This window comes from Pelomicrobium sp. (assembly GCF_036803785.1).
Classification (GTDB): Bacteria; Pseudomonadota; Gammaproteobacteria; order Burkholderiales; family UBA6910; genus Pelomicrobium.
Genome location: NZ_DAIRTR010000003.1, coordinates 1 through 51,952 on the forward strand (window position 1 = coordinate 1; position 51,952 = coordinate 51,952).

At 64.4% G+C, this 51,952-nt stretch carries 40 protein-coding genes, 1 tRNA gene and 1 pseudogene; 18 read left to right on the forward strand and 24 right to left on the reverse strand.

The window, feature by feature from the left end; all coding sequences use genetic code 11:
• The 4 genes from V7Q81_RS00700 to pdxR form a co-directional block, all read right to left on the reverse strand.
• A partial coding sequence (locus V7Q81_RS00700; RefSeq protein ID WP_333839425.1) for a thiamine pyrophosphate-binding protein occupies positions 1-632 on the reverse strand: 632 nt, incomplete at its 3' end.
• A gap of 52 nt (positions 633-684) precedes the next feature.
• On the reverse strand, positions 685-2,079 hold the full coding sequence (locus V7Q81_RS00705; RefSeq protein WP_442954723.1) for an NAD(P)/FAD-dependent oxidoreductase: 1,395 nt from the start codon (positions 2,077-2,079) through the stop codon (positions 685-687).
• A 51-nt stretch (positions 2,080-2,130) separates the two neighbouring features.
• Complete coding sequence (locus tag V7Q81_RS00710; RefSeq protein WP_333839339.1) at positions 2,131-2,535, reverse strand: nuclear transport factor 2 family protein; 405 nt, start codon at positions 2,533-2,535, stop codon at positions 2,131-2,133.
• A 257-nt stretch (positions 2,536-2,792) separates the two neighbouring features.
• Positions 2,793-4,313, reverse strand: coding sequence for a MocR-like pyridoxine biosynthesis transcription factor PdxR (gene pdxR / locus V7Q81_RS00715; protein WP_333839342.1), 1,521 nt, complete (start codon positions 4,311-4,313; stop codon positions 2,793-2,795).
• 269 nt (positions 4,314-4,582) lie between these two features.
• Between pdxR and V7Q81_RS00720 the strand changes: the two genes are divergently transcribed.
• The 4 genes from V7Q81_RS00720 to V7Q81_RS00735 all read left to right on the forward strand — a co-directional run bounded on the left by V7Q81_RS00720 (position 4,583) and on the right by V7Q81_RS00735 (position 9,015).
• On the forward strand, positions 4,583-5,875 hold the full coding sequence (locus V7Q81_RS00720; protein WP_333839344.1) for an aminotransferase class III-fold pyridoxal phosphate-dependent enzyme: 1,293 nt from the start codon (positions 4,583-4,585) through the stop codon (positions 5,873-5,875).
• Positions 5,876-6,195: 320 nt separating this feature from the next.
• Entirely contained in the window at positions 6,196-7,224 is a 1,029-nt protein-coding gene (gene tauA / locus V7Q81_RS00725) for a taurine ABC transporter substrate-binding protein (protein WP_333839347.1), read from the forward strand.
• 47 nt (positions 7,225-7,271) lie between these two features.
• Positions 7,272-8,087, forward strand: a complete 816-nt coding sequence (locus V7Q81_RS00730; RefSeq protein ID WP_333839348.1) for a taurine ABC transporter ATP-binding protein — start codon at positions 7,272-7,274, stop codon at positions 8,085-8,087.
• 70 nt (positions 8,088-8,157) lie between these two features.
• Positions 8,158-9,015 (forward strand): ABC transporter permease subunit, encoded by an 858-nt coding sequence (locus V7Q81_RS00735; RefSeq protein WP_333839351.1) that lies wholly within the window; start codon positions 8,158-8,160, stop codon positions 9,013-9,015.
• A 283-nt stretch (positions 9,016-9,298) separates the two neighbouring features.
• On the opposite strand, the gene V7Q81_RS00740 is transcribed toward V7Q81_RS00735, so the two are convergent.
• From V7Q81_RS00740 to V7Q81_RS00785, 10 genes are all read right to left on the reverse strand, one after another.
• On the reverse strand, positions 9,299-14,437 hold the full coding sequence (locus V7Q81_RS00740) for a malto-oligosyltrehalose synthase (protein WP_333839353.1): 5,139 nt from the start codon (positions 14,435-14,437) through the stop codon (positions 9,299-9,301).
• Positions 14,434-16,275: a malto-oligosyltrehalose trehalohydrolase gene (gene treZ / locus V7Q81_RS00745; RefSeq protein ID WP_333839356.1), complete on the reverse strand. Its 1,842-nt coding sequence runs from the start codon at positions 16,273-16,275 to the stop codon at positions 14,434-14,436. Before treZ ends, V7Q81_RS00740 begins: the two co-directional genes overlap by 4 nt.
• Positions 16,272-18,407, reverse strand: a complete 2,136-nt coding sequence (glgX, locus tag V7Q81_RS00750) for a glycogen debranching protein GlgX (RefSeq protein WP_333839358.1) — start codon at positions 18,405-18,407, stop codon at positions 16,272-16,274. The genes treZ and glgX overlap by 4 nt, the downstream gene beginning before the upstream one ends.
• 169 nt (positions 18,408-18,576) lie before the next feature.
• Positions 18,577-19,806: a glucose-1-phosphate adenylyltransferase gene (locus V7Q81_RS00755; protein ID WP_333839361.1), complete on the reverse strand. Its 1,230-nt coding sequence runs from the start codon at positions 19,804-19,806 to the stop codon at positions 18,577-18,579.
• 5 nt (positions 19,807-19,811) lie between these two features.
• Complete coding sequence (gene treS / locus V7Q81_RS00760) at positions 19,812-23,249, reverse strand: maltose alpha-D-glucosyltransferase (protein ID WP_442954724.1); 3,438 nt, start codon at positions 23,247-23,249, stop codon at positions 19,812-19,814.
• Positions 23,191-25,215 (reverse strand): alpha-1,4-glucan--maltose-1-phosphate maltosyltransferase, encoded by a 2,025-nt coding sequence (locus V7Q81_RS00765; protein WP_333839364.1) that lies wholly within the window; start codon positions 25,213-25,215, stop codon positions 23,191-23,193. The genes treS and V7Q81_RS00765 overlap by 59 nt, the downstream gene beginning before the upstream one ends.
• Positions 25,212-27,134 (reverse strand): 1,4-alpha-glucan branching protein GlgB, encoded by a 1,923-nt coding sequence (gene glgB / locus V7Q81_RS00770; RefSeq protein WP_442954725.1) that lies wholly within the window; start codon positions 27,132-27,134, stop codon positions 25,212-25,214. The genes V7Q81_RS00765 and glgB overlap by 4 nt, the downstream gene beginning before the upstream one ends.
• A 635-nt stretch (positions 27,135-27,769) precedes the next feature.
• Positions 27,770-28,141: an SCP2 sterol-binding domain-containing protein gene (locus V7Q81_RS00775; protein WP_333839368.1), complete on the reverse strand. Its 372-nt coding sequence runs from the start codon at positions 28,139-28,141 to the stop codon at positions 27,770-27,772.
• A 56-nt stretch (positions 28,142-28,197) separates the two neighbouring features.
• Positions 28,198-28,527: a DUF2173 family protein gene (locus tag V7Q81_RS00780; RefSeq protein WP_333839371.1), complete on the reverse strand. Its 330-nt coding sequence runs from the start codon at positions 28,525-28,527 to the stop codon at positions 28,198-28,200.
• A gap of 9 nt (positions 28,528-28,536) precedes the next feature.
• Complete coding sequence (locus V7Q81_RS00785; protein WP_333839373.1) at positions 28,537-28,866, reverse strand: DUF2173 family protein; 330 nt, start codon at positions 28,864-28,866, stop codon at positions 28,537-28,539.
• Positions 28,867-29,083: 217 nt separating this feature from the next.
• Here V7Q81_RS00785 and V7Q81_RS00790 point away from each other — a divergent pair, with 217 nt between their 5' ends.
• The 8 genes from V7Q81_RS00790 to mnmA all read left to right on the forward strand — a co-directional run bounded on the left by V7Q81_RS00790 (position 29,084) and on the right by mnmA (position 36,609).
• Positions 29,084-30,442, forward strand: a complete 1,359-nt coding sequence (locus tag V7Q81_RS00790; RefSeq protein ID WP_333839375.1) for a sigma-54 interaction domain-containing protein — start codon at positions 29,084-29,086, stop codon at positions 30,440-30,442.
• A 384-nt stretch (positions 30,443-30,826) separates the two neighbouring features.
• The gene (locus V7Q81_RS00795) at positions 30,827-32,017 is read left to right on the forward strand and encodes an amylo-alpha-1,6-glucosidase (RefSeq protein ID WP_333839376.1); all 1,191 of its coding nucleotides are present in this window, start codon (positions 30,827-30,829) and stop codon (positions 32,015-32,017) included.
• Positions 32,018-32,075: 58 nt separating this feature from the next.
• Positions 32,076-33,026, forward strand: coding sequence for an acetoin utilization protein AcuC (locus V7Q81_RS00800; protein ID WP_333839378.1), 951 nt, complete (start codon positions 32,076-32,078; stop codon positions 33,024-33,026).
• 222 nt (positions 33,027-33,248) lie between these two features.
• Positions 33,249-33,749, forward strand: coding sequence for a urate hydroxylase PuuD (locus V7Q81_RS00805; protein ID WP_333839381.1), 501 nt, complete (start codon positions 33,249-33,251; stop codon positions 33,747-33,749).
• A 306-nt stretch (positions 33,750-34,055) separates the two neighbouring features.
• Positions 34,056-34,640, forward strand: a complete 585-nt coding sequence (locus tag V7Q81_RS00810; protein WP_333839384.1) for a superoxide dismutase — start codon at positions 34,056-34,058, stop codon at positions 34,638-34,640.
• A 163-nt stretch (positions 34,641-34,803) separates the two neighbouring features.
• Positions 34,804-34,986 (forward strand): hypothetical protein, encoded by a 183-nt coding sequence (locus tag V7Q81_RS00815; protein WP_333839386.1) that lies wholly within the window; start codon positions 34,804-34,806, stop codon positions 34,984-34,986.
• Positions 34,987-35,094: 108 nt separating this feature from the next.
• Positions 35,095-35,541, forward strand: coding sequence for an NUDIX hydrolase (locus tag V7Q81_RS00820; protein ID WP_333839388.1), 447 nt, complete (start codon positions 35,095-35,097; stop codon positions 35,539-35,541).
• Between the two features lie 3 nt (positions 35,542-35,544).
• The gene (gene mnmA, locus V7Q81_RS00825) at positions 35,545-36,609 is read left to right on the forward strand and encodes a tRNA 2-thiouridine(34) synthase MnmA (RefSeq protein WP_333839390.1); all 1,065 of its coding nucleotides are present in this window, start codon (positions 35,545-35,547) and stop codon (positions 36,607-36,609) included.
• Positions 36,610-36,640: 31 nt separating this feature from the next.
• Here the strand turns inward: mnmA and V7Q81_RS00830 are convergent, their stop codons facing one another.
• Positions 36,641-37,252: a glutathione S-transferase gene (locus tag V7Q81_RS00830; RefSeq protein WP_333839392.1), complete on the reverse strand. Its 612-nt coding sequence runs from the start codon at positions 37,250-37,252 to the stop codon at positions 36,641-36,643.
• A 117-nt stretch (positions 37,253-37,369) separates the two neighbouring features.
• On the opposite strand from V7Q81_RS00830, the gene purB reads away from it, so the two are divergent.
• The gene (gene purB, locus V7Q81_RS00835; protein WP_333839394.1) at positions 37,370-38,740 is read left to right on the forward strand and encodes an adenylosuccinate lyase; all 1,371 of its coding nucleotides are present in this window, start codon (positions 37,370-37,372) and stop codon (positions 38,738-38,740) included.
• 82 nt (positions 38,741-38,822) lie between these two features.
• The gene (locus V7Q81_RS00840; RefSeq protein ID WP_333839396.1) at positions 38,823-39,674 is read left to right on the forward strand and encodes a tetratricopeptide repeat protein; all 852 of its coding nucleotides are present in this window, start codon (positions 38,823-38,825) and stop codon (positions 39,672-39,674) included.
• Here V7Q81_RS00840 and V7Q81_RS00845 read toward each other — a convergent pair.
• From V7Q81_RS00845 to queA, 6 genes are all read right to left on the reverse strand, one after another.
• Complete coding sequence (locus V7Q81_RS00845; RefSeq protein ID WP_333839398.1) at positions 39,668-40,309, reverse strand: DedA family protein; 642 nt, start codon at positions 40,307-40,309, stop codon at positions 39,668-39,670. The two genes, V7Q81_RS00840 and V7Q81_RS00845, sit on opposite strands and share 7 nt — an antisense overlap.
• A gap of 22 nt (positions 40,310-40,331) precedes the next feature.
• Positions 40,332-41,267: a protein translocase subunit SecF gene (gene secF, locus V7Q81_RS00850; RefSeq protein WP_333839400.1), complete on the reverse strand. Its 936-nt coding sequence runs from the start codon at positions 41,265-41,267 to the stop codon at positions 40,332-40,334.
• Between the two features lie 23 nt (positions 41,268-41,290).
• Positions 41,291-43,108, reverse strand: coding sequence for a protein translocase subunit SecD (secD, locus tag V7Q81_RS00855; RefSeq protein WP_333839403.1), 1,818 nt, complete (start codon positions 43,106-43,108; stop codon positions 41,291-41,293).
• Between the two features lie 61 nt (positions 43,109-43,169).
• Entirely contained in the window at positions 43,170-43,505 is a 336-nt protein-coding gene (gene yajC / locus V7Q81_RS00860; protein ID WP_333839406.1) for a preprotein translocase subunit YajC, read from the reverse strand.
• 39 nt (positions 43,506-43,544) lie between these two features.
• Positions 43,545-44,645: a tRNA guanosine(34) transglycosylase Tgt gene (gene tgt, locus V7Q81_RS00865; protein ID WP_333839409.1), complete on the reverse strand. Its 1,101-nt coding sequence runs from the start codon at positions 44,643-44,645 to the stop codon at positions 43,545-43,547.
• An 84-nt stretch (positions 44,646-44,729) separates the two neighbouring features.
• Entirely contained in the window at positions 44,730-45,761 is a 1,032-nt protein-coding gene (gene queA, locus V7Q81_RS00870; protein ID WP_333839412.1) for a tRNA preQ1(34) S-adenosylmethionine ribosyltransferase-isomerase QueA, read from the reverse strand.
• A 492-nt stretch (positions 45,762-46,253) separates the two neighbouring features.
• On the opposite strand from queA, the gene V7Q81_RS00875 reads away from it, so the two are divergent.
• Positions 46,254-46,340: transfer RNA gene (locus V7Q81_RS00875), tRNA-Leu, on the forward strand.
• Positions 46,341-46,604: 264 nt separating this feature from the next.
• On the forward strand, positions 46,605-46,931 hold the full coding sequence (locus V7Q81_RS00880) for a hypothetical protein (RefSeq protein ID WP_333839415.1): 327 nt from the start codon (positions 46,605-46,607) through the stop codon (positions 46,929-46,931).
• 66 nt (positions 46,932-46,997) lie between these two features.
• On the opposite strand, the gene V7Q81_RS00885 is transcribed toward V7Q81_RS00880, so the two are convergent.
• The 3 genes and pseudogenes from V7Q81_RS00885 to mgtA all read right to left on the reverse strand — a co-directional run bounded on the left by V7Q81_RS00885 (position 46,998) and on the right by mgtA (position 50,829).
• Positions 46,998-47,543 carry a glutaredoxin domain-containing protein gene (locus tag V7Q81_RS00885; protein WP_333839429.1) on the reverse strand — a complete coding sequence of 182 codons (546 nt, stop codon included), beginning with the start codon at positions 47,541-47,543 and terminating at the stop codon, positions 46,998-47,000.
• A 27-nt stretch (positions 47,544-47,570) separates the two neighbouring features.
• A pseudogene (locus V7Q81_RS00890) lies at positions 47,571-47,783 on the reverse strand (GntP family permease); the annotation flags it as partial.
• A 280-nt stretch (positions 47,784-48,063) separates the two neighbouring features.
• Positions 48,064-50,829, reverse strand: a complete 2,766-nt coding sequence (gene mgtA / locus V7Q81_RS00895; RefSeq protein ID WP_333839418.1) for a magnesium-translocating P-type ATPase — start codon at positions 50,827-50,829, stop codon at positions 48,064-48,066.
• Between the two features lie 309 nt (positions 50,830-51,138).
• Between mgtA and V7Q81_RS00900 the strand changes: the two genes are divergently transcribed.
• Entirely contained in the window at positions 51,139-51,387 is a 249-nt protein-coding gene (locus V7Q81_RS00900; protein ID WP_333839421.1) for a phage integrase N-terminal domain-containing protein, read from the forward strand.
• A 99-nt stretch (positions 51,388-51,486) separates the two neighbouring features.
• The gene (locus V7Q81_RS00905; RefSeq protein WP_333839423.1) at positions 51,487-51,699 is read left to right on the forward strand and encodes a hypothetical protein; all 213 of its coding nucleotides are present in this window, start codon (positions 51,487-51,489) and stop codon (positions 51,697-51,699) included.
• The last annotated feature ends 253 nt before the right edge of the window (positions 51,700-51,952 follow it).

Genomic DNA, 51,952 nt, shown 5'->3' on the forward strand with positions numbered 1-51,952 from the left:
GCCCCCAGCAGCTCGGCCGCCTGCTCCAGACTGCGCTCACCCCCCGGCCCCCGCTCGATGCGAATGGGCGCCGGAATCTCAAAGTCGTACTCCCCGTAGAAGAAGTCGCGCGGAATGTTGAGCTGCGCCGGCCCCATCTCAAGCAGCGCCCGGTCAAAGACCCGACCCGTCAGCTCCGCCATGCGCCGAGGATTGTTCACATGGGCCTGAAACTTGGTGATCTTGGAAAAAATGGGCAGCTGCTCCGTCTCCTGAAACCCCCCCAGCCCCATGGTCATGCTGCCCGACTCGGGCGTGATCACCACCACCGGAGAGTGCGCCCAGTAGGCCGCCGCCACCGCCGTCACAAAATTGGTAATCCCAGGACCGTTCTGCGCCATGCACACCCCAGGACGCCCAGAGATGCGCGCATATCCATCGGCCATGTGCCCCGCCCCCTGCTCGTGCACCACCGGAATGTAGCGAATGCCCGCCGCAGGAAAAAGATCCAGCGCATCCATCAGCGCCGAACCCACAATCCCAAAAACCTCCTTCACCCCATGGGCCACCAGCGTCTCCACAAACGCTTCGCTCGGGGTCATCCGCATCGGACCCGCCCCCACCAGCTCACTGCCACGGGCCTCTTCCTTCATCTTGGGATGGGTTGCCATCGTTGCTTCCTTCGGTCGGGTTAATCGGCACGGATCACAGAAGATATTCGTCCCGCAGGAAATACCACCGGTACAGCAGCCACTGGCCGAGGCGGCGGAAAGGGGCGAATACGTGACCCGGCAAGGGGGAATCGTAGATGGGCAGATCGGGCCCACGCTCCTTGCCCGCGATCTTTTGGGCCATGCGCCGGCCTGCCTGGGCGGAGAAGGAGACGCCGTTTCCTCCGTAGCCGAGGGCGTAATAGATCGCCTGATGTGGGTCCGGCTGCACGATGCGGGGCATCATGTCATGGCTGACGTCCACCCAGCCCCACCAGGAATACTCGATTTCGATGCCCTTGAGGGCGGGGAACTTACGGTGCAGGCCGTCTACCAGGAGTCGGAAGTGCCTCGGATGGGGTGCATCCCGGCCGGTGATGGCGCTGCGGCTGCCGATCTGCACCCGGTTGTCCGGGAGCCGCCGGTAGTAGAAACGCAGGGTGCGAGTGTCGGTGAGCACCTCGGTGGTGCGCCAGTTACAGGCGTCGATTTCCTGGGGGGTGAGGGGCCGGGTCACCATGGAATTCGACAACACCGGAAAGACCCGATTCTTGAGCAGCGGGTGCAACGTCTGCAGGGTGTAGCCGCCGGTAGCGACTCCCACCGCCCGGGCGCGCACCGTGCCGCCCGGCGTGTGCAAGTGATGAATGCCGTTGCGGGTTGTCCACGACAGGACCGGGCTTGCCGGATGCACCGTGGCGCCGAGCTGGCGGGCGAGCCGGAGATAGCCGAAGGCGAGCTTCATCGGGTGCACGCCGATGCCATCTGGCTCGTGCATCGCGCCCGCGGCCTCTGCGTCGTTCACGTAGCGTCGTCGCAGGGTTGCCGCATCGAGAATCTCGGCTTCATAGTCGAACACCTCTTTCATCACTCGCGCTTCCGCTTCCAGCCTCTTCATGATGTGGGGGCGGTGGGCGATCCATAAATGGCCACCCGGCTGGGGATCGCAGTCGATGTCCTGGATCAGGGACTTGAACGTTTCGAAGCCGTCCAGGATCTCCGCGTGCAGGCGCAGGGCCGTTTCTTTGCCCCAGCGCTTGAGCCATTGGGAGCGGTACAGGCGTCCGCTGGCATTCTGGGCCTGGCCGCCGTTGCGTCCGCTACAGCCCCAGGCGGCTCGGTTGGCTTCCAGCACGGTGGCCTTGATGCCGTGCTCCCGGGCGAGGAAGATGGCCGTGGCGAGCCCGGTATAGCCAGCCCCGACGATGACCACGTCCACGTCCACGTCTCGGGTGATGGGACCGTCATCGGGTGGGGGCGCGCCTGCGGTAGCGGCCCAATAGGTGGGCGGGTACGCCTGGCCGCATGTCGGCGTTTTCGCCACTAGCGGGTCGAAGGTGGGATCGTACGCCGCGGGCGCCTGCTTGAAATCGCTCTGGTCCATGGCCATGGCCTTCATGCTTTGGGAGTGTTGTGGTTTCTGACGCACGCAGTGGGCCGGTCAGCGGGAAGGGGCCTGGACCGGCGGACGATCCTTGCGGAAAGCGTTTTTGACGGCGATCTTCCCGTCGCGGAAAGTGAAGACATCCACCCCGTTCACCTCGATGCGGGTGCCGTCGATGCGGGTGCCCGTGAATGTCCATTCTGACACCCCCCGGTCTGCAGCCACGAAATGGCGGCCGTGGGTCCACTGGGCGTCGGGAAAGAGTGCCCACACCTGGGCGAAGGCGGCGCGTACCGCCTCGTGGCCTTGGTAGCGGGTGCCCCAGGGATCGGGTCCGGCCGCGGTCTCGAACACGCAGTCCTCGGTCATGAAGCTCATCAGGGCGTCCAAGTCATGGCGATTCCAGGCCTCGGTGAAGGCCTCTAGGGTCTCGACGGTGACGCCGGATGTTTCCTCGGGCATGCTTTTCTTCCTCCGGTTGACTCAGCGGGTTGAAACGTGGCTCGGCTGCCCTGCCCCCGTCGCGGTGATTGAGGCGCTGCCCACCCGGGTGGGGGAGCCGTGTCACAAAAAACTTGCGCGACGGCGACAACGTTAGTGGGCAGCCCGCAGCGGCGGTAGCGCCAGTTGCTGGGATTCGCTTGGGCCAGCAAACCGTGTTGTGGCACAGTGCCCCAGGGGGTCGCCCGGGGAGGCGCGGGATCGCTGCCCGGCGAAGGTTAACGGGCGTGGTATGTTCGCGCGCCGTGGAGGCCCGCTTGCTCGTCCAGCGCCTCGGCGAGGCGCTGGATGCCGGGCTCGATCTTGTCCACCGGGATGGAAGAAAAACCGAGCCGGAAATGATGCCGCGGGGGATCGTCTGCCATGAAGAAAACATCCCCCGGCTCGATCAGCACGCCCCGGGCGGCCGCCGAACGAGCCAGCGCGCGGGCATCCAGCCAAGAGGGCCCGGTGATCCAGCAGGAAGCGCCGCCCGTCGTGGGAACGTGGGCCACTTGGGGTAAATGCCGGTCAATGGCCTCGGCCAGCACCTGGGCCCGCTCCCGATAGGCGTAGGACAAACGCCGCAGCATGGCGTCGTGGTGGCCCAGGGCGAGGAACAGGGCGAAGGAGCGTTGGATGAAGGCCGAGGGATGTCGCAGCATAAGCCGGCGCAGCGCTCGCATCTCGCGAATCAGGACCTCGGGCCCCACGATGTAGCCCAGCCGCAGGCCCGGCGCGAAGGTCTTGGAGAGGCTGCCGATGTAAATCACCCGATCGCTTCGGTCCAGGCTCTTGAGCGCCGGGAGGGGCTCCTTGGCGAAACCATGCTCGCATTCGTAGTCGTCCTCGATCAGGACGAAATCGGCCTTTTCCGCCCGTCGCAGAAGGGCCTCCCGCCGCTCGAGGGGCAAAGTGACCGTGGTAGGGCACTGATGGCTGGGCGTCACGTAGACGTAGTCGCACTGGTCGAGGGCTTCGCTCACGGGCAGTCCCTGCTCGTCCACCGGCAAACCGATTACTCGGGACGTACGGCTCGCGAAGATGTTGCGCGCGTCCGGATAGCCCGGATCCTCCATGCCCACCACCGTGCGGTCCGTGACCAGCAGGTCGGCCAGGAGGTAGAGCGCCTGCTGGGCGCCCACGGTGACCACGATTTCTTCCTCCGATGCCCATACCCCCCGCCGGGGCAGTACGCGGGTACGGATTTGTTGAATGAGGGAGTGATCATCTCGGGCGATCAGGTCGGGGGCCCAGTCCCGAATCTCCATGACGGAGAGCTCCTTCATGCAGCACTCGCGCCATTCAGCAGTGGGAAAAAGGGAAGGATCGAACTGGCCATAGATGAAGGGATAGGGAAACGTCTGCCAGTTCTCCGGTTTGACGATGTTGCGCTGGCGGGAGGGTTGGAAGCGAAACCGTTCCGACCACCGGGGCGCAGGCCCGCCGCCGGTTGCACCTTCCGGCAGAGGGGCTTTGCGCCCCAGGATGTCGGGATTGACGAAATGGCCGCTGCGCTCCCGGGAGATGAGGTAGCCCTCGTCCACGAGCTGCTGATAGGCGAGCACCACGGTGTTGCGCGCAACGCCGAGCTGTTCGGCTAGCTCCCGGCTGGAAGGAAGGGGCACCCCCACGGGGATCTGGCCATCCAGAATGGCCGAGACCAGCATCTGGCGGATCTGGCTTTGTAGGCTCAATCCGGGCCTGGCGCAACGCTGAAACAGCCGATCCCACATCGCGGTTCTGAGCCTGCTGGCCACTTCCCTTCTCCTGGGGCAAGACCTTCTTTGTTTAAATGTACGGCGAAAGCGGGCCTATGGAAACGTATGCGGGCGCTCAGACCGGCAGGGGAAGGGGCGGCTCCCTTGGCCCCATCGATTTCCGCCAACTGGTTCTAACCCCCCTTCCCGCAGGCAGGCAATATGGCACCACTCGAATGGGAAGGGCGATCATGAATCCCAGCTCCATGCCGCACAGCGCCAGCCCAGGGGCATTCCCATCGGGGTCGGAACGACCGCGATCCGCCGGGGTGGCGCACCACTGGCTACCTTTCACGCCCAACCGGGATTTCAGGGCCGAGCCCCGCTGGATTGTGGGCGCCCAAGGCATGTACTACTGGGACGACCGGGGGCGGCGCATCCTGGACGGTTCGTCGGGGCTCTTCACTTCTCCGGCCGGCCATGGCCGGCCGGAAATCGCCGAAGCGGTCAGGCGCCAATTGCTGACGCTCGATTATGCTCCCAGCTTCCTGCGGGGACACCCCGGCGCTTTTGCGCTGGCCGAGCGCCTGGCAACCCTCACGCCGCCGGGCCTCGACCGGATCTTCTTTGTCAACTCCGGCTCGGAGGCGGTGGATACCGCTATGAAGATCTGCCTTGCTTACCATCGCGCCCGCCGCGAGGCAAGCCGCACCCTGTTCGTCTCCCGGGAGCGGGCGTATCACGGGGTCAATCTCGGCGGCCTGGCCCTGTCGGGGATGGTGCAGAATCGCCGCGGCTTCGGCAGCCCGATGGTGGGCGTTGCCCACATGCGCCATACCTGGCTGCCGGAAAACCGGTTCACTCAAGGACAGCCCGGCTCTGGAGCCGAGCTGGCGGAAGACCTGCAGCGCATCGTGGATGTGCACGGCGCCGAGAACATCGCCGCCTGCTTCGTTGAGCCGATCGCCGGCTCGACGGGCGTGCTGGTGCCGCCCAAGGGATACCTGGAGCGGCTGCGCCAGATTTGCGACGACCACGGGATCCTCCTTGTGTTCGACGAAGTGATTTGCGGCTTCGGCCGCACGGGGCGGGCCTTCGCCGCCCAGAGCTTCGGCGTCACGCCGGACCTGATCACCATGGCCAAGGGGATCACCAACGGTGCCCAGCCCATGGGTGCCGTGGCGGTACGAGAGGAGGTCTGCGAGACGATCCTGGGGGCGGCGGCGCCCGAGGCCATTGAGCTCGCCCACGGGTATACCACCTCCGCGCATCCGGCGGCCTGCGCCGCCGCCCTGGCGGCGCTGGATATCTACGAGGGAGAAGCGCTGTTCGAACGCGGTGCCGCTTTGTCGCCCTGTTTTCTCGAGGCGGTGTTCGCCCTGGGAGACTTGCCGGTCATCACCGACATCCGGGGCTACGGACTGATCGCCGGGATCGAGCTCGCAGCGCAAGGGGCTCCCGGGCAGCGCGGCTACGAGATCCAGAAGCGCTTATTCGATGCCGGGCTGCATGTCAAGACGACCGGTGACACGGCGATCCTTGCCCCGGCGCTCGTTGCGCAGCCGCACCACATCGAGGAAATGTGCCAGATCGTGCGCAGCGTGCTTTCCGCCTGCGGTTAGTCAGATGCTCGGCCCTCGGTTTTGATCGCGCGCATGCATGAGAGGAGCACAGGAATGCATATATACCGAAAGCACTTGCTGGGACGAATGGGATTGGGTTTGGCCTTTGCTGCCGCGACCGTACCCGGCGCCCGGGCACACGCGATCCAAAGGCTGCTGTTCGATGCGCAGACTCAGGCGAGACTTCTCAAAGAAGGGCTAGCGCCTCGAGCAGCGGCTTTTGCGCCGGGTCAAAGGTATCCCTCCGGCAGGTTTTTTCAGCAAGAAGTCTTCACAGCGGTGCGTTAGCCAGAACAACTTTTCTACGAGGAGGACAAGGAATGAAACGCATCAAATCTTGGGCACGCAACATATGCGGGGTAGTACTCGCGGCCGGGCTGCTCCTTGGCCCTGGCGGTTCGTGGGCACAGCAGAAGCAAGTCACCATCGCCTATCAATTGATCGTCGGCCCGCTGCTGGTGGGCATCGCCGACGGACGCTTCGAAAAGGCGACCGGTTACAAGATCCGCTGGCGGCAGTTCGATTCGGGCGCCAAGGTGGCGACGGCTATGGCCTCCGGGGACGTACAGGTGGGCGTGATCGGTTCGAGCCCCCTCGCCGCCGCGGTGAGCCGAGGCGTGGACCTGCAACTGTTCTGGATCCTGGACGACATCAACGAGGCAGAAGCCCTGGTGGTGCGCAACGGCTCCGGTATCAACGATCCTCAGGATCTCAAGGGCAAGAAGATCGCCGTGCCGTTCGTTTCCACCACCCATTTCCATACCCTGTTCGCCCTCGAGCTGTGGGGCATCAAACCCACGGAAGTACGGCTGCTCAACATGCAGCCCAACCAGATCGCAGCCGCTTGGGAGCGGGGCGATATCGATGCCGCCTTCGTGTGGGACCCTGCCCTTTCCCGCATCAAGCAAAACGGCAAGGTGCTCGTGACCTCGGGCGAGCTCAGCAGAAAGGGCAAGGCCACCTTCGACGGCATCGCCGTCAACCGCAACTGGGCGCAGGCGCATCATGACTTCATGGTCAAGTTCACCAGAACGCTGGCCGACCTCTATGCCGCCTACGCGAAGGAGGGCGCGCGCTGGACGGCCGAGTCGCCAGAGGTGAAAGCGATGGTGAAGCTGGTGGGCGGCGAGCCTAGGGATGTGGCTGAGGCCGTGAAGCTCTACCGCTTTCCTGTCGTCGAGGAGCAGGTATCGCCTACTTGGCTGGGAGGCGGCAGGGACGGGGGTGCAGCGCGAGCTCTGCAAGCGACGGCCGAATTCTTAAAGGACCAAAAAAGCATCGACAAGATGGCTCCCGACTATGGCAAGTTCGTGACTTCCAAGTACGCTGAAGCGGCCCTGCCGCGATGACCGGCAGCGCCTGAGCCCAAGCGCACCGGACGGAGGAGGACATCGAGATGGAGAGCCTACACATCAAGGGCGTGAGCGTCGTCTATCCCGGGCGCCGCCGAGGGGAAGAGGTGCACGCGCTGGACGACATCAACCTTACCATCGAGAGCGGGGATTTCGTGGTGGCCCTTGGCGCTTCCGGCTGCGGCAAGACCACCCTACTCAACCTGATGGCCGGTTTCATCGCGCCCACGAGCGGCGAGCTGCTTCTCGGAGGTCGTCGGATCACGGGACCGGGAAGGGACCGGGGCGTGGTGTTCCAAAAGCACGCCTTGCTGCCCTGGCTCAACGTCATCGAGAACACGGAGTTCGGTCTCAAGCTCCAAGGCGTGCCAAAACGAGAACGCCGGGAAATCGCAGCCAAGAACCTGGCGCTGGTGGGCCTACAGGATTTCCACCGCCACATGGTCTATCAGCTCTCGGGGGGGATGCAGCAGCGGGTCGGTATCGCCCGGGCGCTCACGTGCGACCCTGCCATGCTGCTCATGGATGAGCCTATGGCGGCCCTGGACGCCCTCACACGGGAAACCATCCAGGAGCTGCTCCTCGATGTGTGGCAAGAGACGAAAAAGATGGTCTTTTTCATCACTCACAGCGTGGAAGAGGCCTTGTTCCTCGGCAGCCGCTTGATCGTCATGTCGCCGCGTCCGGGCCGCATCACCCATACCTACGAGCTGGACTTCAACCGGCGATTCCTCACGTGCCGCAACGCCCGAGCCATTAAGTCGAGCCCGGACTTCATCCAAATGCGCGAGGAGGTGCTTTCCATCATTTACGGTGACGAAAAGGCGGGAGGGAGCGCCCAGGAGGTGGTCTATGCCTAGGCGCCGACATTTTTTCTCGAGGTGTAGGCCGATGTCCCAGCAACGGGGCGCCGTCAGCGTTCCACGCCCGATGAGGACCGAAGAGACGGGGTTACATACCCTGGCGATCCGCTGGTTCGGCGCTGGCGCGGCGAAACCGGGAGACGCCTACGGCGCGCCCGGACAGGGAAGCAGCGGGGCGATCAGCGCAGCCACGGTGGTCATCCTGGTGGCGCTGTGGGTCCTGGTGACCAACACGGGTTGGGTAAAACCCCTGTTCCTGCCCTCTCCCCAAGCCGTGTTTCAGAAGTTTGTCACGGTCAGCACAGAAGGATTTGCCAACTCGACGCTCCTGGAACACACGGTCACTAGCCTGTCCCGAGTGTTTGGCGCGTTCCTGCTCGCTTGCGTCACGGCAATTCCTATCGGTGTGCTCATGGGGGTGAACCGGGTGGTGCGAGGCATCTTCGACCCTCCCATTGAGTTTTACCGGCCCCTACCTCCCCTGGCTTACTTGCCCCTGGTGGTGATCTGGTTTGGCATCGGAGAGTTCTCCAAGGTGTTCCTCATCTACCTGGCGATTTTCGCCCCCATGGCCATCGCCGCGCGCGCTGGGGTCCGCTCGGTGTCCATCGAGCAGATCCACGCCGCCTATTCCATGGGGGCAACGCGGCTTCAGGTCATCCGCTTTGTCATTCTCAAGGCCGCCCTGCCGGAGATCTTCACCGGCATGCGCATCGGCATCGGCGTGGGCTGGACGACCCTGGTGGCCGCGGAGATGGTGGCCGCCACCCGAGGACTGGGCTTCATGGTGCTCAATGCGGCCGAGTTCCTGGCGAGCGACGTGGTCATCATGGGGATCATCGTGATTGGATTCTTTGCCATCGCCTTCGATCTGCTGATGCGCTACCTGGAGCGGGTGCTGGCGCCGTGGAAGGGGAAAATGTAGGGTGATTGAGGCGAAAGGAAGCTACCGCCTGGTGCTGCGCGGTACGTTGGTGCTCAGCCTCTCTCGGGGTGTGAGCGGTGCCATTACGCTCAGGGCGACAAGGCACTGCCTTCAGCCCTAAGCGAGGAGGAGCCTCGGTATTTTTCGCAAGTCGCCTAATGGTCTTGCGCTGCTCCTTACCCGGGTATGGGCGTGCTCGCCGGCCTCGGACGGGAATGCGGCCGGAGATCTTTGGCGCTCTGGAGCGGCCGGTCTGCTTCGGCTGCGGCGGCCCTCACCCGGGCTAGCCAGGGACTAGCACCGCCCAGGGAATGGTCCTGAAGAGGTCGGATGCCGGCACGGAGGTGGTTGCTGACCCGTCGCCGGCGGTCACGCGTTCCCCGGTGAGCACGTTGAACCATTCTCCTGGGCCCGGCGTTTCCACCGCTGTGTCGGCCCACACCTCTCCCACAGGCTTCACTGTCATGGCGTTCAGCTTAGCGAACCAGCGGGCCACCGCCACCGTGACCGTACTCTTGCCTTGGGCGCGGGCAAAAGCGACCACGTGATCAGCCCGGGGGCCCATGACCCGCAGGGGCAGATATTCGCCGCAGCGGAAAAGCGCCTCCCGCTCGCCGCGCAAGGCGAGGAGCTTCCAGGTGAAATAGAGCTTGAGCCGGCCGTCCTCGATGCTTTCGTAGAGCTCGGTCACGTAGTCGGCCAGGGCTGAGGGGTCGCCCGAGGCGGTCTGGCGAAGCTGGGCGAGCAGCCGGGCGCGATGCTCGTAATCCACCGGGCGGCGGTTGTCCGGGTCCACGAGGCTGAAGTCCCACAGCTCGTTTCCCTGATAGAGGTCGGGAACGCCGGGCACGGTGAACTTGAGCAGCACTTGCGTGAGGCTGTTGAGCAACCCGAGCCGCGCCACTTTGCGCTGGAAGGGGAGGAATTCTTCCAGGAACCGGTTGCCGGGGTCGGGCGAGAGCAGCGCTTCCACGAAGCCTAGGGTGGCCTCTTCGTACGCCGGATCCGGATTGATCCAGGAGGTATGGGCCTTGGCTTCCCGAATGGCCTTGAGCATAGCCCCTACGATGCGTTTCCGGAAGACGGCGAGGCTCGCTTGGTCCAGCGGCTCCAAGGGCCAGGCGCCGAGCAGGGTTTGATAGAGGAAATACTCGTCGTTCAGGCTCGGTGCCCGTGATGTGCCCAACTTGGGCTTGTGGGGACGGTTGATGCGGTGCCAGCGCTGGACCTTGGCACGCCATTCGTCGGGAATCTCTGACAGAACGTGCAGCCGCGCTCGCACGTCTTCCGAGCGCTTGTTGTCATGGGTGGAGGTGGCGAGCAGGGTATGGGGCCAGCTCTTCTGCCGTTCCCGGTTGGCTCGGTGGAAGGCGAGGGGCGTGACCCCGAAGCGGCGCGGATCGCCACCCACTTCGTTTAAGGAGATGAGCCGGTTGTAGAGATAGAAGCTCGTGTCCTCCATGCCTTTGGCGGTCACGGGGGCGGTGTACTGCTGTAGTTTCATGGCGAAGGCCAGCACCTGCTGACGGTAGGCCTCGCTCTTGCCCTCGGCGATGGTGGTGAGCATGATCTCGCGCACGAAATCGAACACGCTCACGTCACCGGCGCGGGCGCGGCGCTTGGCAGCTTCTACCGCCTGATGGATGGCGCGGCGGTCGTCCTCGCGGGCGGCTCCATGGGCGATGTAAGTCCGGTACACGGGGAAGCAAGCCACGATCTCGCGCAGGGCGTAGCGCAAGTTGTTGAGCGTGAAGTCGCAGGTGTGGCGATCCGCCTCGGAGATGCGGTTGAGCTGATTGGCAAGGACGTTGAGTTCGCCCGCCAAAGCGGTGCGCATGATGAGCCGCTTCGCCTGATAGAGGATTTCCTCGTAGGAGTCGGACTTCCGAACGAAGGCGCGATAGAAGCGCTCTAGCCGCGGCCCCGCGGCAGGATCCAGGAGGAGCCCCCCCACCAGGTTCATGAAATCGTATCCCGTCGTGCCGTGCACGGGCCAGTCCTCAGGCAGGCGCTCGTCGCCCTGCAAGATCTTCTCTACCACCACGTAGGTGGAACGGAAGGGCGCCTGGCCCGGGGACTGTGCCGACGGTGGCGGCACTTGGGCGCGGCGGTATTGCAGGCGGCGGAAGTATTCCGCCGGGTCGTATAGGCCGTCCGGATGGTCGATGCGTAATGCCTCCACTTTGCCTGCATTGAGCAGCTCCAGCACCCGGCGATGGGTGAACTCGAAGACCTCCGGATTCTCCATGCGCAATGCGGCGAGGTCGTTGATGTCGAAGAAGCGCCGATAATTGATCTCGTCGGAGGCGACCCGCCAGTAGGCGAGCCGGTAGGCCTGGGCTTCCAGCAGGGCATGCAGCGCGTCGAAGGACAGGGGATCCCCGGGCGTGCCGTTCAGCTCCTTCACCACTTCGTCGATGTACTGGGCGAGGTCGGGCGAGCGGCGCACGAGCTCCCCCAGGTGACGCTTATGGATCTCCTTGTCCCGCTGGCGCTCGGCGAGTTTGGCGGGATCGGTCTCGCGGCGCGCGGGCAGATGCTGGAAAGCAGTGGCGAGGCTTTTGAACTCCAGCGCATCGGGGTGCTCTGGACCCAGGCGGGCATCCAGCCGCTCGATGGCGTGCAGCAGGATGCGAGGATACTCCCGCGGATCCACGGGAAAGCGATGCTCGTAGTACCAAACGCTGAATTCCCCTCGCTGGGGGTCAAAGGCGAGCTTCAGCTCGCCCCGCTCCAGGATGATTCCGTACTGATCCCCCAGCACCGGCACCAGCACCTTGCCCTGGATTTCGTCCTTGACTGGTTCCCAGTCGATGTCGAACACGCCAGCGTGGACCGATGCCGGACCGTTTTCCAGCACGTCGAGCCAATAGGCATTGTCCGCCCCCAGCACGCCCATGTGGTTGGGCACCATGTCCAGGATCTGGCCCATGCCGTGGGCTTTGAGGGCTGCGACGAAGCGCTCGAAATCTTCCTCGGAGCCGATCTCCGGGTTGAGGGCCGTGTGGTCGATGATGTCGTAGCCGTGGAGGCTTCCGGGACGGGCCTTGAGGTAAGGGGAGCAGTAAACGTGGGAGACCCCGAGCTGGGCGAGGTAGGGGACCAGCTCGGCGGCACGGGAGAAGGTGAACGCGCGGTTCAATTGCAAGCGATAGGTGGCCCGGGGGATGATGGGGGTCGCCTCGAGGCGCCCCGGAGCGGACGCTTCCTCCTTGGGCTGAACGCCCACCCCGCGGCTACGCCTCAGGCTCTCCGCCAGAGCGGTGAAACGCGGGTCGCCCCCCCATTCCTCCAGGTTCAACGGGAGCTTGCGCTGCCAGTTGGGATACTGGTCGGTGGTTCCCGGCAGGTTCACCTGCTCGAGCTGGCCCAGCACGTCCTCCATCTGGACCATCATGATCTTGGCCGGGCTGCGCGCCAGGTAGGCGTGGATCGCGAGCATGAGCTCGGGGGTCATCTCAGGCGCCGAAATGGGATGAAGGCTCATGCCGGCGGGCAGCAATCCCTCTTGCTCCAGGGCCCAAAGGAGCCGGGCCCGATCCTCGGAGCGCTCCACGATCTGCTTGGCCCGTACTTCCTCGTTGGGGTAGAGCTTCAGGCTCGCCCGCAGATCCAGGTCGTGGCCGAGCCAATAGCTCTTCAATGTCGGCAGATCATGGGTGCTCACGGCAACTAGCGCCTGAGTCGGGTATGCTTGAGGCGGCTTAAAGCTACCGTCGCTTTCCTTCTCGAACAGGAGCAGCCGGTACGAAAGCACCCCCAGGGATCCGAGGCCTGCGCGCACCTCGTCGGGCACCGTGCCCAGATCCTCTCCCACTACCAGGCAGCGGTTGCGTTGGCTCTCCAGCGCTAGGATGCCCAGCAGGTCCCGGAAGGGATAGTAGACGTAGCAGCCTTGCGCGGGCTCGCTTCCCGCCGGCACCCAGAACAGGCGCAGCAGTCCCATCACGTGGTCGATGCGCAGGGCTCCGGCATGGCGCATGTTGGCGCGCAGCATGGCGATGAAAGGAGCATAGGCGGTTTCCTCCAGCCGCTCTGGGATGAGGGGCGGGAGCCCCCAGTTTTGGCCGTGGAGGTTAAAGTCATCCGGCGGCGCGCCGATGCTGACTTCGAGGGCATACAGCGTCTGCCACGCCCACGCCTCGGCGCCGGCCCGGTCCACGGACACGGCCAAATCCTGGTACAGGCCGACGCCCAGCCCCATCTCCCAGGAGCGCTTTCCGCAGGCGGCAAGCTGCTCCTCGCACAGCCACTGCAGCCAGGCGTGATACTCGATGCGGTCGTGATGGGCCCGAATGAAGCGTTTTACTGCCGGGGCCAAGGGGTCGCGGTAGTCCTCGGACCACACGGGCCAACCCCATAGGCCGGGATCCTGGGCGTGAAGGTGCTCTTGGAGGGCGTGATAGACGGCAAAACGTTCTAAGGCGTCCCCCTGGGCCTGGCAGTACTGCTGGAACGCTCTGGCCCGTGCCGTGCCGGCGGCCAGGTGCTGCTCGCGGAAATGGGCAAACATCCGCGCCAGTACCGAAAGTTTGGCTTCGGCGACCCCGGCGTAGTCCACCAGCTCCGCCGCCCGCAGCGCGCGCAGCCGGGCCTGGAACTGGGGATCGGCCACGAGCTCCCGGGCCTCCACACACTCGGCGAATTCCGGCACCGCTTCCACGTCCAGGTAGAGCACGTTCAGGAATTGTCGGCTTGAGGGGCTGTAGGGGCTCTTGTGTTGGGGGTTGTGGGGAAACAGCGCGTGCAGGGGATTCAACCCCACGATGCCGGCCCCTGCACGGCCGGCGATCTCCACCGCGTTGCGCAGGTCAGTGAAGTCGCCGATACCCCAGTTGCGCGCGCTGCGCAGGGCGTAGAGCTGAAGCGCTGGGCCCCACACCCGGCCCTCTCCCGCCAAGGCGGGGGGTGTATAGCAGCGGTCGGGCACGACGATGAGGCTCGTTGCCGCCTCCTCTTCGCCCTCAGGACCCTGAACCGCGAAGCGGTGATAGCCAAGGGGCAGCCGGTCGTGCCACTGAAACGCGACCTCCACGAAAGGCCTCCCGTCCACCTCCCGGCGGGCGCGCTGCTCGAGCTCTTCGGGCTGGAATTCGCCGCGTCTTGTCTCGCCCTTCTCCAGGGTGAGGGTCCAGCGATGGAGGCGAGCGGCGAGACTCTCTGGGCAGCGATAGAGGATCACATAGGGCGGCGCCGACTGGCGCACCACCGTGGCCGGGGCGAGCCCCCTGCGCCAGGACCGTTCTTGCCGCTCCTTGAGGGCGGCAGGCACCTCAGCCGGATCCCGGACGACGCCCATGGCGCGCAGCAGGGCGAGACGCGTCGCATCGGAGACGCGGTGGGGCTTGCCCCAGATATCGGTGTACTCGGCGCCGATGCCGAGGAGGTGGCAGAGCTGCTCGAGAGCGTGGGAATCGGTCATGTCGCTCCACCAGAAGTGTCGAGAAACCAGACGGCGCAGGCGGCGGGCAGGCGGCCGGCGGACAGCTCGGTGCAGGCGTCCTCGGGCTCGGCGAAGAAGGGCGCATCCTTAGGCGGTGCGCCGATCGCCACCGGCTGAGACCCGAGGTTGAGCCACAGGACGAGTAGGCTCGCGTCCCCGAGCCGCCAGCGGGCGGTGAGCGCCCCCTCGGCCAGCACCTGAGAGACGCCTGCGCGCCCCGCCATGCCGGCGAGTCGCGGCACGATATGGTCGCGGCGCAGCCCCAGCAGGCGCCGGTACAGGGCGAGCCAGCGGTCATGGGGTGCCCGCTGCCGGCAGCTCCAATCGAGCTTGCTGCGGGCGAAGGTTTCTTCAGCATTGGGATCCGGAATCTCCTTCTGGGCCTGCGGGTCGGCGAAGCGGGCGAAGCGAGCGAACTCCCGCCGCCGCCCCTGGGTGACGGCCGCTGCTAGGTCCGGCCCGAAATCGCAGAAGAAAAGGAAGGGCGTTGCAGCCCCGAACTCTTCTCCCATGAACAACATGGGCGGGGAGGGCGCGAGCAGCCAGGCGGCGGTTGCGGCGCGCAAGGCCCCTTCCGGGGCGAGAGTCACCAGCCGTTCACCGAAGGCCCGATTGCCCACCTGGTCGTGGGTCTGGAGGAAGGAGACGAAGGCCCCGGGCGGCAGTTGGGCGCTGGGCTCTCCCCGGGGTTTGTGCTGGCGGTAGGGCGAGGGCTCGCCCTGGTAGGCGAAGCCCTCGGCGAGGCAGCGGCCCAGGTACCAGGTCGGCTTTTCCGCATAATCGGCGTAGTAGCCGTCCCTTTCCCCGGCAAGCAGCACATGGAAGGCGTGATGGATGTCGTCGTTCCACTGGGCGTCGTACCAGCGCGGGCGGCCGGAGGGCTCGCGCACCAGGTAGCGGGCCTGGTTCTTGTCGTTTTCCAGCACGAGGTGCACGTGGCGCTGTCTGCCTGGTCCGCGGCGCACGGCCTGCGCCAGCTCCTCCAGGATGTCCGGGCGCGAATCGTCGGCAATGGCGTGCACCGCGTCGAGGCGCAGCCCGTCCAGGTGGAATTCCTCGATCCAGTAGAGGGCGTTGTGGATGAAGAAGTCCCGTACCACGCGGCTGCCGGGGCCGTCGAAGTTGATGGCGGCGCCCCAGGGGGTCTGGTGACGCTCGGAGAAAAACGGTTTGGCGTACAGGTGCAGATAGTTGCCCTCGGGACCGAAGTGGTTGTACACCACGTCCAGCAGCACCATGAGGCCACGGGCGTGGGCCGCCGCCACCAGGCGCTTCAGATCCTCGGGACGGCCGTAGGCGGCGTCCGGCGCGAAAGGCAAGACACCGTCATAGCCCCAGTTGCGCCGGCCCGGGAAGTCCGCCACCGGCATGAGTTCCAGGCCGGTCACCCCCAGCCCGGCCAGGTGGTCGAGCCGGGCCTCCACGCCGGCGAAGGTTCCCTCCGGGGAAAAAGCCCCCACGTGCAGTTCGTAGAGCACCGCCTCTTCCCACGGCCGTCCGCACCAGGCCGCATCCGGCCAGTCGAAGGCCCGCGGGTCCACCACTTCGCTCGCCCCATGTACATCGTCGGGGTTGAATCGGGACGCCGGATCGGGTACCCGCAACCCCCCGTCGATGCGCAGTCGGTAGCGGGTGCCGGGGGGCGCAGCGGTGGTGCGTTCGAACCATCCTTCCCCCAAGGGAGCCATGGCGAGGGGGGCGCCGGCACCTTCCAATTCCAGGTCCACCTCGCGGGCGGAAGGGGCCCACAAGCGGAAGCGGGTACGGCCGTCCTCCTCCACTTGGGCACCGAAAGGCATCGAGTGGGCTCGTCTCATGGGGAAATCCTTTGTTGTTGTAGCAGGGCGAGGGACCGTCCCTGCAGGGGGTAGGCGCTCCCCGCCATGTACATCCCGTCCCAGGCAAGACCTTCTTCGTAGGCCGTGTCCAGCACCACCAGCCAGCGAGGTCCTCCGGCGAGCTGAGGCAGGGTGAAAGGGATCTCCTCGTGGTGGGCGTTGAACAACACCAGGAAGTTGTTGTCGGTGATGGGGCGACCCCGCTCGTCCGTCTCGGTGAGGCCCTCGCCTGCAAGGTACACCCCTAGGCAGCGGGCATGGTGCTGGTTCCATTCCTCGTCGGTCATCTCCTGGCCATCGGGTTTGAGCCATACGATGTCCTTGACCCCAGTGCCATGGATGGGCCGCCCCTGGAAGAAATGGCGCCGGTGGAACACCGGATGGTCGCGCCGCAGGGCTACCATGCGCTGGACGAAAGCGAGAAGTTTGCGTTTTGGCTCGGTCGGGTTCCAATCCACCCAGGAAATTTCGTTGTCTTGGCAATAGGCGTTGTTGTTTCCGCGCTGGGTGCGGCAGATCTCATCCCCGGCAAGCAACATGGGCACTCCTTGGGACAGGAGCAGGGTAGCGAGGAGGTTGCGCTTCTGCCGTGCCCGCAAGGCGTTAATCCGGGGATCGTCCGTCTCGCCCTCCACGCCGCAGTTCCAAGATAGGTTGTGGTTGTGGCCGTCTCGGTTCCCCTCCAGGTTGGCCTCGTTGTGCTTCTCGTTGTAAGTGACCAGGTCATGGAGGGTGAAGCCATCGTGGGCGGTCACGAAGTTGATGCTGGCATGGGGCCTGCGCCCGCTCTTGCCGTAGAGGTCGCTCGAGCCGGTGAGGCGCCGGGCGAATTCGCCAATCAAGCCCCCGTCCCCCTTCCAGTAGGCGCGCATGGTATCCCGGTATTTGTCGTTCCACTCGGTCCAACCGACCGGGAAGTTGCCCACTTGGTAGCCACCCTCACCCAGATCCCAGGGCTCGGCGATGAGCTTGACCCGGGACAGCACCGGGTCCTGGCGGATGATGTCGAAAAATGCCCCCAATCGGTCCACTTCGTGCAGCTCCCGGGCGAGAGCCGAGGCGAGATCGAAGCGAAACCCGTCCACGTGCATCTCGTTCACCCAGTAGCGCAAGGAGTCCATGATGAGCTGGAGCACACGCGGATGCTGCATGTTCAGCGTATTGCCGCAGCCGGTGTAGTCCATGTAGTAGCGGGGATTGTCGGCCACCAGCCGATAGTAGGAAGCGTTGTCGATGCCGCGGAAGCAGAGCGTGGGGCCCAGATGATTGCCCTCGGCTGTGTGGTTGTATACCACGTCTAGGATCACCTCGATGCCGGCCGAGTGCAGGGCCTTCACCATGGTTTTGAACTCGGCCACCTGGCCGGTGGCGGAATAGCGGTTGTCGGGGGCGAAATAACCGATGGAGTTGTAGCCCCAGTAGTTGCGCAGGCCCTTTTCCACGAGATGCCGGTCGTCCACGAAGGTGTGCACCGGCATGAGCTCCACGGTGGTGATGCCGAGGCGCTTCAGGTATTCGATCACGGCAGTGGTGGCGAGCCCCGCATAGGTGCCGCGCAGGGGGGGAGGTACCTCCGGGTGCTGCATGGTGAAGCCCTTCACGTGCAGCTCGTAGATGATGGTCTCGTGCCAGGCAATGTCAGGTCGGCGATCCTCGCCCCAGGTGAAAGCGGTGTCCACCACCTGGCACTTGGGCATGCCAGGCGCACTGTCCCGCCGGTCAAAGGATAGGTCCTGCCGTTCATGGCCGATGCGGTAGCCGAAATGGGCGTCGCTCCAGTTGAGGCTGCCGACGATCGCCTTGGCGTAGGGATCCAGGAGCAACTTATGGGGGTTGAAGCGCTGGCCCGCCTCGGGTTTGTAAGGGCCGTAGACCCGGTAGCCGTAGAGCATGCCGGGCCGCGCCTCGGGCAGGTAGCAATGCCACACCTGGTCGGTGTGTTCTCTGAGCTCGATGCGCTGAAGCTCGCGCCGACCCTTGTCGTCGAAGATGCAAAGCTCCACTTTCTCCGCGTTTTCGGAAAAGAGGGCGAAATTGACCCCCTCACCATCCCACGTGGCCCCACGAGGGTACGGACGGCCGGGCCAGACGGCCGTGATCGGCTTTGCCATGGGCGTTCCTGTGTTCTGTCCTAAATTTCGTTGCGTTTCGGGCACCGAGCCCGGCCGCGCGCTCCGGAAGAGAGCGCGGCAGGATCGCTCCTGCCCGGATGGTTCACGAAGGCGGCTCCTCGTCCTGGGCGCCGGGGACGTCCGTCCCCTGCCGGGCCGGGGAGACCGGTCAGTAATAGCGTCGGGTATCGGCCCGGTGAGCGCCCTTGGGGATGACGACGATGCCCGATCCGGTCACGTGGAAGCGCTTTTTGTCTTCCTCCAGATCGTAGCCGATGCGCTCGCCCGGCCCGATGACATTGTAACGGTCCACGATCACCCGTTTAAGCCGGGCCCCGGCGCGCACGATGGTGTAGTCCATCACGATGGAATCTTCAACCACCACGTCCTCCTCCAGCAAGACCTCCCGGCGCAGCACGGAATTGCGCACCGTGGCGTCCTTGATCAGGGAGCCGGCACCCACGTCGCAATTCTCTAAGGTAGCACGGGCGATGGCCGCCACCGGTCCCTGATAGCCGCTGGAGAGGATCGGCCAGCGGGGGTTGAACAGGTTGAAGCGGGGCTCTATCCCGAGGGTGTCGCGATGGGCGGCGTAAAAGGCGTCGATGGTGCCCACGTCGCGCCAGTAAGCGGGCTCCTCATAGGAGCGCACGCCGGGCACCTTGTTCTTGGAAAAGTCATAGGCGAACACCCGGTGGCTGGCGATCAGCCGCGGGATCACGTCCCGGCCGAAATCTTTCTCTCCCAGACGCCGGGCTTCGTGCAGCGCTTCGATCAGCACCTGGGTATTGAACAGGTAGTTACCCATAGAGGCGAAGGCCCGCTGCGGATCCGACGGCATGGACGGTGGCGAAGCTGGCTTTTCCACGAAGCCGATGATGCGCCCGCTGCGATGGGCGTCGATGACACCGAAGGCGCAAGCCTCCCGGATGGGCACCGGCAGAGCCGCCACCGTGACGTCGGCTTCCCGCTCCAGGTGGAAGCGCGCCATCTGCCGTATGTCCATCCGGTAGACGTGATCGGCGCCGAACACCGCCACTAGATCGGGGGCATGGGGCTCGAGCAGATTGAGGTTCTGATAGACCGCGTCCGCCGTGCCCTGGAACCACTCCGGGCCCTCTCGCATTTGGGGCGGCACGATGGAGACGAACTGACCCGGAATGATGGGGGAGAGCACCCAGGCCCGGTGGATGTGTTCGATCAGGGATTGGGACTTGTACTGCACCAGCACGTAGATGGAATGGATCTCGGAGTTGATCAGGTTGGAGAGCACGAAGTCGACGATACGGTAGCGGCCGCCGAAGGGCACCGCCGGCTTGGACCGCTCCGCCGTCAGGGGAAAGAGGCGTGTTCCCTCGCCCCCCGCTAGCACCATCGCCAGAATTTTGGGCCCTGCCATGGGATTTACCCTCCGCGCGAGAGGGAGAGCGCCAGGAGCCCCCGCACCGGAATGGCGACCCAGTCGGGCCGGTTGTCCATCTCGTAGCGCAGCTCGTAGAGCGCCTTCTCCAGAATGAATAGTTCCAGCAGCCGTTGCCAGTGGGCGGGGTCCGCGGGCACCGAGGGGCAGTCGCGGGTGGCACTCCGGTAGCCGGCAAGGAAAGCCTCCACCGCTTGGCTTTCCCACTGCCCAATGGCCGCTTCCAGGGCCTGGCGCTTCTCCTCCGGCTGCCCTGCCTGGTGGCCGATGGCGGCGGCAGCGGCATAGTTGAACGAGCGCACCATTCCCGCCACGTCCCGTAGCGGCGAGTGCTTGGCCCGCCGCTCGGCGAGGGGCCGGGCCGGCTCGCCTTCGAAGTCGATGAAGATGAAGTCGTTCTGGCTGAGCAGCACCTGTCCCAAGTGCAGGTCGCCATGGTAGCGCGTCTTGGTGAGCGCCAGCCCTTCCAGCGAAAGCTTGTCCACCCAGTCGATCATGGCGAGCCGCCGTCCGAGCAGCGCCTCCACCGATGGGCGCACCGCCTCGGGAAGCTGCGGGCGCCGCTCTTCCAAGGCGTCCAGGGTGCGCACCACGTCTTCGTGCACCCGCTGCAACCAGCGCTGGTAGTCCTCGGGGGTCACGGGTTCAGGGTCGAAGGCCGGATCGCCGCTCGGGCGAGCGAACGCTTGGTGCAGCTCGCCCACCCGCCGGCCGAGGGTTTCCGCGAGCGCCAAATACATCCCGTGAGGAGTATCGAGCCGGCGCTCGGGCTCGGGCTGTTCGGCGCTGGCGAACAGGGCCTGGGACAGCCGCTCCAGGTAGTCTACGGTAAAGGCCCAGGCGTTGCCCTGGTTCTCCACGCACTGCTGCAGCAGCGCCAAGGTGATGAGGGCGCCGTCGTTGCGCAGGTACTCCACTGCGCCGAGGACCGGGGCGATATGGGGAAAGGGGGACACGTCGGTGAGAAAGCGCCCGATCTCCAGCTCGGGGCTCACCCCCTCCGACAGACGCCGGTAGCCTTTGAGGTAGAGCTTTTTGCCGAAGAATACGCCCGTGTGACTCTGATCCAGGGCCGGATGGTGTACCGGCTCGTCGATGGCCGACGCGTGGATTGCGTAGGCGGAAGTGCAGGTGAACTTGAGCCGGCCGCGGGCGAAGGGTACTTCCGCGTTGGTGCCCATGGTCCGGGCGAGGGCTCGGCAGAACCGGGGATCACCGAAGGCGCCATAGAGGATACCCATCTTTTCCTTCTGGCGCACCCGGGCGAGGGTCCAGGCGCCGAAACGATGGAGGGGATCCTCGCCTTTTTCCTCCCAGGCGATGGCCAGAGGCAGGAAATAGGTCTGGGTGGGAATGTCCTCGTACTCCACCTCCAGGAACGCCAGCAGCCAGCTTCCTTCGGCGGTGGTCCACTCACCTTCTTCCACCAGCTCGATCCGCTTGACCGCGTGCCCCTTGGCGGCAAACCAGCGCTTGGTGGACATGTAGGGGAGCAGCACCTCCCGCTGCAGCTGCTCCCGGGTGCGGGAGGCGATGAGACGCTTGATGTCCTTCGCCCCACCCTTCGCCTGGAAAAAGGTGCGTAGCCCCTCCAGCAGTACCAGCACCGGAAGCTCCCGATGGGGCAGCTTCTCTTCGTGCCACTCGGGCACCGGCGCTTCGAGAGACAGGACGAAGCCGAAGTAGCCATAGGCCGGGAGGGTGAGCAGATAGGGCAAGTGGCCGATCGGAGGAAAGGAGATGTTGCTCGACAGTTCGACGGGGACGCGGCCGGCAAAGCGGCCGAGATCCAGCTCCACCGCCTGAGGGGTGCGGGACAGGTTGGCGATGCAGAGGATGACCTCGTTGTCGTGCTCCCTCAGGTAAGCCAAGATCTTGCGGTTGCCGGGCTCGAGGAAGGTGAGGGTCCCGCGCCCGAAGGCGCGATGGTCCTTGCGCACCTGGATGAGTCGCCGGGTCCAGTTGAGCAGGGAGCTGGGATTGCGCGCCTGGGCCTCCACGTTGACCGCCTGGTAGCCGTACACCGGGTCCATGATGGGGGGCAGGTACAGGCGCTGAGGGTCGCAGCGGGAAAAGCCCCCGTTGCGGTCGATGCTCCACTGCATGGGGGTACGCACCCCGTTGCGATCCCCCAGGTAGATGTTATCGCCCATGCCGATCTCGTCCCCGTAGTACAAGATGGGCGAGCCGCGCAGGGTCATGAGGAGCCAGGTCATGAGCTCAATCTTGCGCCGGTCGTTGTCCATGAGCGGGGCAAGGCGCCGGCGGATGCCCACGTTGAGGCGCATGCGCGGGTCGGCGGCGTACATCCGATACAAATAATCCCGCTCCCGGTCGGTCACCATCTCCAGGGTGAGCTCGTCGTGGTTGCGCAGGAAGATGGCCCACTGGCAGTTGTCGGGGATGTCCGGCGTCTGGCGCATGATCTCGATCACCGGGTGACGATCCTCTTGGGCGATGGCCATGAACAGGCGCGGCATCAGAGGGAAGTGATAAGCCATGTGGCACTCGTCCCCGTCGCCGAAATACTCCCTCACATCCTCCGGCCACTGATTGGCCTCGGCCAGCAGCATCTTGTTCTTGTAATGGGCATCGATCTCCGCCCGGATCTGCTTGATCACGGCATGGGTCTCCGGGAGGTTCTCGTTGTTGGTGCCCTCCCGCTCCACCAGGTAGGGGATGGCGTCCAGCCGCATCCCATCCACTCCCATGTCCATCCAGAAGCGCATCACGCGGATGACTGCTTTCAGCACCCGCGGGTTGTCGAAGTTCAAGTCCGGCTGGTGGCTGAAGAAGCGATGCCAGTAGTAGGCCTTGGCCACGTCGTCCCAGGCCCAGTTGGATACCTCGGTGTCGGTGAAGATGATGCGCGTACCAGCGTATTTCTTGGCGGTTTCGCTCCACACGTAGAAGTTGCGCTTGGACGAGCCGGGCGGGGCTCGCCGGGCCGCCTGAAACCAGGGATGCTGGTCTGAGGTGTGATTGATCACCAGCTCAGTGATGACCTTCAGGCCTCGCCGGTGGGCTTCCCGCATGAACACCCGGAAGTCATTACGGGTGCCGTAGTCAGGGTGCACGTTATGGTAGTCGGAAATGTCGTAGCCGTCGTCCTTGAGGGGCGAAGGGTAGAAGGGCAGGATCCAGATCGTGTTGACCCCCAGCTCCTGTACGTAGTCGAGCTTGGCGGTGAGCCCCCTGAAGTCTCCGATCCCGTCATTGTTGGAATCGAAGAAGGCCTTCACGTGGAGCTCGTAAATGATCGCATCCTTGTACCAGAGGGGATCGTCGGCCCAGGTAAAGACCTTGGGGGCCCTTTCCGGTGCCAGCAACTCGCGGGTCGGCTGATCCACGGCGCGCGCCTCCTCACATAAAGTAGTCGAAGTCCCGTTCGGTGCGCACGCGCCGGCGCAGCCGAAACACATGACCCATGCCCGGAGCGAGCTGCACGAAATTGCGCGCCCCGGTCCACAGATACCGGGCGCCGGAAAGGAGTTCGTGCATCTGGTAGGAGGAGCGGGGATCCAGGCCCAGGGCCTCCAGGTCGAGCTCCACCCAGCCGGCCTGGGCATGGTAGGGATCCAGGTTGACCACCATCACCATGACGTTAGACCCGTCCTCGGAGGATTTCATATAGGCGATCAACTGATCGTTGTCCACCGGCAGGAACCTGAGGCTCCAGTCCGCCTGGAGGGCAGGGTTTTCCCGCCGGATGGCGTTCACCCGGGCGATCAGGTCCCGCAGGCTGTCGGAGCGGTCGAGGTCCCAATGGCGCAGCTGGTACTTCTCCGAGTCCTTGTATTCTTCGCTGCCCGGTTCTCGGGGTTCGCGCTCTTGCAGCTCGAAAGCTGGCCCGTAGATTCCATAGCTCGCCGCCAGGGTGGCCGCCAGTAGCAGCCGGCAGGTGAAGGCCGGCCGGCCGCCGAACTGGAGGAATTCGGTGAGGATGTCAGGGGTGTTGGGCCAGACGTTGGGCCGGAAGTACTCCCGCCCCTCGCCCTGGGTGAGCTCGGTGAAGTAGGCGGTCAACTCCTGCTTGGTGTTGCGCCAGGCGAAGTAGGTATAGGACTGGGTGAAGCCCAGCTTGGCGAGCCGGTGCATCACCTTGGGTCGCGTGAAGGCTTCCGACAGAAAAATCAGCTCGGGGTGCTTGCGCTTGAGCTCCCCAATCACCCACTCCCAGAAAGGGAAAGGCTTGGTATGGGGGTTGTCCACGCGAAAGATTCTCACACCCTGCTCGATCCAGAACTCGAACACGCTTTTGAGCTCCGCCCACAAGGAGGCCCAGGCCTCCCCCTCGAAGTGGAAGGGGTAGATGTCCTGGTATTTCTTGGGCGGATTTTCCGCGTACTGCACCGTGCCGTCCGGGCGCCAGCGGAACCATTCCGGGTGCTCCTTCACGTAGGGATGGTCCGGCGCGCACTGGAAGGCGATATCCAGCGCGATCTCGAGGCCGTGTTCCCGGGCCTTCTCCACCAGGCGGCGAAAGTCAGCGAGCGTGCCGAGCTGGGGATGCACCGCCTTGTGGCCTCCTTCTACGGCGCCGATGGCCCAGGGGCTGCCCACGTCATCGGGGCTGGCCTCCAGGGTGTTGTTTTTCCCCTTGCGGCGCACCCGGCCGATGGGATGAATCGGAGGGAGGTAGAGCACGTCGAAGCCCATGGACGCGATGTAGGCGAGCCGCGCCTCCACGTCCCGGAAGGTGCCGTGACGGCCCGGCTCGGGGCTGGCGGAACGGGGGAACAGCTCGTACCAGGTGGAAAAGCGGGCCCGCACCCGGTCCACCACCACTTCCAGCTCCCGGCCGGCATGGGCGGCCAAGCGCCGGTCGGGATGGCGCATCGCCAGCTCTGCGAGCCCCTCGTCCAGGCCGATACGGCGCGCCTCCCCGGCTTCCCGGCCTTGCGCCAGGCGCCCGGCCCACTCCCGCAGCGCTTGGGCCTCAGTCGTGGGCGCCCGCTCGGCCGCCTCGAGGATCAGTCTGGCGCCCACCTGGGCGGCCACCAGGATGTCCTCGGCTTCGGAGCGGCGGGCAAACTCGTGCCGCCAGGACAGGAAAGGGTCCACCCAGGCGGTCACGGTATAGCGGTAGCGGCCCAGGCGCTCTACCGGGAAGCTCCCGCGCCAGCGGTCGTTGCCCAGGGGCTTCATCGCCGCCTCACGCCACTCGCTGTCCGCCTCGTGGCGGTAGCGCAGCACGCAGACCAGCACGTCGTGGCCATCGGCGAAGGCATCCGCTTCCACCACCACCCGCTCGCCGATCACCCGCTTGATGGGGAAGCGGCCGCAATCCACCTCCGGGCGCACAGCCTCGATCACCGCCCGTACGCGCCCGTCCCGGGGGGCGGCAGACACCTTCTCAGGCAGGGTCTGGGGGGCGTCCACGTTCATCCCTCGTGGGTAAAATAGAGCACAGCGAGGGGCGGGAGGGTGAGGGTGAGCGAGTGGAAGCGCCCGTGGGCGGGCACCGGAGCAGCTTCCACGCCGCCCAGGTTGCCAGCGCCGCTTCCCCCATAAAAGGGCGAGTCCGAGTTGAGCGCTTCTCGCCAGAAGCCCCGGTGGGGAACGCCCACGAGGTAGTTCTGGCGCAGGACCGGAGTGAAGTTGCACACCACCAGGATCGTACGCTTGCGGTCCCGGGAGAAGCGCAAAAAAGAAAGAACACTCGCCTGGGCGTCGTGGCAGTCCACCCACTCGAAGCCTTCGTGATGGAAGTCCAGCTCGTACAGCGCCGGTTCGGTGGTGTAGAAGCGGTTCAGGTCCGCCACCCACTGCCGCACTCCGCCGTGCTCCGGATACTGCAGCACGTGCCACTCCAGGCTTTCGTCGTGCTGCCACTCTCGCCGCTGGCCAAATTCCCCCCCCATGAACAATAGCTTCTTGCCCGGGTGGGCCCACATGTAGCCGTAGAGCAGGCGCAGATTGGCGAACTGCTGCCAGCAGTCGCCTGGCATTTTGCCGATCAGGGAACCTTTGCCATGCACCACCTCATCGTGGGAGAGGGGTAGGACGAAGTTCTCGTAAAAAGCGTACCAGATGCTGAAGGTGAGCCGGTCGTGGTGATACTTACGGTAGATGGGATCCTGGCGCATATAGTCCAGGGTGTCGTGCATCCAGCCCATGTTCCACTTCATGCCGAAGCCCAGGCCTCCCAGGTAGGTGGGGCGCGATACCATGGGCCAGGAAGTGGATTCCTCGGCGATGGTCTGCACGTCAGGGTAGGCCTGGTATACCAGCTCGTTCAGCTTGCGCAGAAACGCGATCGCCTCCAGGTTCTCCTTGCCGCCGTAGGCGTTGGGGACCCATTCGCCTTCTTTGCGCCCATAGTCCAGGTACAACATGGAGGCGACCGCATCCACCCGCAGCCCGTCGATATGGTACTTGTCCAGCCAGAACAGGGCGCTCGATAAAAGGAAAGCCCGCACTTCGTGGCGTCCGTAGTTGAAAATGTAGCTGTTCCATTCGGGGTGAAAGCCCTGCTTGGGATCGGCGTGCTCGTAGAGATAGGTACCGTCGAAATAGCACAGTCCGTGACCGTCGCTGGGGAAATGGGAGGGGACCCAATCGAGGATCACGCCTATGCCGTGCTGATGCAGCGTGTCCACCAGGTACATGAAATCCTGGGGAGTGCCGTAGCGGGCGGTGGGGGCGAAATAGCCGGTCACCTGGTAGCCCCAGGAGCCGAAGAAAGGATGTTCGGTGATTGGTAGCAGCTCCACGTGGGTAAAGCCCATGCTTTTTGCGTACTCGGCCAGGGGCAGCGCGATCTCCCGGTAGTTAAGCGAACGGTGACCGTCCTCGGGCACGCGGCGCCAGGAGCCCAGGTGTACCTCGTAGATGGAGATGGGGGCGTCCAGGGCGTTACGCCGGCGTCGGCTCGCCATCCATTCCTGGTCGTGCCACTCGTAATCCAAGCGCCAGGCGCGGGAAGCGGTCTGGGGGGGTATTTCCCAGTAAAAAGCGAAGGGATCGCCCTTATCAGCCTGGTAATCGTGGAAGCGGGAATGGATGCGGTACTTGTACGCTTGCCCCGGGCGCACGTGGGGCACGAAACCCTCCCAGATACCGGAGCCGTCATCCCGAACCCGCAGAGGGTGGGCGGCGGGGTCCCAGTCGTTGAAATCGCCCATGACGGATACATGGCGAGCGTTGGGCGCCCACACGGCGAACCGGGCACCCGGGAGGCCACCCTCGCTCGTGAAATGGCAGCCCATCTTCTCATACAGACGAGCGTGGTTGCCTTCCTTGAAGAGATAGATGTCGTGCTCGGTGAGCACAGAGGCGGCGGCGCGTTCGCCGGTCAGGTCCATCATGAGGTTCAAACCTTTCCCTTGGCCGGGCACGCGGGCACTTCGGTTGGGGCTTGGCCCGGGAACCGAAGTCTTCGGATGCCCGGCGCTGCGCAACAGCTCGAAACCGCTGACGGATGCGCCCGCGCAAAAGGGGGCGCGCCGATGGAGTGGACGCTTCTTGTGCGAAAGCTCGACGCTCACTATAGCACAGCACACTCCACGGGCCAACCCGCGCATGATTCACCGTCAGAAGGTCCTCTCCCGAGCGGGGGACGCGATGAACGACATGATTTGCCGCGGACGATTGGACGGGGGACAGCCGCGCCGGGGGACAAGGGGCGCGCTCTTGCGGCGGCAGCTAAGGGATCAAAACGCGGCCACCAGGCGTCGCAGTGGTGTCTTGCCTGCGCCCATTCTTCAGGACGTCCGCGCGGGTTTGGGCCGCATCGCCTCCCCGGAGGGAAGAGGACGCGACGTTTTGGGCACTTGCCTTTCGGAGGGCCGTTTCATCCCGACCCGGCGCCGGATCCACCGCGGTCCTCGAGCCCGCAGACGTCCCAGGGCAGGACCGGGGAACGGATACCCCGCGGTTCGGTCCTCCCCGTGGGAACCCGGGATGGGGTCAGCCCTGGAGCCCGAGCACACCCCGTGTTTCACACCTTGCCGAGCAAGGCGATGCTTCGTTCAAAAGGTCCCATGTACCTCATCGCCGTGATCATGGAGCCCTGGAATTTGAGCTTCTTGGTAAGCAGGGCCGCGCGCCCCGACAGGGTGCCCTCGCGCAGGCGCTGCCAGTTTTCCTCGCTTGCCTTCATCACGAAGTCGGGCTTGGCGGGCGCCCTCTCCCACGCCGTAGCCGTCGCTTTGCCGTCCTCCACCCGCAGGAAGGCGCTGGGACGGGAGCCGTCTTCCCACCCGTATTCGATCCAGGCGGTAAACCCCTTGAGCCCCTGCACCAGCATGGGATCGGCATTCCACGCCAGCCGATAGCGCTCGGCCCAATCCGCAGTCAGAAAGTCCTCCATGCTTTTCCTTTCATGGATGAGGTTAAAAGGGCCGGCCATCTGGCCGGCCGCAACGGTCAGGACGTCGAAAGCGCTTTGTAAATCTCGTTGAACGAGGCTTCCCCGACCCGGGCGAAGACACCTTTGTTGCCCATTACGCATACCGCGTATTTAGGGCCCGCCACGGCGAATCCCGTGGCGGGTGTCCAGCCCGACTCGCCGCTCATGGCGGTATAACCGTCGGCCTGCATCCGCATCATGTGCATATTGGCCGCGCACATGGCCGCTGCCATGGCCGCCTCATCCTCGGTGATGTCTCCGACATAGCCGGTGAGCTTGCCGTCGTCGGAAAAGGTGCCGGCGGCGAACACACCCTTGAGTTTGAGCAGTTTTTTGAAATCAGTCATGGTTCCTCCTCACAGGGACGCCAGAACTTCGAAGGCTTTGTCGAAATCCGCGTCTTTGTTGCGCACGAATACCCCCACGTTGCCCACGATGAGGGCGGAATTTTCCGGCCCCGACACGGCGAAGCCCCGCGCGGGCTCGAAACCTTCCTTGCCGGTATAAGCGGTCCAGCCCGAGGCTTGCATCTTGAACATCAGCATGTTGGCAGCACACATCTGGGCGGCGATCTTCGCCGCCTGCAAGCTCACGCTGCCCACGTAGCTGATGAGCTCGCCCGTGGGGGAAAACTCCCCGGCGGCGAAAGCACCGGGAATACTCATGGCCTTTTTCAGGTCTGCCATGGTCTTGCCCTCCTGCATTCGAGACAGGGACGGCCCCTGCGTCCTGGCTCCTGCAAGCCCGATGCCAGTTTGTAAGCCCATGATTCATTGCAGTTTTTTACAATCAGTCGGGGTGCAACTGTTGCAATATATGTTGCAGTTGTTGCAACGCTCAGCTGTTGCCCACCGTTGATCAATGAGTTAGATTTTGTGTTTCCGTTGCGCAACGGGCATCGCCATGGCCCTTTCCCAACTCCTCCAGAACGAAGAAATTCTGGAAGGGCTGCTTGCCGGCCTGGATCAGGGCATCCTTCTGACCCAACTGGACGGCCACGTCTCCTTCGCCAACGACGCCGTGCGGGAGTTGCTGGAGATTCCCGACGAGCGGCCGATCGTCAGCCTCACCGACGTGGGGGGGGTCAATCTCAAGCTCGCCATTACCCGCGGCTTGATCGAACGCGGTTTCGTCGATGCCGTCAGCCGCCGCCAGCAGGGGATCGTAACCATGGAGCGCTGGTTCGATCTGCCCTCGGGACGCCGGTGTCTGGAGTTGCGCACCGGCATCATCGAACGGCCGCGGGGAAGTCCCGTGCGGCTCGTGCTGCTCAGGGACGTGACCGATTTGAAACGGCTTCGGGAGGCCTCGGGGGAGCGCTCACCGCCCGACTTCATCACCCGCGATCCGCAGATGCGGGAAGTGCTGCGGCAGCTTGACCAGGTGGCCCCCACGGAAGCCTATGTGCTGCTGCAGGGGGAGTCGGGCACCGGCAAGAACGTGCTCGCGCGGCAGTTGCACCGGTTAAGTCCCCGCAAGGCGCGGCCGCTCATCGAAGTGAACTGCGCAGCGATTCCCTCGGAGCTGCTGGAGTCGGAATTCTTCGGCCATGTGCGGGGCGCCTTCACCGGCGCCACGAGTGAGCGCATCGGGCGTTTCGCTGCAGCCCACGGCGGCACGCTGTTTCTGGACGAGGTCGGGGAGGTGCCCCTGCACCTGCAGGCCAAGTTTCTGAAGGCGGTGCAGGAACAGAGTTTCGAGCCGGTAGGCTCGAACAAGAGCCAGACGGTGGACGTGCGCATCGTCTCGGCTTCCAACCGCAATCTGAAGGACGCGGTGGAAGCGCGCCAGTTCCGGGCCGACCTGTATTACCGGTTGTCGGTCATCACCCTCCACGTGCCGCCCCTGCGGGCGCGCAAGGCGGACATCCCTCTGCTCATCGATCATTTCCTCGATCGCCTCGTCAGTCGCGGCTACGGGCGGGCGGTGCTTGCCCCTGAGGCGTTGCGGCGGCTTCTGGACTACCCCTGGCCGGGCAATGTGCGGGAACTGGAAAACGCCATGGAACACGCCCTCATCTGTGCGGTGGACGGGGTGATTCGCCCCGAGAGCCTACCTCAGGACGTGCGCGACTACCCCGCCCACGGCGCCGTGCTGCCGCTGGGCGGCGCCGCGGCGGCGGCCAACCCCGATCAGCATCAACGGGGCCAGATCCTGTTCGCTCTCAAGCGCTGCGACGGCAACAAGACCGCTGCGGCGAAGATGCTGGGTATCGACCGGGTGACCCTGTGGCGCCGGATGCGCAAGCTGGGACTGGGTTGATCCGGTCAGGGTGCGACCAGGCCTGGTATTGACGGTCTATTGAAACCTCGTCCGTGCGGACGAGCCGATGAATTCCGTCCCCCCTCTATTCCGAACACTGTGATGCAAGGCACCCTGGAGAGCCGGGGCGCCGGCACCTCCCTGACTTAAGAGAGCGCATGCTGGAACGCTGTCCCCTCGCAGGCAGCCTCCTGCGGCGACACCTGGGAAGCGCAGGCGCCGGATTCGGGGTATCGATCGCTCCGCGGGCTTCACCAAGGCATCGCTTTCGAGGGAGCAGCGCGAGCAGCCGGCGGCCTGCCGCGAAGGCCGGACTCCTGATCCACCCATCCTGCGAGCATGCCGTACACCCAGTTTGAAACTCCCCTGTATGATTGCCACCCCATGGGGAAGGAAGGAGCAGGGCCGCAGGAAGAGCCGTTACTCGCGGAATGCGCGGCGCGAGCAGAGGCGCTGCTTAAGGCGAACCTGACACCCCATGGCATCCGTGCGGCGGCGCCGGGCCGGCACGCCCGGGCGCGGGGCTACGATGCCGTGTTTGCCCGGGATGCGGGCCTGTGCGTGCTCGCCATGGCGCGTTCTCGCGATCCCGACCTCATCCAGGGGGCCCGGGCGAGTCTCGAGACCTTGGCCCGCCACCAGGCGGACAACGGCCAGATCCCCAAGTTCGTGCGCCTGCGGGAGCGAGAGGCCGACTTCTGGTACGTGGGCTGCATCGACGCCACCTTGTGGTGGCTGATCGCTGCCCGCCATTATGTGCAGCTCACCGGCGACCACGCCTTCGAGCGCTCCCACGCCGCGGCAATGGAGCGGGGACTGCACTGGCTGCGATGCCAGGAGCATCCAAAACTGGGGCTCGTGGCGCAAAACGAGGCGGCAGACTGGGCCGACATTATGCCCCGCTCGGGCTATGTTCTCTATTCCAACGCCTTGTGGTACTACGTCAAGCGGCTTTACCGCTTGCCGGGGGAGCGGGAGACACGGCACCACTTCAACCACCTGTTCTTTCCTTTCTCCGGCGAGTTGCCGGAGTACCGTCGGTTGCGCCTGCTCGGCCATTTCGTGCGCCGCAAGGCCCAGAACCGGGAGCTTTATTTGTCCTTCGTCAACTTTTCCTTCTGGGGAGAGGAGGGGGACGTGCTTGGCAATCTCCTGGCGCTGCTGCTGGGGCTTGCTTCCGAGAGCCGCGCCCGGGGCATCCTTCGCGTCCTGGAGCGAAACGAAGTGGAGCGGCCGGTGCCGGTACGGGTGACGCTTTCCCCCATAGAGCCGGGCACGCCCCTGTGGCGTGCCTACATGGGACGGCACCGGCAGAACCTGGCTTACCAGTACCATAACGGCGGGTGCTGGCCCTTCGTCGGTGGCTTCTGGGTGATGGGGCTCGCCGCCCTGGGCGAGAAAGTCAAGGCCCGGGCGGCCCTTGCCCGGCTTGCCCAGACCAACGCCGCGGGCGGCTGGGCTTTTTATGAGTGGTTTCACGGTCGCACCGGCGAACCCATGGGGATGCGGGGGCAATCCTGGAGCGCGGCCGCCTTCCTGCTGGCCCATGCCTCCTTGGCAGGGCGGATCTTCTGAAACGCTTCTGCCTGGAGACCCCACTAATTTATTAATGAGGCAGAGGAGGAGCAGATCCATGGACCAGAAGGTTTATTTATACGTGGGCGAAGAACTCGCCCGTTATGGCTTTCCCGACGGCCATCCCTTCGGCCCCGATCGCCAGGCTGCGTTCCTGAGGGAGGCAACCCGCCAGGGCCTGCACCGGCAGGCGGCGCTGAGAAGGCCGGTAGTGGCGAATCGGGAGGCGCTGGAGCGCTTCCATACCCCGGATTACCTGGAACAGGTGGAGCGGGCTTCCCGGGCCGGGCGGGGTTATCTCGACTATGGGGACACGCCGGCCTTCCCCGGCATTTTTGAAGCGGCAGCCGCGGTGGTGGGCTCGGCGCTAGACGGGCTGCGGCGGCTCATGGAGGGGGAATGCCGCCGCACTTTCCAGGCGATCGGGGGTCTGCATCACGCCCGCCGTGCCCGAGCGGCGGGCTTCTGCGTGTTCAACGACACGGGGGTGCTGATCGAAACCTTGCGGCGGGACTATGGCATCCGCCGCGTGGCTTACGTGGACATCGATGTCCATCATGGTGACGGGGTCTTTTACGCCTACGAAGACGACCCGGACGTGATCGTGGCAGACGTCCACGAAGACGGCCGCTACCTCTACCCGGGAACGGGCCACGCCGACGAGACGGGCACCGGAACCGCCCAGGGAACCAAGCTCAACGTGCCCATGCCTCCGGGGGCCGGGGACGAGGCGTTCTTTCAGGCGTGGGAGCGGGTCGAGGACCACCTGCGCCGGTTCGCGCCCGAGTTCGTGATTTTGCAGTGCGGTGCGGACAGCCTGGCGGGGGATCCCTTGGCGCACCTGCGCTACTCCTCGGCGGCCCATGCCCATGCAGCGCGGCGGCTAGCCGCCCTCGCCGAGGAGTACGCCCAGGGACGACTCATGGCTTTCGGCGGCGGGGGTTACGACCGCCCCAATCTGGCAACGGCCTGGAGCGCCGTGCTGAAGGAGCTGGTGGAGGCCCCCTGACCCCGGCGCCCTTTCTTTCGAGCCAGGCCCCGAGGGCCGGGAAAGGATATTTGCGCCCGCGGGCAATTGTTCCTAGACTGGCAACGGGTCTCGGACTCAGTCTACCAAGGAGGGGCAAACAATGAAGAACCCGCTGGATTCGTTGTGGGGCACCATCATTTCCGGCCTCGTCATTACGGTGATCCTCTATTACATTGTCAAGTTCGCCCTGGGAGGCTGACTATGGAATTCGTTCAGCTCGGCATCGGCCGCTGGATCCACATCCTGGCCGGCATCATGTGGATCGGGTTGCTTTACTACTTCAACTTCGTCCAGGTGGATGCCCTGAAAGCCGCCCAGGCCGATGGCACCGCCGCCGGCATCACCAAGCACGTGGCACCCCGGGCGCTGCTCTACTTCCGCTGGGCGGCGGTGGTGACATGGCTCGCGGGGGCCAATCTGTTGGGGAAGCATTTCTTCGACGCGTTTTTCTTTCTCGATCGAGCCTTCGTCCCCATTGGGGTCGGAGCTTGGCTTGGCACCATCATGCTATTCAACGTGTGGGTGCTCATCTGGCCCAACCAGAAGAAGATCCTGGGTCTCACCCAGGCCACCGACGAGGAGAAGAACCGGGCGCGGCGTGTGGCCTTCCTCGCCTCCCGCACCAACACCATGCTCTCCATCCCCATGATCTTTTTCATGGTGGCAAGCGGCGGAGTGCTACGCACCGCCTTTTTTGGCTGAGGCGGCATGGTGTAGACTTGCGCCGGTAGACCCACGAGTCCTTCCCGGGAGGCGGGCGGCCTGCCGCTTGCCTCCGCCGGCAGTCCCCCCAAGGGGTAATCGCCTCCCCAGCGTTTTCCCGCCGGGGTGTATCCACCGCGTTGTAGCGCGGTGGCGTTCCAGCCGGACAAGCGATGCATGCCCCTTGGGCGGCGCTAGGGCTGTCTCTTGACAGAAGCGGGCGCGAGCCGGTGAGGTGCATCCGGCCCCGGGCGTCTTCGTGGAATACTCGGGTGAGATCTGCACAACCAAGAAAGGAGAATCCTCATGCAGCACGTCCTTCCCCCTCTGCCGTATCCCATGGATGCCCTGGAGCCCCACATCTCTAGGGAAACCCTGGAATATCACTACGGCAAGCATCACCAGGCCTACGTGACCAATTTGAACAACCTGATCCAGGGCACCGCCTTCGAAAAGCTATCGCTGGAGCAGATCGTCAAGGAAGCGCCGGCGGGAGCCATTTTTAACAACGCGGCCCAGGTCTGGAACCACACGTTCTATTGGAATTCCCTTTCTCCCCAAGGAGGGGGGGAGCCCTCGGGCAAGCTCGCCGAGGCTGTCCGAAACAAGTGGGGCTCTTTCGAAGCGTTCAAGGAAGCCTTCAGCAAGGCCGCGGTGGGCAACTTCGGCTCGGGTTGGACCTGGTTGGTCAAGAAGGCCGACGGCACTTTGGACATCGTGAACACCTCCAACGCCCAGACACCCCTCACTGGTCCGGATATCCCGCTCCTCACCTGTGACGTGTGGGAGCACGCTTACTACATCGACTATCGCAACCGGCGTCCAGACTACGTAGGGGCTTTCTGGAAGATCGTGAATTGGGAATTTGCCTCCAAGAACTTCGGCGCCTAATCTAAAGTAAGTTCTTAAGTTATGGGGTGGAGCGGATCGGCGCTGGAGGCCCCAGGATGTCCTGGGGCCTGTCAACCACCGCCGGTGTTGCGCGTTTTTAGCTAGCGACCGGTTTTCCGGTCGCGGCCTTTTCATATCAATACCTAACCTTAACGAGGAAAAAATGCGTAAGCTGCTATCTGCCCTGTTCGCGTCCCTGATCGCCCTCGGGCTTGCCGCCAATCCCGTGATGGCGCAGGAAAAGAAGGAAGAGAAGAAGGAACTGAAGGCCGAAGAGAAGAAGGCGGGCGAGAAGAAGAAGGAAGAGAAGAAGAAGGAAGAAGTAAAGAAAGAGGAAAAGAAGTAACCGGCACGACCGGTTTTCCTCGAAAAGGCAGGGCGGGGCGCCCTGCCTTTTTTCTTCCCGTCGCCGTCACGGGTGACGGGGTAAAATTATAATTTTTGATTTCTCTCCATGGTGTGGAAGCCCAATGTCACGGTGGCGGCCGTGGTGGAGCAGGACGGCCGATTTCTTTTGGTAGAAGAGCGCACACGCAAGGGGCGCCGGTTCAATCAGCCGGCGGGTCACCTGGAACCCCACGAGACCTTGATGGAAGCGGTGGCCCGGGAAACCCTGGAGGAGACCGGTTACCGCTTCGCTCCCCAATGGTTGCTGGGGGTCTACCGCTGGCATTACCTGGAGACCGGCACCACCTATCTGCGCTTCGCCTTCTGCGGGATGGTGACCGGTCACGAGCCTGAGCGCCCCCTGGATCGGGGCATCGTCCGGGCCGCTTGGTTTGCCCCGGAGGAGATTCGGGCCAGCCGGGAACGGCACCGCAGCCCCTTGGTGCTGCGCTGCCTGGAAGACTACCTCGCCGGCCGGCGCTATCCCCTGGACGTCTTGACCCACCTCGGCTGACCCATGGCCCGCTCCCGCGTGGTTGTCGGCCTGTCCGGCGGCGTCGATTCCTCCGTCGCGGCCCTGCTCCTCAAGGAACAGGGCTTCGAGGTGGTCGGCCTGTTCATGAAAAATTGGGAAGAGGACGATGACGAGGAATATTGCACCGCCCGCCAGGACCTGGTGGATGCGGTCTCGGTGGCGGAGGTTCTGGGCATCGAAATCGAGGCGGTCAACTTTTCCCGCGAGTATAAGGAACGGGTGTTCAGCCATTTCCTGGCGGAGCACCGGGCCGGGCGCACGCCCAACCCGGACGTGCTGTGCAACGCCGAAATCAAGTTCAAGGCGTTTCTGGACCATGCGCTCGGCATGGGGGCGGACTGGATCGCCACCGGCCACTACGCCCAGGTGCGGGAAGTCGACGGGAAGTACCAGTTGCTCAAGGCCGAGGACGGCACCAAGGACCAGAGCTATTTCCTGTACCGTCTGAACCAGGAACAACTTAGCCGCACTCTCTTTCCTCTGGGTAAGCTCTACAAGCGGGAGGTGCGGGAGATCGCTCGCCGGGCAGGCCTTCCGGTCCACGACAAGAAAGACTCCACCGGCATCTGCTTCATCGGTGAGCGGCCGTTTCGCGAATTTCTCGGACGCTACCTGCCCCAGCAGCCCGGTCCCATGGAAACGCCCGAGGGCGAGGTAGTGGGGCGCCATGTGGGGCTCATGTTCTACACCATCGGCCAGCGCCATGGTCTAGGCATCGGCGGCCCCGGCGCGCCCTGGTACGTGGCGGGCAAGGACTTGGCCCGCAATGCGCTGATCGTGGTGCAAGGCCAGGACCATCCTTGGCTCTGGCGCGATACCCTCACCTGCACCGACTTGTCCTGGGTGAGCGGAGAAGTCCCCCGATGCCACTGGGTCTACGCCGCCAAGACCCGCTACCGGCAGCCCGATGCCCCGTGCACGATCGATAGCGTCGTGGACGGCCGCGCCACGATTCGCTTCGCCGCGCCCCAATGGGCGGTCACCCCGGGCCAGTCGGTGGTGATCTACGAGAGCCGGGTATGCCTCGGCGGTGGCCTCATCGAATGAGCTGCTTACTCCGAGTGAGCCCTGCCGCAATCTAGGTCTGGGAGGGGGCCGTGTCGCTGAACGAGGGACGTTTGCTGAGCTTGTCGTAGAGCCGCTTGAGGTTGGGGTGGGCGCTAGCCCAATCCAGGTCGGGCAGCCGCAGGCTGAGCCATCCCAGACAGCAACCCACGGCAATGTCGGCCAGGGAGTAACCTTCCCCGTGGCACCAGCTTTTTTCCCCCAGCTCCTCGGCCATCATTTCCAGGCCGGCGGTCACCTTCCGCTGTTGCCGCTCGATCCACGCGCTGCTCTGCTGGGTGGAAGGGCGTTTCCCTTCCCGGTAGACGGCGATGGCCGCCTCCAGTACCCCGTCAGCGAGGGCCTCCCATCGGCGCACCATTACCCGGGGGCGGCCGTTGTCGGGAATAAGCCGGGACACGGGCGTGAGCCCGTCCAGGTATTCCACGATCACTCGGGAGTCGAAGAGCGCGGTACCGTCGTCCATGAGAAGGACAGGTACTTTGCCCAGGGGATTGAACCGGGGAATGGGGGTGGCTTCGTCCCAGGGGTCGTGCTGTTCGAACTCGCACTCGATGCGCTTTTCCGCCATCACGACCCGCACTTTGCGCACGAAGGGGCTGGTCAGGGATCCGAGAAGCTTCATGAAAAGGTGTGGCTCGCGTCGAAGAACGGGAGCGAATTATAGCATTGGCGAAAGGCCGCTTCTTCTGCGGGTACGTCCGGAGCTCCGTGATAGAATTGTTTTTTTTCGCAGCCATTCATGAGCCTTTCTCCCCTCACGGCCCTGTCCCCGCTCGATGGGCGCTATCATGCCAAAGTGGAGCGCCTGCGGGATTGGTTCAGCGAGGCCGCCTTGATCCGGTTTCGGGTCAAAGTGGAAATCGAGTGGCTATTGGCTCTCGCCGCCGAGCCCGCCATCCGGGAGCTTCCCGCCTTTTCGCCCACCGCGGTGCAGGCCCTGCGGGGGCTCGCGCAGCGCTTCGGTCCCGAGGACGCCGCGGCGGTGAAGGCGATCGAAGCGCGCACCAACCACGATGTCAAGGCCATCGAGTACTGGCTTCGGGAGCGGCTCTGCGGCCAGCCGGAAGCGCAGCGCGCCCTGGGTTTCATCCACTTCGCCTGCACTTCGGAAGACATCAATAACCTGGCCTATGGCCTGATGCTGCAAGGGGCGCGGCGGGAGGTGCTGCTGCCCTTGCTTGGGCGGCTGGAGGAGGCGCTCGTCGCACTCGCCCACCGTTTGGCCGACCAGCCCATGCTGGCACGCACCCACGGGCAGCCTGCCTCTCCCACCACCCTAGGCAAGGAGATGGCGAACGTGGCGTATCGGCTGCGCCGGGCACGCCGCCGCCTCGAGGCGGTGATGCTCACCGGCAAGATGAACGGGGCAGTGGGCAATTACAACGCCCACCGGGTGGCTTACCCAGACTTCGACTGGGAGGGCTTCGCCCAACGCTTCGTGGAAAGCCTGGGCCTCGCCTTTAATCCTTATACCATCCAGATCGAACCCCACGACGCCATGGCCGAGTTATTCGATGCCCTGGCCGCCGCCAACACCGTGTGCATCGATCTGGATCGGGACCTCTGGGGTTACATCTCCCTGGGCTATTTCAAGCAACGGGCGAAACCCGAGGAGGTGGGCTCCTCCACCATGCCCCACAAGGTGAACCCCATCGACTTCGAGAACTCGGAAGGCAATTTGGGGCTCGCGAACGCGCTGCTGCGGCACTTCTCGGAGAAGCTTCCCGTATCCCGCTGGCAGCGGGATCTCACCGACTCCACGGTGCTGCGTAACGTGGGTGTTGCCTTGGGCCATAGCCTGTTGGGCTACGAGGCCCTGCTCCAGGGGCTCGAGAAGCTGGAGGCCAACCCGCCCCGGATCGAGGAGGATCTGGACGGGGCCTGGGAAGTGTTGGCGGAGGCGGTGCAGACGGTGATGCGCCGCCACGGGCTTCCCGACCCTTACGAGCAGCTCAAGGGACTCACCCGGGGCAAGGGAACCCTCACTCGGGAGGCGCTGCACCAATTCATCCAGGCTCTCCCGTTGCCCGAGCCGGAAAAGGTGCGGCTGCTGAGCCTTACCCCCCGGGATTACACCGGCCTGGCAGCCCGGCTTGCCCGGGAGATCTGAGTCCTCTTTCCGCGCGGGCACCGGCTTGAAATTCCGGGGGCTGGCCTCAATGTTTCGAGCGGTCTGATCGGGAGTGGGAAAAATGAGCGCCCATGCACTGGACGTCAATGCCTCGGATTTCGAGGCGGTGGTGATCGAAGGCTCGAAGCGCCGGCCCGTGCTAGTGGACTTCTGGGCCGCGTGGTGTGCCCCTTGCCGGGCTCTCAAGCCCATCCTGGAGAAGCTGGCAGAGGAATACCAGGGCCGCTTCCTCCTGGCCAAGGTGAATTCCGACGAGAACCCGGCGCTCGCCATGCGCTATGGCGTGCGCGGCATTCCCAACGTGAAGGCTTTTGTGGACGGGCAGGTGCGCGACGAGTTCTCCGGCGCGCTGCCCGAGTCCATGGTGCGGCAATTCATCGAGCGACTTTTCCCTTCCCGGGCCGAGCTGCTGCGCCGGCAGGCGGCGGCCCTGCGCGCCGCGGGCCAGGCGGCGGAGGCCCTGGCGCGCCTGGACGAGGCCCAGGCCTTGGAGCCGCAAAACGAAGGCATCCAAGTGGATCGAGCAGAGATCCTGCTCGATCTGGGCCGGGCGGAGGAGGCGAAAGCGCTGCTGGAGGGTCTTTCCATCTTCGCGCGCGACGAACCGCGGGTGGCGGCCCTTGTCGCCCGGGCCGAATTTGCCGGCGCCGAGAAGGAGGACGCCCAGACGCTGCGGGGGCGCATCGGCGCCGATCCTGGGGACCTGGAGGCCCGGCTCAGGCTGGCGCGCCACTATGCGAGCCGGGGGGAGTACGAGCCAGCCCTCGCCGAGCTCCTGGAAGTCGTTCGCCGGGACCGGGGCAGCTGGAAGGAGGCGGCGCGCAAGACCATGCTCTCCATCTTCGACTTGCTGGGCAATCAGGGGGAGCTGGTGAGCCGGTACCGGCGGTTGCTGGCGAGCGCCCTTTATTGACGCGCCGCCGCCCGCTGGCGCAGGTACTCGAAGATCCCCGGGGAGATGGACAGGAGAATGATGCCCAGGATCACCAGGGTGAGGTTCGCCTTGACCCAGGGCAGGTTGCCAAAGTAGTAGCCGGCGTAGGTAAGAGAGGTGACCCACAGAATCGCGCCCGTCACGTTGTAGAACAAAAAGCGCCCATAGTCCATGGTGCCGATGCCGGCGACGAAGGGGGCAAAGGTGCGGATAATGGGCACGAAGCGGGCAATGATAATGGTCTTGCCGCCATGTCGCTCGTAGAAGCGGTGGGTGCGCTCCAAGTACTCCCTCCTGAAAAACCGGGCGTTCTCCTCGTGGAACACCCGCGGCCCGACCGCCTTGCCGATCCAGTAGTTGACCGTGTCCCCCAGGATGGCGGCCGCGATGAGCAGCAGCACCACCAGATGAACGTCCATCGCTCCCGCCGCAGCGAGGGTGCCAGCGACGAAGAGCAGCGAGTCGCCCGGGAGAAACGGTGTTACCACCAGCCCGGTTTCGCAGAAGACGATCAGGAATAGCAGGGCATAGATCCACACCCCGTAGTTTTCCACCACCCAGATGAGGTAGCGATCCAGGTGGATCAGGAGATCGACAAGGGTGGCGAGATCCACGGGCGCGGTCTTTACTCCGAGGTTACGGCGTTGCGTCCGCCTGGCTCTTTTTTTCCGGCTTGACGAAGTCGGCGCGGGAGACCCCGAGCCACATCACCACGGGGCTGGCCACCAGCACCGATGAGTAGGTGCCGACCACGATGCCGATGGTGAGGGCCAGAGCGAAGTTGAACAGTGTCTCGCCGCCGAAGAACAGGATGGCCAGCACCATGAGCTGGGTCGTGCCCGAGAGGATCACGGTGCGCGCCAGGGTCTGGGTGATGGAGTGGTCAATGATCTCGGCCGTGCTCGCTTTGCGCATCTTCTTGAAGTTCTCCCGGATGCGGTCGAACACCACCACGGTGTCGTTGACCGAGTAGCCGAGGATCGCCAACACCGCTGCCAGGACCGTAAGAGAAAATTCCCAGTGGAACAGGGCGAACAGGCCTAGGATGAAAACGATGTCGTGGGCGGTGGCGACCATGGCGCCCACGGCGAAGCGCCACTCGAAACGCACCGCGAGATAAATCATGATGCCGATGGTAACCACCAGCAGGGCGAGGGAGCCGTCGTAGAGGAGTTCCGCCCCTACCTGGGGGCCGACGAACTCGACCCGCTGGAGCTGCACCGTGGCATCCGCCGCCTTGAGGGCGGCGAGTACCTGCTCCGAGAGCTGGGCTGAAGTGACGCCCTCCCGCACCGGAAGCCGGATCAGCACGTCGCGGGCGGTACCGAAGGTCTGCGCGACGGCGTCGCTGAAACCGGCGCCGCTCAGAGTGGCCCGAATCTTCGGCAAATCGGCGGCGTGCGGGTAGGTCACTTCCATGACCGTGCCGCCGGTGAAGTCCACTCCCAGGTTCAAGCCGCGGAAGACGAGCGCCCCCACGGCGAGGGCGAAGAATACCGAGGAGACGATGATCGTCGCTCGGGCGTACTTCATGAACGGAAGGTCGCGCTTGAGGCGGATGATCTCGAGCATGACGAAGGTCTACCTGGGGCGTTCTATACCGGCAGGCGCTCGAGGCGCCGCTGCCGGCCGTAGATCAGGTTGGTAATAGCGCGGGATACCATGACCGCGCTGAAGATCGTGGTCAGGATACCAATGCACAGGGTCACCGCAAAACCCCGCACCGGGCCAGAGCCGAGCCAGAACAGGGCGAAGCCCGCGATCAGGGTGGTGATGTTGGCGTCCAGGATGGTGTCGAAGGCCCGTTCATAGCCTGCGTGGATGGCCGCCTGGGGGGTATTGCCGTTTTTGAGCTCCTCGCGGATACGCTCGATGATGAGCACGTTGGCGTCGATGGCCATGCCAACGGTCAAAGCGATACCGGCAATGCCGGGTAGCGTCAGGGTCGCCTGCAACATGGACATGATCGCCACCAGCAGGAACACATTGGCGGCGAGGGAGATCACCGCGATGATCCCGAACACGCGGTAGTACACCGCCATGAAGGTGGCAATGGCGATGAAGCCATAGAGGGTGGAATTGAACCCCTTCTCGATGTTCTCACGCCCCAGGCTGGGACCGACAGTGCGCTCTTCCACGATCTCCATGGGCGCGGCGAGGGCTCCGGCCCGCAGCAGGAGCGCGATGTCCCGTGCCTCCTCGGTGTTCATGCGCCCGCTGATCTGTACCCGCCCGCCGCCGATTTCCTCCCGGATGACCGGCGCGGTGATGACCTCCGCCTGGCCTTTCTCGATCAGCAGGATCGCCATGCGCTTGCCCACGTTCTCGCGGGTGATGTTCTTGAAGATGCGGGCGCCCGTGCCGTCCAAGGTCACGTGCACTGCCGGCTCCCCCGTGCGGCTGTCGAAGCCCGGCTGGGCGTCGGTGATGCGATCTCCAGTCAGCACCACGCTCCTTTTCACCAGGAGGGGCGTGCCGTCCCGGTCGTGGTAGAGCTCGGTCCCTAAGGGAAGGTTGCCGGTGCGCTCCGCTTCCAGGGGATCGTGGGTCTCGTCCACCAGGCGGATTTCCAGGGTGGCGGTGCGTCCCAGGATCTCTTTGGCCTTGGCCGTGTCCTGCACGCCCGGCAGCTGGACCACGATGCGGTCCATGCCCTGCTGCTGGACGATGGGTTCGGCCACGCCCAGCTCGTTCACCCGGTTGCGCAGGGTGGTCAGGTTTTGTTGCAGGGCGAGCTCTTGCACCCGCTTTTCGGCCTCGGGCCGCAAGGTGGCTGAGAGCAGAAGCTCGCCGCCCCGCTCCTCCTCCCGCAGGAGAAGTTCCGGATAGTTCTTCTCGATCAGTTTCACGGCGTCGGTGCGAACGGCAGGGTCCCGGAAACGGACCTGGACCACGGTGCCCGTGCGGCTGATGCCGCCATAGGCGATCCTGTTCTCGCGCAAAAGCGTGCGCAGATCATTGGCGTAGCGTTCCGCGGCCTTCTCGACGGCTGCCTTCATGTCCACCTGGAGCAAAAAGTGGACGCCGCCCCGCAGGTCCAGGCCCAGATACATGGGAAAGGCATGGATGGCGGTGAGCCAGCGCGGTGAGCTGGAGAGCAGGTTCAAGGCAACCACGTACTGTTCGCCGAGCTGGGTCGTCAACAGGTCCTTGGCCTTGAGCTGAGCGTCGGTGTCGGCAAAGCGCACCTTCACCCCCGTCGCATCGAGGAACGCACCTTGGTGGGTGATGCCTGCAGTCTTAAGGGCGGTCTCTACCCGCTCCAGCAAAGCTGGATCGGCCTTGGCGGCGGAGCGGGCCGGGGTGACCTGGACCGCCGGCACCTCGGGAAAAAAATTGGGCAAGGTGTAGATCACTCCGACCAGCAGGATCACGCCGATCAGGAGGTATTTCCAAAGAGGGTAGCGGTTCATGGTTGGCAAGCGCTGCCGAGAGGGGCCGCACGGGAGCGGGTCGAAACATTGCCCACGGCGGTCATCCTTCGCCTTTCACCGACTTGAACGTGCCTTTGGGAAGCAGCAGCTGAATCGACTGCTTTTGTACCTGAATCTCTACGTTGTCAGCCACCTGCAGGGTCACGTATCCGTCTCCCACCTTGGTGATGCGACCGATGGTGCCACCGGCGGTGACCACTTCGTCCCCCTTCTGAAGCGCCTCGATCATCGCCTTGTGCTCTTTGGCCCGCTTCATCTGGGGCCGGATGAGCATGAAGTAGAACAGGACGAAGATCAGGATCAGGGGCAACAGGCTCAGCCAGTCGGCACCGCCGGTGGTGGGCGCGGCTTGAGCAAAGGCTTGGGGAATCAGCACCTTGTTTCTCCGAGCAGGTTGATAAAGGCCTGAATTTTATCACGCTCCCAAGGCCGCCCGGTTGAAGGCGGCGGCGTAGTGGGCATAGCGGCCCTGCCGGATCGCCTCCCGGGCCTCCCGCATTAGCCGCTGGTAGTAGTGCAGGTTGTGCAAGGTGTTGAGCCGTGCGCCCAGCATCTCGTTCACCCGCTGCAGGTGGTGCAGATAGGCACGGGTGAAGGTGCGGCAAGTGTAGCAATCGCATTCCTCGTCCAGGGGCGACAGATCCGTCCGGTAGCGGCTGTTGCGCAGCTTCACCACTCCCTGGCGGGTGTAGACCCAGCCGTTGCGGGCGTTGCGGGTGGGCAGCACGCAATCGAAGAGGTCGATTCCCCGGGCAATGGCATCGATCATGTCGGCAGGGGTACCCACGCCCATGAGATAGCGGGGACGATCACCGGGCAGGCGTGCCGCCGTGTGATCCAGAATGCGCCACCTCGCCTCCTTAGGCTCGCCCACAGAAAGGCCGCCGATGGCGTAGCCATCGAAGCCGATGTCCTGGAGGCCTGCCAGGGACGCTTCGCGCAAGTGTTCGTACGTTCCGCCCTGGACGATGCCAAACAGGGCGTTTGGGCTTCCCTCGAAGGCCCGCTTGGAGCGCGCCGCCCAGCGTAAGGAAAGTTCCATGGAGGCGCGCGCCTCGGCTTCGCTGGCGGGATAGGGGGTGCATTCGTCGAAGACCATGGCCACGTCGGCATTGAGTAGGCGCTGAATGCGCATGGACTCTTCGGGGGTAAGGAAGCACCGGTCCCCATTCACCGGGGAGCGGAAGGTGACGCCTTCCTCGCTGATCGTGCGCAGCGGGCCCAGGCTGAAGACCTGGTAGCCGCCCGAGTCGGTGAGGATGGGGCCGTCCCATCCCATGAATCGGTGCAGGCCCCCATGGGCCTCGATCACCTCGAGCCCCGGCCGCAGCCAGAGGTGGAAGGTGTTGCCCAGCACCATCTGAGCGCCCAGCCCTTTGAGCTCCGCGGGACTTATGGCCTTCACCGTGCCATAGGTGCCCACCGGCATGAACGCGGGCGTGTCCACGATCCCGTGGGCAAGGGTGAGGCGGCCGCAGCGGGCGGCGCCATCCCGGGCGATTATCTCGAAGCGCATGAAGCAGCCATCACGAGGTTGGCGGGGAAGCTATGGAAAAGCAGAAAACAATCCTTTCCCTCTAAGCTTCGGGAGGTCCCCATGCTAATCCTGCTGCCTTTCGATCAGCATGGCATCGCCGTAGCTGAAGAAGCGGTAACGCTGCTCCACGGCATGGGCGTAGGCTCGGCGGATGGGCTCGATGCCGCCAAAGGCCGACACCAGCATGAGTAGGGTCGATTTGGGCAAATGGAAATTGGTGAGCAGGCGCTCCACCACCCGGAAGCGGTAGCCTGGCAGGATGAACAGATTGGTTTCGTCGGCGCCGGGGCGCAGGCTTCCCCGGGTGGCGGCCGCTTCCAGGGCCCGCAGGGTCGTGGTGCCCACCGCCAGCACCCGGCCGCCCCGGGCGCGGGCACGCTCCACTGCCGCCACGGTCTCCTCCGGTATGCGGTACCACTCATGGTGCATCACGTGGCGCGAGAGATCTTCTTCCCGGACGGGCTGGAACGTTCCCGCGCCCACGTGCAGGGTGAGGAAGGCGGTCTCCGCTCCCGCCTGCCGCAATCGCTCGAGCATCGCCTCATCGAAATGCAGCCCGGCGGTCGGGGCCGCCACTGCGCCGGGGGTACGGGCATAGACGGTCTGGTAACGGCGCTCGTCCTCGGCGCCGGGCGCGTGCTCGATGTAGGGCGGGAGGGGCACCTCCCCGTGGCGTTCCAGCAGGGTAAAGAGGTCGGCTTCGTCGTGGAAGCGCAGGCGAAAGAACGTCCCCTCCCTCGCCAGGACCGTCGCCGGGATTTCTCCCGCCAGCACCAGCTCGCTCCCCTCCCGGGGAGGTTTGCTCGCCCGCACCTGGGCAAGGGCCTCGTGCTCGCCCAACACCCGCTCGACCAGCACTTCCACCTGTCCCCCTGAGCGTTTTCGGCCCCGCAACCGGGCTTTGATCACCCGAGTGTCGTTAAATACCAGCAAGTCCCCGGGGCGGACGAGCTGGGGCAGGTCTTGAAACTGGAGGTCGTGCATCGCCCCGGTCTTGCCGTCCAGGTGCAGCAGGCGGCTGGCGCTGCGGGTGGCCGCCGGCCGCTGGGCGATCAGCTCCCGGGGCAGATAGAAGTCGAAGTCAGAAAGCCGCATGGGCGGGCATTATAAACGGGCCTTCCGTGATCCTCAGGGTAACGGGACCGATGGCAAGGGGTCAAAAGAAAGGGCTTCATCATCACCGCCTTGATGGCCTGGGGGATGGCGCCTGCTTGGGCGGACGCCGGGGGCTGGGAGCACTTCGAGCGCATGCGCCGGGTCTCGGACTGTACCCCGAGATATGGGCTACAGCCGGACAGCGGAATGGAGAAAGCCGCCCGTGGGGTGAAAGGCCGGTCAGAGGCCGTGACCGCGATCCCGCTCGCTGCGCGCAAGACGGAGGGGATGGGGCAGCTTACCGACGCGCCGCCCGCCATGAGGGAGCGCTAATCTTGGCATTTTGAGTGCAAGCTGGGCATGCCAGCTGCGGAAGCGCCTCTTCCGGCCCTGAGCCTTTGTTTCGGAGACATCGCGCAACTTCCCCCGTCTCGCCCGTTTGCCGCGGCCGGTTGCCGGTTCCTCGGGCGATGGGGGATAATCCGCCGGCTTGCCGGGATGGCGGAACTGGTAGACGCAGCGGACTCAAAATCCGCCGGTGGCGACACCGTAAGGGTTCGACTCCCTTTCCCGGCACCACAATATCTAAAATAATAACAATACGTTATAGCGCTCTTGTGATCATTTCATCGGAAAGCGAGCCTGTGGATAACTCCCGGTTTCCGGGAGGTCAGTGTCCCGTAATTGTCCCCGCAATTCCGTTCTGTTCTGCCCGTTTCCGTTCTTTCTGTCCCGTCAGTGTCCCGGCGCAACTTGCGCAGCCAAGCGATCCTTCATCGCCCATTTAGAAGTGGGCCTGCAACGCTTCCCCGCTGCCGGTTGGATTCCCCAGCCCAGTCAAGCTTGGCGCGCGTGGCGCGTCGAGGTGTGGCACAAAGGCGTTCGGCCACATTCGACACCAAGGCCAAGGCGGCTGCCCGGGCAGCGAGGATCGAAGCGGAGCTTGCCGCGCAAAGGAACGGGAGGATTCCGAACAAGACCTGCGGCGATTTGCTCGTGCGCCATCGCGACGAAGTGTCCGTGACGAAGCGCGGACAGCGCATGGAAGTCGTGCACATCGATCGGATGCTGCGGGGCTGCCCGATCGAAACGCCGCTTGTGCTGCCCGATCCAATCGTACGGGTAAAGCTTGCCGGTCTCGAGGCCTTTCCATTTCGCTGCCTGGCGTGAGCGCAGGCTCAGGCAGGTCTCACCGGCCACGGTGCTTCGGGAGTGGAATCTGATGAGCGTGGCGATCTACCGGGCCGTGAAGGAATGGCGGTGACTGCCCGACAATCCCATGAAATGGGTCAAGCGCCCGAGCGCGCTACCCGGCGGCATGTTTTGCGGAAACTGAGCGAGGAAGCGTAAGGCGGCGCCAAGGATGACATCGAGCCGCCGGCACAGCGCTTTGACCGGCAGCATCTGGGTGTTCCCGTAAGGGATGCCGGCCAGCCGCGCGACGTCCTGGAGGATCTGCCCATCCGCCCACTTCTCGCCCCGCGCGACGATCGGCACTTGCCGCAGCCCGAGACTGGCGAGCTCTTGCAGCGCCGATTCGTCCTCCAGCACGTTGCGCGAGGCGAAGGAAACGCCGTTACGTGTGAGAAACTCCTTCGTGCGTAGGCAGCTCGTGAGCCCGAGTGCCAGTAGACGCGTATTATGGAGTCCGGCGCGGTCGTGGTGGAGATCAACCCAGCCGCAGATCCCCCGACCCTCGTGCCACCTGCTGCCTGCGGGGGCCGGCGGGTGCGGTGCTCCCGGCCAAAGCTCCCCATCCGGACGACGCGGCTCCGTGGCGATATGGACCCCGACGCGGCGCCGGCGAAGTCAAAAAGACCCAACCAGCGTGCCCAGTGTCACCACCACTACTAGGGCCAGCAGGGGCACGGCGACCGCTACGACAAAGATGTCTGCGTAGGCCTGACGGTGGGTCAGCTTGCAGAGGGCGAGCAGGGTGATGACCGCACCGTTGTGGGACAAAGCGTCGAGCCCGCCGGTAGCAATGGCGGTGACCCGGTGCAGCAGCTCCGGCGCGATGCCGGTTGTTGATCACCAGGAGCACCAGAACCGAGAGAAAGAGGGCGCAAATGATGGACCAGACGCCAAGACAGCCTCTACCGTGGTGCCGCCGTACTGGGGCAGGGACAGGCAGCTCGTGTCCAGGGCCGGGATCACCACGGTGGAGCAAGCGGACAGCTACGGGGACAGGACCCGCAGGCGATGCGAACGGACCGCCCCGGAATTCCCGAAGGCCATGACAGCGAAGGGCCGATCGAGTCGTCGACGGGGTAGATGTTGTGCATCGCCCCTCGACCATTTACTACTGCCAGCCGTAGCGGCGCACGAAGAGACCTTTCATAGCTTGGGTGAGGAGCATGTACCCAACGAGGATCATCGGCAAAAAAACGAAATAGAGGGGTGGCAGCGCCTGCAGCTTGAAATAGTGCGCGAGCGGCCCCATCGGCAGAAAGATACCGATCGCCATGATCGCGGCTGTCATTGCCAGCACTGGCGTCGCCGCCCGGCTCTGGACGAATGGAATTTTCGGCGTGCGAATCATGTGCACGATCAGCGTTTGAGTGAGCAGGCCAACGACGAACCAGCCGGACTGGAATAGGGTCTGCGCCTCTGGCGTGTTGGCCCGAAACACGAACCACATCATGGCGTAGGTGGTGATGTCGAAGATCGAGCTGAGCGGCCCGAAAAACACCATGAAGCGGGCGATGTCCATCGGCTGCCATCGCTGCGGCTGCAATAACAGCTCCTCGTCCACGGTATCGAAGGGAATGGCGATCTGCGAGATATCGTAGAGCAGGTTCTGCACCAGCAGATGTATTGGCAGCATGGGCAGAAAGGGCAGGAAGGCCGAAGCGACCAGCACCGAGAACACGTTGCCGAAGTTGGAGCTGGCCGTCATCTTGATGTACTTGAGCATATTGAGAAACGTGCGGCGTCCTTCTAGGACGCCTTGCTCGAGGACCATCAAGCTCTTTTCCAGCAGGATGATGTCCGCCGCCTCCTTGGCGATGTCCGCAGCGGTATCCACCGAGATGCCGATATCGGCCGCGCGCAGCGCCGGCGCGTCGTTGATGCCGTCGCCCAAGAAGCCGACCACGTGTCCGTTGGCCCTGAGCCGGCCGACGATGCGCTCCTTGTGCACCGGGCTCAGCCTGGCAAACACGTTATGCGACTCGACCGCCTCGGTTAGAGCCGCATCGCTCATGCGCTCGATGTCGCTGCCCAGCAGCACGCCATTCGGCCGCAACCCGATCTCGCGGCAGATCTTGGCCGTGACGAGCTCGTTGTCGCCGGTCAGCACTTTCACGCAGACGCCGTGCTCGGCAAGCGCTCTCAGCGCCGCTCCGGCCGATTCCTTGGGCGGGTCGAGGAAAGCCACGTAGCCGATCAGCGTCAGATCGCCTTCGTCGGCGATGCCGTAAGCTTCCTGCGTTGGTGGTACCTCCTTCATCGCCACTGCTACCACGCGCAGGCCCTCTTCATTGAGGTTTGCCGTGACTTCGCGGATGCGCGCCAGCAACTCCGGGGTCAGCGCTTCCGTTTGCTCGCCGTGACGGACCCGTGTGCAGACGGCGAGTATTTCCTCGACGGCGCCCTTGCAGATGAGCTCGTGGTGATCCTCGCGCTCGCTGACTACTACCGACATGCGGCGGCGATTGAAGTCAAATGGGATCTCATCGACCTTGCGGTAGTTCTTTGCTGGTTCCAGTGCACGATGGACTTCGGCATGTTCCAGGACGGCCACGTCCAGCAGATTCCTCAAGCCCGTTTGGTAGTAGCTGTTGAGGTAGGCCATCGCCAGCACCTCGTCGGACTCGTTGCCCCAGGCGTCCACGTGCCGCGCTAGGAAAATCCTGTCCTGGGTAAGCGTGCCGGTCTTGTCGGTGCACAGCACGTCCATCGCGCCGAAGTTCTGGATGGCGTCCAGTCGCTTGACGATGACTTTCTTCCGTGACAGGAACACCGCACCCTTGGCGAGCGTTGAGGTCACGATCATCGGCAGCATCTCGGGGGTTAAGCCCACGGCGATGGACAGCGCGAACAACACAGCCTCCATCCAGTCGCCCTTAGTGAAGCCGTTGATCAATAGCACCAGCGGGGCCATCACGAGCATGAAGCGAATGAGCAGCCAGCTCACCTGGTTCACGCCGGCTTGGAATGAGCTCTGGTTTTGCTGTGCAGCGGTCACCCGCCGGGCAAGCGCCCCAAAGTAGGTGGCGTTGCCGGTGGCGATGACCAGGGCCGTGGCCGAACCGGACACCACGTTGGTGCCCATAAACAGAATGTTGTCCAGTTCCAGCGGGTTAAGGGCCTTGACGTCGCGTCGGGTAGCAAGCTTCTCTACCGGCATCGACTCGCCGGTCATGGCGGCTTGCGCGACGAATAGATCTTTGGCGCTGAGCACGCGACAGTCGGCCGGAATCATGTCGCCCGCCGACAGCTGAATCACGTCGCCCGGCACCAGCAGCTCGATCGGCATTTCCACCCGCCGGGTAGCTTTGGCGGGGATGGGCGTCTCAGTGTACTGCTCGAGGACTTGGGCGGATTCCTCGGGCACGTCGCGCCGAAGCACCGTGGCGGTGGTACTGACCATGGCCTTGAGCGCCTCGGCGGCCTTGTTGGCCTTGGTCTCCTGCCAGAAGCGCAGGAGGGTGGCAATCCCCACCATGGTGCTGATCACGACGGTCGCTTTCATGTCCTCGGTCAGGTAGGAAATGATCGCCAAGAGTGTCAGCAGCAGGTTGAAGGGATTGCGATAGGCCAGCCACAGGTGCAGCCACCACGGCAGCGGCCTTTCGTGCTCGACCTCATTGAGACCGATGCGCGCGCGGATCGTCTTGGCCTCGTGCTCGGTCAGGCCCTCTTCATGGCTGCCGAGCTGGGCGAGCAGCGCGCTGGGATCGGCGTTCGCGGCTGCCATCAGCCTGTCGCTGAGGGCTGGCGGTACCTCTCGGCTGACGGCCGTCTGCCGTAAGGACTCGAGCAGCGCCAGGCGGCGAAAATGGTGGGCAATGTGGCGGGCGCGCAAAAAGCTTGCAAAGAGCTCTTTCAAGAGTGTGAAGTTCATTGGCGTTCTCCGGTACGGTGTGGCTCCTCACACTGCTGAAAGCATGATCGAGTGGAAGGTCAACGCTCAGAATCTGGCATATGGCGCGCGTTGGGTCGGCAGCTTAGGCACCCGGGATCGTGATGGAGGCGCTATTGTAAAGACGTCGTGAGGCTAAGGCCATGCCGAAACAGGCCGGTGCTGTGGGAGACGGACCGGCGGGGAGTCCGGTTACAGTGCTCGGTATTGGCACTCATAGGGGGATTGGGGGGCCTCCAGTGGATGAAGCCCAAGCAGGCTAGGGTCTGATCGAGAGCACTTACGACCTCGATGCCGTCGCCGGAGACAAAATTATGGATCAGCGTCTACGACCTGCCCGAGGAGCACGTGCAGGCGCTGGTGCGGCGCTGGGAGACGGAGGGAAAGAGCGTCGGCACGATCGACAACAGGCTCCCCTGCCTCAGGGCGCTCTGCGCCTGGGCGGGGAAGAGGGAACTCTTCAAGGAAAGCCGCGCCTATCCCTCGCATCCCGGGCGCTTCCGGCGAGCTTGCCGAGCCGAGAAGAACAAGCGCTGGTAGGGTAACGGGGTCGATGCGCTGGAGCAGATTGGGCGTGTTTCCCAGGCGGACCGGATCGTAGCGCTGCAGCTTGAGCTGCGGTAGGCCTTCGGGCTGCGGGTGGAAGAGGCTTTCCTGCTTCGCCCCACGCAGGCACTCGGCCAAGCGCTCGCGCGGAAGCAGGTGCGGGTGGGGCATGGCACCAAAGACGGGCGTCCCCAGAAGGTCTCCCTGGACGAGGTGGTGCAGCTTGAGATGCTCGCTCGCGCGGCGCGCCTGGCGGCATCAGCCGCCGGGACGATGATCCCGAGGAGCTACACCTTGGCGCGGTAGCGCAACCGCTTACTACTACGTGGTGCGCCGTTTCGGGATCGCAAGGACCGAGGGCTCGGGGTCGCAAGCCACGGGCTGCGCCACCTCTACCTTCCCTTTAGAGGGAGTTTGAGCAGATCGCGGGCCGTCCAGCCCCGGTCAAGGGTAGCGCGGGCCATGATCCTGGGCTGTGCGAGCTCGGGATGCGCACCGTGGTGGAGTGACCTTCCCCCGAAATTTCGTCTTCCAAGCCAGAGTAGATAGGATAGACGAA

Excerpts from the sequence above, each read along its gene's own strand:
- V7Q81_RS00900 (WP_333839421.1), top strand. The coding sequence starts at position 51,139 with ATGCCGTCGCCGGAGACAAAATTATGGATCAGCGTCTACGACCTGCCC.
- V7Q81_RS00775 (WP_333839368.1), bottom strand. The coding sequence starts at position 28,141 with ATGGAGGACTTTCTGACTGCGGATTGGGCCGAGCGCTATCGGCTGGCG.
- V7Q81_RS00765 (WP_333839364.1), bottom strand. The coding sequence starts at position 25,215 with ATGAACGTGGACGCCCCCCAGACCCTGCCTGAGAAGGTGTCTGCCGCC.
- purB (WP_333839394.1), top strand. The coding sequence starts at position 37,370 with ATGAGCCTTTCTCCCCTCACGGCCCTGTCCCCGCTCGATGGGCGCTAT.
- V7Q81_RS00795 (WP_333839376.1), top strand. The coding sequence starts at position 30,827 with ATGGGGAAGGAAGGAGCAGGGCCGCAGGAAGAGCCGTTACTCGCGGAA.
- V7Q81_RS00735 (WP_333839351.1), top strand. The coding sequence starts at position 8,158 with ATGAGGACCGAAGAGACGGGGTTACATACCCTGGCGATCCGCTGGTTC.
- glgX (WP_333839358.1), bottom strand. The coding sequence starts at position 18,407 with ATGGCAAAGCCGATCACGGCCGTCTGGCCCGGCCGTCCGTACCCTCGT.
- tauA (WP_333839347.1), top strand. The coding sequence starts at position 6,196 with ATGAAACGCATCAAATCTTGGGCACGCAACATATGCGGGGTAGTACTC.
- V7Q81_RS00740 (WP_333839353.1), bottom strand. The coding sequence starts at position 14,437 with ATGACCGATTCCCACGCTCTCGAGCAGCTCTGCCACCTCCTCGGCATC.
- V7Q81_RS00710 (WP_333839339.1), bottom strand. The coding sequence starts at position 2,535 with ATGCCCGAGGAAACATCCGGCGTCACCGTCGAGACCCTAGAGGCCTTC.
- V7Q81_RS00805 (WP_333839381.1), top strand. The coding sequence starts at position 33,249 with ATGGAATTCGTTCAGCTCGGCATCGGCCGCTGGATCCACATCCTGGCC.
- queA (WP_333839412.1), bottom strand. The coding sequence starts at position 45,761 with ATGCGGCTTTCTGACTTCGACTTCTATCTGCCCCGGGAGCTGATCGCC.
- secD (WP_333839403.1), bottom strand. The coding sequence starts at position 43,108 with ATGAACCGCTACCCTCTTTGGAAATACCTCCTGATCGGCGTGATCCTG.
- secF (WP_333839400.1), bottom strand. The coding sequence starts at position 41,267 with ATGCTCGAGATCATCCGCCTCAAGCGCGACCTTCCGTTCATGAAGTAC.
- V7Q81_RS00800 (WP_333839378.1), top strand. The coding sequence starts at position 32,076 with ATGGACCAGAAGGTTTATTTATACGTGGGCGAAGAACTCGCCCGTTAT.
- V7Q81_RS00755 (WP_333839361.1), bottom strand. The coding sequence starts at position 19,806 with ATGGCAGGGCCCAAAATTCTGGCGATGGTGCTAGCGGGGGGCGAGGGA.
- treZ (WP_333839356.1), bottom strand. The coding sequence starts at position 16,275 with ATGAGACGAGCCCACTCGATGCCTTTCGGTGCCCAAGTGGAGGAGGAC.
- V7Q81_RS00810 (WP_333839384.1), top strand. The coding sequence starts at position 34,056 with ATGCAGCACGTCCTTCCCCCTCTGCCGTATCCCATGGATGCCCTGGAG.
- treS (WP_442954724.1), bottom strand. The coding sequence starts at position 23,249 with ATGTGTTTCGGCTGCGCCGGCGCGTGCGCACCGAACGGGACTTCGACT.
- V7Q81_RS00785 (WP_333839373.1), bottom strand. The coding sequence starts at position 28,866 with ATGGCAGACCTGAAAAAGGCCATGAGTATTCCCGGTGCTTTCGCCGCC.
- V7Q81_RS00705 (WP_442954723.1), bottom strand. The coding sequence starts at position 2,079 with ATGGCCATGGACCAGAGCGATTTCAAGCAGGCGCCCGCGGCGTACGAT.
- V7Q81_RS00790 (WP_333839375.1), top strand. The coding sequence starts at position 29,084 with ATGGCCCTTTCCCAACTCCTCCAGAACGAAGAAATTCTGGAAGGGCTG.
- V7Q81_RS00780 (WP_333839371.1), bottom strand. The coding sequence starts at position 28,527 with ATGACTGATTTCAAAAAACTGCTCAAACTCAAGGGTGTGTTCGCCGCC.
- tgt (WP_333839409.1), bottom strand. The coding sequence starts at position 44,645 with ATGCGCTTCGAGATAATCGCCCGGGATGGCGCCGCCCGCTGCGGCCGC.
- V7Q81_RS00730 (WP_333839348.1), top strand. The coding sequence starts at position 7,272 with ATGGAGAGCCTACACATCAAGGGCGTGAGCGTCGTCTATCCCGGGCGC.
- V7Q81_RS00830 (WP_333839392.1), bottom strand. The coding sequence starts at position 37,252 with ATGAAGCTTCTCGGATCCCTGACCAGCCCCTTCGTGCGCAAAGTGCGG.
- V7Q81_RS00840 (WP_333839396.1), top strand. The coding sequence starts at position 38,823 with ATGAGCGCCCATGCACTGGACGTCAATGCCTCGGATTTCGAGGCGGTG.
- V7Q81_RS00815 (WP_333839386.1), top strand. The coding sequence starts at position 34,804 with ATGCGTAAGCTGCTATCTGCCCTGTTCGCGTCCCTGATCGCCCTCGGG.
- glgB (WP_442954725.1), bottom strand. The coding sequence starts at position 27,134 with ATGGACCTGACCGGCGAACGCGCCGCCGCCTCTGTGCTCACCGAGCAC.
- mnmA (WP_333839390.1), top strand. The coding sequence starts at position 35,545 with ATGGCCCGCTCCCGCGTGGTTGTCGGCCTGTCCGGCGGCGTCGATTCC.
- mgtA (WP_333839418.1), bottom strand. The coding sequence starts at position 50,829 with ATGAACTTCACACTCTTGAAAGAGCTCTTTGCAAGCTTTTTGCGCGCC.
- V7Q81_RS00820 (WP_333839388.1), top strand. The coding sequence starts at position 35,095 with ATGGTGTGGAAGCCCAATGTCACGGTGGCGGCCGTGGTGGAGCAGGAC.